50 protein-coding genes and 2 riboswitches (2 of these 52 only partly in view) are annotated in these 57259 nt (G+C 62.8%); of the genes, 28 read left to right on the top strand and 22 right to left on the bottom strand.

The window, feature by feature from the left end; genetic code table 11:
• The 7 genes from ACWV14_RS28305 to ACWV14_RS28275 form a co-directional block, all read right to left on the bottom strand.
• A protein-coding gene (locus ACWV14_RS28305) for a PhzF family phenazine biosynthesis protein (RefSeq protein WP_454904920.1) crosses the window boundary here: on the bottom strand, positions 1-384 show its 5' end (the start). Its footprint begins 540 nt before the window's first position; the window shows 384 of its 924 coding nt (coding positions 1-384); it begins with the start codon at positions 382-384; its stop codon lies beyond the left edge, outside the window.
• 139 nt (positions 385-523) lie between these two features.
• Positions 524-1165, bottom strand: a complete 642-nt coding sequence (locus ACWV14_RS28300; RefSeq protein WP_454904919.1) for a glutathione S-transferase family protein — start codon at positions 1163-1165, stop codon at positions 524-526.
• Positions 1166-1200: 35 nt separating this feature from the next.
• Positions 1201-2037, bottom strand: coding sequence for a PhzF family phenazine biosynthesis protein (locus tag ACWV14_RS28295; protein WP_454904917.1), 837 nt, complete (start codon positions 2035-2037; stop codon positions 1201-1203).
• Between the two features lie 12 nt (positions 2038-2049).
• The gene (locus ACWV14_RS28290; protein WP_454904915.1) at positions 2050-2688 is read right to left on the bottom strand and encodes a LysE family translocator; all 639 of its coding nucleotides are present in this window, start codon (positions 2686-2688) and stop codon (positions 2050-2052) included.
• A gap of 22 nt (positions 2689-2710) precedes the next feature.
• Positions 2711-3913: an aminotransferase-like domain-containing protein gene (locus tag ACWV14_RS28285; RefSeq protein WP_422088401.1), complete on the bottom strand. Its 1203-nt coding sequence runs from the start codon at positions 3911-3913 to the stop codon at positions 2711-2713.
• Between the two features lie 53 nt (positions 3914-3966).
• Positions 3967-4938, bottom strand: a complete 972-nt coding sequence (locus tag ACWV14_RS28280; protein WP_454904913.1) for a DMT family transporter — start codon at positions 4936-4938, stop codon at positions 3967-3969.
• A 154-nt stretch (positions 4939-5092) separates the two neighbouring features.
• The gene (locus ACWV14_RS28275; RefSeq protein ID WP_422088399.1) at positions 5093-5692 is read right to left on the bottom strand and encodes a LysE family translocator; all 600 of its coding nucleotides are present in this window, start codon (positions 5690-5692) and stop codon (positions 5093-5095) included.
• A gap of 122 nt (positions 5693-5814) precedes the next feature.
• Between ACWV14_RS28275 and ACWV14_RS28270 the strand changes: the two genes are divergently transcribed.
• The 3 genes from ACWV14_RS28270 to ACWV14_RS28260 all read left to right on the top strand — a co-directional run bounded on the left by ACWV14_RS28270 (position 5815) and on the right by ACWV14_RS28260 (position 9554).
• Positions 5815-7260 (top strand): aminotransferase-like domain-containing protein, encoded by a 1446-nt coding sequence (locus ACWV14_RS28270; protein ID WP_454904911.1) that lies wholly within the window; start codon positions 5815-5817, stop codon positions 7258-7260.
• Between the two features lie 204 nt (positions 7261-7464).
• Positions 7465-8229: a PhaM family polyhydroxyalkanoate granule multifunctional regulatory protein gene (locus ACWV14_RS28265; protein WP_422088397.1), complete on the top strand. Its 765-nt coding sequence runs from the start codon at positions 7465-7467 to the stop codon at positions 8227-8229.
• A 44-nt stretch (positions 8230-8273) separates the two neighbouring features.
• Positions 8274-9554 carry an FIST signal transduction protein gene (locus ACWV14_RS28260; protein WP_422088396.1) on the top strand — a complete coding sequence of 427 codons (1281 nt, stop codon included), beginning with the start codon at positions 8274-8276 and terminating at the stop codon, positions 9552-9554.
• A gap of 18 nt (positions 9555-9572) precedes the next feature.
• Here the strand turns inward: ACWV14_RS28260 and ACWV14_RS28255 are convergent, their stop codons facing one another.
• A complete protein-coding gene (locus tag ACWV14_RS28255) occupies positions 9573-10874 on the bottom strand; it encodes a D-amino acid dehydrogenase (protein ID WP_454904908.1) in 1302 nt (433 codons plus the stop codon).
• A gap of 93 nt (positions 10875-10967) precedes the next feature.
• Positions 10968-11084, bottom strand: a riboswitch (glycine riboswitch).
• A gap of 11 nt (positions 11085-11095) precedes the next feature.
• Positions 11096-11187: riboswitch (glycine riboswitch) on the bottom strand.
• A 114-nt stretch (positions 11188-11301) separates the two neighbouring features.
• On the opposite strand from ACWV14_RS28255, the gene rfbB reads away from it, so the two are divergent.
• The 12 genes from rfbB (at position 11302) to ACWV14_RS28195 (ending at position 27109) form a co-directional block, all read left to right on the top strand.
• Complete coding sequence (gene rfbB, locus ACWV14_RS28250) at positions 11302-12372, top strand: dTDP-glucose 4,6-dehydratase (RefSeq protein WP_454904907.1); 1071 nt, start codon at positions 11302-11304, stop codon at positions 12370-12372.
• Positions 12369-13259: a dTDP-4-dehydrorhamnose reductase gene (gene rfbD / locus ACWV14_RS28245; protein WP_454904905.1), complete on the top strand. Its 891-nt coding sequence runs from the start codon at positions 12369-12371 to the stop codon at positions 13257-13259. The genes rfbB and rfbD overlap by 4 nt, the downstream gene beginning before the upstream one ends.
• 26 nt (positions 13260-13285) lie before the next feature.
• Complete coding sequence (gene rfbA / locus ACWV14_RS28240; protein WP_454904904.1) at positions 13286-14182, top strand: glucose-1-phosphate thymidylyltransferase RfbA; 897 nt, start codon at positions 13286-13288, stop codon at positions 14180-14182.
• Positions 14179-14727, top strand: a complete 549-nt coding sequence (rfbC, locus tag ACWV14_RS28235; protein WP_454904902.1) for a dTDP-4-dehydrorhamnose 3,5-epimerase — start codon at positions 14179-14181, stop codon at positions 14725-14727. Before rfbA ends, rfbC begins: the two co-directional genes overlap by 4 nt.
• A gap of 147 nt (positions 14728-14874) precedes the next feature.
• Positions 14875-15801 (top strand): UDP-glucuronic acid decarboxylase family protein, encoded by a 927-nt coding sequence (locus ACWV14_RS28230; protein WP_454904900.1) that lies wholly within the window; start codon positions 14875-14877, stop codon positions 15799-15801.
• A complete protein-coding gene (locus ACWV14_RS28225; RefSeq protein WP_454904898.1) occupies positions 15798-16763 on the top strand; it encodes a glycosyltransferase in 966 nt (321 codons plus the stop codon). The genes ACWV14_RS28230 and ACWV14_RS28225 overlap by 4 nt, the downstream gene beginning before the upstream one ends.
• Positions 16760-17146: a GtrA family protein gene (locus ACWV14_RS28220; protein WP_454904896.1), complete on the top strand. Its 387-nt coding sequence runs from the start codon at positions 16760-16762 to the stop codon at positions 17144-17146. Before ACWV14_RS28225 ends, ACWV14_RS28220 begins: the two co-directional genes overlap by 4 nt.
• Positions 17143-17745: a hypothetical protein gene (locus ACWV14_RS28215; protein ID WP_454904894.1), complete on the top strand. Its 603-nt coding sequence runs from the start codon at positions 17143-17145 to the stop codon at positions 17743-17745. The genes ACWV14_RS28220 and ACWV14_RS28215 overlap by 4 nt, the downstream gene beginning before the upstream one ends.
• A gap of 7 nt (positions 17746-17752) precedes the next feature.
• The gene (locus ACWV14_RS28210) at positions 17753-19807 is read left to right on the top strand and encodes a hypothetical protein (protein WP_454904893.1); all 2055 of its coding nucleotides are present in this window, start codon (positions 17753-17755) and stop codon (positions 19805-19807) included.
• A gap of 26 nt (positions 19808-19833) precedes the next feature.
• Positions 19834-21000: a nucleotide sugar dehydrogenase gene (locus ACWV14_RS28205; protein WP_455342723.1), complete on the top strand. Its 1167-nt coding sequence runs from the start codon at positions 19834-19836 to the stop codon at positions 20998-21000.
• A gap of 62 nt (positions 21001-21062) precedes the next feature.
• Positions 21063-22508: a hypothetical protein gene (locus ACWV14_RS28200; protein ID WP_454904889.1), complete on the top strand. Its 1446-nt coding sequence runs from the start codon at positions 21063-21065 to the stop codon at positions 22506-22508.
• 23 nt (positions 22509-22531) lie between these two features.
• Positions 22532-27109 (top strand): FkbM family methyltransferase, encoded by a 4578-nt coding sequence (locus ACWV14_RS28195; RefSeq protein WP_454904887.1) that lies wholly within the window; start codon positions 22532-22534, stop codon positions 27107-27109.
• Between the two features lie 58 nt (positions 27110-27167).
• On the opposite strand, the gene ACWV14_RS28190 is transcribed toward ACWV14_RS28195, so the two are convergent.
• From ACWV14_RS28190 to ACWV14_RS28170, 5 genes are read right to left on the bottom strand one after another with little or no spacing between them, the layout of a single operon-like run.
• Positions 27168-28019: a GDP-mannose 4,6-dehydratase gene (locus ACWV14_RS28190; RefSeq protein ID WP_454904885.1), complete on the bottom strand. Its 852-nt coding sequence runs from the start codon at positions 28017-28019 to the stop codon at positions 27168-27170.
• A complete protein-coding gene (gene gmd, locus ACWV14_RS28185) occupies positions 28016-29053 on the bottom strand; it encodes a GDP-mannose 4,6-dehydratase (RefSeq protein WP_454904883.1) in 1038 nt (345 codons plus the stop codon). The genes ACWV14_RS28190 and gmd overlap by 4 nt, the downstream gene beginning before the upstream one ends.
• 53 nt (positions 29054-29106) lie before the next feature.
• Positions 29107-32469: a glycosyltransferase family 4 protein gene (locus ACWV14_RS28180; protein ID WP_455342722.1), complete on the bottom strand. Its 3363-nt coding sequence runs from the start codon at positions 32467-32469 to the stop codon at positions 29107-29109.
• Positions 32403-32828: a hypothetical protein gene (locus tag ACWV14_RS28175; RefSeq protein ID WP_455342721.1), complete on the bottom strand. Its 426-nt coding sequence runs from the start codon at positions 32826-32828 to the stop codon at positions 32403-32405. The genes ACWV14_RS28180 and ACWV14_RS28175 overlap by 67 nt, the downstream gene beginning before the upstream one ends.
• A gap of 3 nt (positions 32829-32831) precedes the next feature.
• On the bottom strand, positions 32832-33875 hold the full coding sequence (locus tag ACWV14_RS28170; protein WP_454904879.1) for a hypothetical protein: 1044 nt from the start codon (positions 33873-33875) through the stop codon (positions 32832-32834).
• A 191-nt stretch (positions 33876-34066) separates the two neighbouring features.
• Here ACWV14_RS28170 and ACWV14_RS28165 point away from each other — a divergent pair, with 191 nt between their 5' ends.
• Entirely contained in the window at positions 34067-36223 is a 2157-nt protein-coding gene (locus tag ACWV14_RS28165) for a glycosyltransferase family 4 protein (protein ID WP_454904878.1), read from the top strand.
• A gap of 3 nt (positions 36224-36226) precedes the next feature.
• On the opposite strand, the gene ACWV14_RS28160 is transcribed toward ACWV14_RS28165, so the two are convergent.
• From ACWV14_RS28160 to ACWV14_RS28150, 3 genes are read right to left on the bottom strand one after another with little or no spacing between them, the layout of a single operon-like run.
• A complete protein-coding gene (locus ACWV14_RS28160; RefSeq protein ID WP_454904876.1) occupies positions 36227-36928 on the bottom strand; it encodes an ABC transporter ATP-binding protein in 702 nt (233 codons plus the stop codon).
• Positions 36929-36931: 3 nt separating this feature from the next.
• On the bottom strand, positions 36932-37735 hold the full coding sequence (locus tag ACWV14_RS28155) for an ABC transporter permease (protein ID WP_454904874.1): 804 nt from the start codon (positions 37733-37735) through the stop codon (positions 36932-36934).
• Entirely contained in the window at positions 37732-39150 is a 1419-nt protein-coding gene (locus ACWV14_RS28150; RefSeq protein ID WP_454904872.1) for a mannose-1-phosphate guanylyltransferase/mannose-6-phosphate isomerase, read from the bottom strand. Before ACWV14_RS28150 ends, ACWV14_RS28155 begins: the two co-directional genes overlap by 4 nt.
• Before the next feature lie 294 nt (positions 39151-39444).
• Between ACWV14_RS28150 and ACWV14_RS28145 the strand changes: the two genes are divergently transcribed.
• Together ACWV14_RS28145 and ACWV14_RS28140 are read left to right on the top strand one after the other, a co-directional pair.
• Positions 39445-41220 (top strand): glycosyltransferase family 2 protein, encoded by a 1776-nt coding sequence (locus ACWV14_RS28145; protein WP_454904870.1) that lies wholly within the window; start codon positions 39445-39447, stop codon positions 41218-41220.
• Positions 41220-42203, top strand: coding sequence for a glycosyltransferase family 2 protein (locus ACWV14_RS28140; protein WP_454904868.1), 984 nt, complete (start codon positions 41220-41222; stop codon positions 42201-42203). The genes ACWV14_RS28145 and ACWV14_RS28140 overlap by 1 nt, the downstream gene beginning before the upstream one ends.
• 8 nt (positions 42204-42211) lie before the next feature.
• Here ACWV14_RS28140 and ACWV14_RS28135 read toward each other — a convergent pair whose 3' ends face one another.
• Positions 42212-42985 carry a glycosyltransferase family 2 protein gene (locus ACWV14_RS28135; protein ID WP_454904866.1) on the bottom strand — a complete coding sequence of 258 codons (774 nt, stop codon included), beginning with the start codon at positions 42983-42985 and terminating at the stop codon, positions 42212-42214.
• A 45-nt stretch (positions 42986-43030) separates the two neighbouring features.
• Here ACWV14_RS28135 and ACWV14_RS28130 point away from each other — a divergent pair, with 45 nt between their 5' ends.
• The 4 genes from ACWV14_RS28130 to ACWV14_RS28115 all read left to right on the top strand — a co-directional run bounded on the left by ACWV14_RS28130 (position 43031) and on the right by ACWV14_RS28115 (position 46414).
• Positions 43031-44128 carry a glycosyltransferase family 4 protein gene (locus tag ACWV14_RS28130; protein WP_454904864.1) on the top strand — a complete coding sequence of 366 codons (1098 nt, stop codon included), beginning with the start codon at positions 43031-43033 and terminating at the stop codon, positions 44126-44128.
• A gap of 104 nt (positions 44129-44232) precedes the next feature.
• Positions 44233-45126, top strand: a complete 894-nt coding sequence (gene argB, locus ACWV14_RS28125; RefSeq protein WP_454904862.1) for an acetylglutamate kinase — start codon at positions 44233-44235, stop codon at positions 45124-45126.
• A 65-nt stretch (positions 45127-45191) separates the two neighbouring features.
• Positions 45192-45842, top strand: a complete 651-nt coding sequence (gene slmA / locus ACWV14_RS28120) for a nucleoid occlusion factor SlmA (RefSeq protein WP_422088375.1) — start codon at positions 45192-45194, stop codon at positions 45840-45842.
• A gap of 92 nt (positions 45843-45934) precedes the next feature.
• On the top strand, positions 45935-46414 hold the full coding sequence (locus ACWV14_RS28115) for a hypothetical protein (protein WP_454912804.1): 480 nt from the start codon (positions 45935-45937) through the stop codon (positions 46412-46414).
• A gap of 18 nt (positions 46415-46432) precedes the next feature.
• On the opposite strand, the gene ACWV14_RS28110 is transcribed toward ACWV14_RS28115, so the two are convergent.
• From ACWV14_RS28110 to ACWV14_RS28095, 4 genes are read right to left on the bottom strand one after another with little or no spacing between them, the layout of a single operon-like run.
• Positions 46433-47491 carry a malate/lactate/ureidoglycolate dehydrogenase gene (locus ACWV14_RS28110; protein ID WP_454904858.1) on the bottom strand — a complete coding sequence of 353 codons (1059 nt, stop codon included), beginning with the start codon at positions 47489-47491 and terminating at the stop codon, positions 46433-46435.
• Between the two features lie 3 nt (positions 47492-47494).
• Positions 47495-48427, bottom strand: a complete 933-nt coding sequence (locus ACWV14_RS28105; protein ID WP_454904856.1) for an SMP-30/gluconolactonase/LRE family protein — start codon at positions 48425-48427, stop codon at positions 47495-47497.
• Positions 48428-48453: 26 nt separating this feature from the next.
• Positions 48454-49980: a UxaA family hydrolase gene (locus ACWV14_RS28100; protein ID WP_454904854.1), complete on the bottom strand. Its 1527-nt coding sequence runs from the start codon at positions 49978-49980 to the stop codon at positions 48454-48456.
• A 30-nt stretch (positions 49981-50010) separates the two neighbouring features.
• On the bottom strand, positions 50011-50718 hold the full coding sequence (locus ACWV14_RS28095) for a FadR/GntR family transcriptional regulator (RefSeq protein WP_422088370.1): 708 nt from the start codon (positions 50716-50718) through the stop codon (positions 50011-50013).
• 130 nt (positions 50719-50848) lie between these two features.
• Here ACWV14_RS28095 and ACWV14_RS28090 point away from each other — a divergent pair, with 130 nt between their 5' ends.
• The 3 genes from ACWV14_RS28090 to ACWV14_RS28080 are packed head-to-tail and all read left to right on the top strand — an operon-like array spanning position 50849 to position 53355.
• Positions 50849-51604, top strand: coding sequence for an SDR family NAD(P)-dependent oxidoreductase (locus ACWV14_RS28090; protein ID WP_454904851.1), 756 nt, complete (start codon positions 50849-50851; stop codon positions 51602-51604).
• Positions 51605-51630: 26 nt separating this feature from the next.
• The gene (locus ACWV14_RS28085) at positions 51631-52479 is read left to right on the top strand and encodes a fumarylacetoacetate hydrolase family protein (RefSeq protein WP_422088368.1); all 849 of its coding nucleotides are present in this window, start codon (positions 51631-51633) and stop codon (positions 52477-52479) included.
• 27 nt (positions 52480-52506) lie between these two features.
• On the top strand, positions 52507-53355 hold the full coding sequence (locus ACWV14_RS28080; RefSeq protein WP_454904849.1) for a helix-turn-helix domain-containing protein: 849 nt from the start codon (positions 52507-52509) through the stop codon (positions 53353-53355).
• A 6-nt stretch (positions 53356-53361) separates the two neighbouring features.
• Here the strand turns inward: ACWV14_RS28080 and ACWV14_RS28075 are convergent, their stop codons facing one another.
• Positions 53362-54249, bottom strand: a complete 888-nt coding sequence (locus tag ACWV14_RS28075) for a LysR family transcriptional regulator (RefSeq protein WP_454904848.1) — start codon at positions 54247-54249, stop codon at positions 53362-53364.
• Positions 54250-54367: 118 nt separating this feature from the next.
• On the opposite strand from ACWV14_RS28075, the gene ACWV14_RS28070 reads away from it, so the two are divergent.
• The 3 genes from ACWV14_RS28070 to ACWV14_RS28060 form a co-directional block, all read left to right on the top strand.
• On the top strand, positions 54368-55126 hold the full coding sequence (locus ACWV14_RS28070) for an SDR family oxidoreductase (RefSeq protein WP_454904846.1): 759 nt from the start codon (positions 54368-54370) through the stop codon (positions 55124-55126).
• 139 nt (positions 55127-55265) lie between these two features.
• Positions 55266-55955, top strand: a complete 690-nt coding sequence (locus ACWV14_RS28065; protein ID WP_422088364.1) for a TetR/AcrR family transcriptional regulator — start codon at positions 55266-55268, stop codon at positions 55953-55955.
• A gap of 74 nt (positions 55956-56029) precedes the next feature.
• Positions 56030-57259 carry the 5' portion of an acyl-CoA dehydrogenase C-terminal domain-containing protein gene (locus ACWV14_RS28060; RefSeq protein WP_454904844.1) on the top strand. It continues 567 nt past the right edge of the window, so only the first 1230 of its 1797 coding nucleotides appear in the window; it begins with the start codon at positions 56030-56032; its stop codon lies beyond the right edge, outside the window.

Genomic DNA, 57259 nt, shown 5'->3' with positions numbered 1-57259 from the left:
CGCGCTGCGCTTGAGCGGCGGCGCGGCAAAGGCCAGGCGTTCGCCCTCGCGGCGCAGCGGCACCAGGCCCGCGCCGCATTGCTGCACCACCATGCCGGGTGCCTTGGGCTTGCCGCCGGCCTGCAGCCATGCGTGGCAGCTGCCGATGGTCGGATGGCCGGCAAAAGGCAGCTCGCCCCCGGGCGTGAAGATGCGCACGCGGTAGTCGGCCGTCGGCTCGGTGGGCGGCAGCAGGAAGGTGGTCTCGGACAGGTTGGTCCACTGCGCGAAGCGCTGCATCGTGGCGTCGTCGAGGCCGTTGCCGTCGATCACCACGGCCAGCGGGTTGCCGCGGTAGGCCGTGGCCGTGAAGACGTCGACTTGCTTGAAGGGGCGGGATTTCATGGGGAATTCAAAAAATCGGTTCAGTGATCAATGCGCTATGTCAGTCGGGGAACACCGTGGAGCCGGCTTTGCCGGGCCACCGGTGTTGCCCACTGGAAGGGGGTTGGCGAAGCGACACGAAGTGCGCGAAGACTGGGGGTCATTCCAGGCTTAGGTCGAGCACGCCGCGCGCGCCCGGGCGGGAAAGGAGCGCCGCATACCAGCGTTCGAGGTTCGGCCAGCTCGGCCGGCGGTATTCGGCGGCGGGCAAGCCGAACCAGCGGTGCGCTTCGCAGCCGACGGGAATGTCGGCCATCGTGAAGCTGTCGCCGCCGATGTAGGCGCGCCTGGCCAGGTGCGCGTCGAGCATCGCGAACAGCGCCTCGCTCTCGCGCACCGAGGCTTCGATGAGTGCGCTCTGGCGCTCCGACGGCGGCGTGCGCACCCACTGGATGAAGGCGTCGCGGCTCGCGCGGTTGAGCGTGGTCTGCTGCCAGTCCATCCAGCGCTCGGCGTCGAAGCGCGCGGGCAGTTCGCTCGGGTAGAAGTTGCCGTGCGAATGCCTGGCGCAGAGGTAGCGCACGATCACGTTCGATTCCCACAGCGTCACGCGCTCGGCGCCTTCGCCGTCGTCGATGGCGGGCACCATGGCATTCGGGTTGAGCGCCAGGTATTCGGGCGTCTGCACCACGCCGAACTTGCCGCCGGCCTCGGTGCGCTGGAAGTCGAGCCCGAGTTCCTGCGCGCACCACACCACCTTGCGGACGTTGATCGAGCTGATGCGGCCCCAGATATTGAGCATGGTTGGGTTCTTTCTTTTCCTGGTTCTTCGGCGACTCAGGCCCGCATGATGCGCGCGGTGCCCGACACGCGGATCGAGCTGCCCGGCACGGGCGGGATGTCGGCATGCAGGCGCGACAGCATGCCCATGTCTTCGCCCTGCACCACGTCGATGGCGCCGCCGTGCGGCCAGCCGATGTCGCGCAGGTAGCCGGCCAGCGCGGCCGTGGCGGCGCCGGTGGCGGGGTCTTCGTACACGCCGCCGGACGCGAAAGGGTTGCGCGTGTGCAGCAGCTGCGCGGTCTCGGCAAAGACCAGCACGATTGTCGTGAGCCCCGCGCGGGCCATCAGCGCTCGGCCGGCCTCCAGCTCGTAGTGCATCGACGACAGGGCCGCGCGGCTTGCCAGGGCCAGCACCAGATGGTCGGCGCCTGCATGGGCAATGGCCGGCGGAATGCGCGGATCCAGGTCTTGCGGTGCATAGCCGAACAGGGCCAGGGCCTCCGACAGCAGCTCGGGCGACGCCGCGGCGCTGCGCGTGGGCGGTGACTGCAGCGCGGCCTCGACCAGGCTGCCGCTGCGCCGGCCTTCCACGGTGATCCGCGCATTGTTGAGCGTGAGCGGAAACACGCCGTCGCCTTGCTGCATTGCCAGCGCGGCACCCAGCGCGATCGTCGCGTGGCCGCAGAAGGGCACTTCGGACTGCGGCGCGAAGTAGCGCACGCGCCAGCCGCCGTCATCGGCGCGGGCGGCAAACGCGGTTTCCGAGAAGCCGACTTCCGCGGCAATGCGCTGCATCTGCGCCGCGGGCGGCAGCGCATCGGCGATGACGACGCCGGCAGGGTTGCCGCCCGTCTCGCCATCCGAGAAGGCTGCGATCTTCAGAACGTTCATGGGAAACCCTCTTCAGCGAGGTGAAGGACGATCGAGGAAGAGCAGGCGCACGGCCAGCCCCAGCATCACGACGGCCAGCAGGCCGCTCTGGAAGCGCGCCGCTCCGGGGCGGCTGTGCAGCCAGCGGCCGATCTGGCCGCTGCATGCGCCCAGCAGCGTGTTGAAGGCCAGCGCGGCCATCGACAGCACCACGCCCAGCTGCACCAGCTGCAGCGGCACGCTGCCGCGCGAGGGGTCGACGAACTGCGGCAGGAACACCATGAAGAACAGCAGCGCCTTCGGATTGACGAGGTTGTTCAGCAGCGCCATGCGCACGATGCGGCCGAAGCCTGCCGGCTGCGCCTTCGCGCCGATGCGAAGGCCGCCACCACTGCGCAGCGCCTGCACCGCGAGCCACACCAGGTACAGCGCGCCCGCATAGCGCAGCACGTCGAACGAAGGCGGCCACGCCGCCACCAGCGCGGTGACGCCGGTGGCGGCGAACAGCGTGTGCACCAGGTCGGCCGCCGAGATGCCGATGGCCGCCGCGAAACCGCCGCGCGGACCATGGGCCACGCCGTGCGAGAGCACGAAAGCCATGTTCGGGCCGGGCGACAGGAACAGCGCCAGAACCGCGAGCAGGAAGAGCGAGAGCGTCGCGAGGCCGATCAAGGGAGGCTCCTGGGTTGTGCTTTCAGATCTGGGCGGCTGCGAGTTGCTTGTCGCCGAGCAGCACCAGTTCCTCGCGCAGCGTCTGCGCCAGCGCGGCGATGGCGGTGTCGATCTCTTGCTCGCTCGCGGTCACGAACGACAGGCGCAGCGTGCGCGGATCGCCTTCGCCCGCGTAGAACGGCGCGCCCGGCACGAAGGCCACGTTGCGCTCCACCGCCTTGGGCAGCAGCGTCACGGTGTCGACGCCCTCCGGCAGGCGCGCCCACAGGAACATGCCGCCCTTGGGTGCGTTGAACTTCACGTCCAGGCCGGCCATCTCGCGCTTGAGCGCGGCGATCATCGCGTCGCGCTGGCGCTTGTAGAGGGCGCGGATGGTGGGCACGTGGCGGTCCAGGAAGCCGTCCTTCATGACGGCCGACACCATGCGCTGCGTGAAGATCGGCGTGTGCAGGTCGACGGCCTGCTTGGCCTGCAGCAGCTTCGGGTAGATCGACTTGGGCGCCACCAGGAAGCCCAGGCGCAGGCCGGGTGCCAGCACCTTCGAGAACGAGCCGAGGTAGATCACGCCCTCGGGGTTGCGCGCGGCCAGCGGCAGCGGCGGGGCTTCGTCGAACCAGAGTTCGCCGTAGGGGTTGTCCTCCACGATGGGCAAGCCGGCCTCGGCGGCGGCGGCCGAGACGGCGGCGCGGCGCTCTTCGGTCATGGTGCGCCCGGTGGGGTTCTGGAAGTTGGGCAGCAGGTAGACGAATCGCGCGTCCTTGGCCTTGGCCACGAGGTCATCGACGATCACGCCCTCGTCGTCGCTCGCCACGCCCACGGGGTTCGGCTCCATCGGGCCGAAGGCCTGCAGCGCGCCGAGGTAGGTGGGCGTCTCGACCAGCACCTTGCTGCCCGGATCGATCAGCACCTTGGCCACGAGGTCCAGGCCCTGCTGCGAGCCGGTGGTGATGAGCACCTGCGAAGCGTCGACGTCCCACGGCAGCATGTCGGCCACGGCCTGGCGCAGCGGTGCATAGCCTTCGCTGGCGGCGTACTGCAGGGCGGCCTGGCCGTCGTTGTGCAGCACTTCGGCGCAGGCGTCGGCGAACGCCTGGATCGGGAAGGTCTTGGGGGAAGGCAGGCCGCCGGCCAGGCTGATGATGCCGGGGCGTTCGGTGACCTTCAGGATTTCACGCAGCACCGAGGGGTTCATCTTTGCGGCGCGGGCGGCGAGTTTCCAGTTCATGGCTTTCTTCTTTCAGGCGGTGAGGTGAGATTCGAAGGAGAGGGTACGGCGGATCAGCGTCCGTGCGGGCTGGCCTTGCGGGCGGCGGCAGGCGTCATTTTCGGCGTTGCGGGCTGCGTTGGCTTGGCCGGCTGCGACAGCCGCTTGCCCACGACCACGGTGGCCACCACCGCGATCGCGAAGCCCAGCGTCACCACGTCGAGCGGCTCGCCCAGCAGCGGGATCGACGCGAGGATCGACAGGAATGGTTGCAGCAGTTGCGTCTGGCTCACACGCAGCGCCCCGCCCAGCGCCAGGCCGCGATACCAGGCGAAGAAGCCGATCCACATCGAGAACATGCCGACGTAGACGAAGCCGAGCCACGCCGAGGTGGCAATGGGCTGTTGCGGCCACAGCGCCAGCGTGGCCGGCAGCGTGACGGGCAGCGCCATCACGCAGACCCAGCAGATCACGCGCTCGGCGCCCAGCGACGGCGTGACCTGCGCGCCGTAGATGTAGCCGAACGATGCCGCGATGACCGCGCCGACCAGCAGCAGGTCGGCCCATTCGAAGCCGAAGCCGTGCCCCGTCTGGCTGGCGCGCAGCGCCGAGAACGCGACCACCAGCAGGCTACCCGCGATGGCGCAAAGCCAGAAGCCCAGCCGTGCGCGCTGGTGCAGCACCCAGGCCGCGACGGCTGCCGTGACCAGCGGCAGCAGCGCCGTCACCACCGCCGCATGGCTGGCCGTGACCACGCGCAGCGCATAGCCCAGCAGCAGCGGATAGCCGATGACGTTGCCCAGCACCGCGATGCCCAGCGGCCGCCACTGGTGCGGGGCCGGGCGTGGCGAGCGCGTCACCAGCAGAAAGACGGCCGACAGCATCCCCGCCAGCGCCGCGCGCCCGAGCGTGACGAACCAGGGCGACAACTGCGGCGCGGCCTGCGTGCCGGTGGCCAGCCGCGTCATCGGCAGCGTGACCGCGAACAGCGCCACGCCGATCACGCCGAGCCACATGCCGAGCGTTTCGTCCTTGATGCTCCTCATACGCGCGAACCCGGCGAAAAAAGTGCCTTTGAAGATGAACGGGGTTCCATCGGGGAATACCGTGGAACCGGCTTTGCCGGGCCGCAGGTATTGCCCCCTGCAAGGGGGGTGGCGCAGCGACACGAAGTGCGCGAAGCCTGGGGGTGAGCCAATCTCATACGCTCACCATCCACCAGGCGGTGAGCACCAGCACCAGGCCCATCGCGCGGTTGAACCACAGCAGCCGCGCGCCCTTGGACAGCCATTCGCGCAGCAGGGCACCGACCAGCGCATAGGCGAAGTTGCTGGCGAAGGCGAAGACCAGCATCACCGGCGCCACGATGGCGAAGCGGCGCAGCGCGTCTGGCTGCCCGGCGATCCAGCCGGCCACCAGCGTGAGCGCCAGCAGCCAGGCCTTGATGTTGACGAACTGCAGCATCACGCCCTGGCCGAAGCCGACCGACAGCTTGGCGCTGTCGGCCTTGCCGAGCGTGGCGCTGCCGCTGAGCTTCCAGGCCAGCCACAGCAGGTAGCCGATGCCCAAAGCCTTGATGGCCACCCGCAGCGGCGGCACCGCCACCACCAGCGCGCCGATGCCGGCGGCGCACAAAACCAGCAGCAGAGTCCAGCCGACCGGCACCGCGACCACGAAGCGCATCGCGCGCGGCAGGCCGCCGTTGGCCGCCAGGGCGGTCGAGAGCGTGGTGTTGGGACCGGGCGAAAAACTCATCGCCGTGGCCAGCACCAGCAGCGCGGTGAATTCTTGCCAGTTCATGACACACACTCTAAACTTGAGACCATTACAGTTCCAGTACAGATGGTCGAACAATCACTGAAACTGTATTGGTCATTCCTTCGGCACAGAGCCCACAAGGCTCTTCTGGGACACGGGAACGCATGCTGACAAGAACCTCCACCCAGTCGCTCACGGGGCAGCTGGCCGACCGGCTGGCCGAACGCATCCGCACCCGGCTGCTGCCGCCCGGCGCGCGCCTGCCCTCGGTGCGCGAATGCGCGCGGCAGCAGGGGGTGAGCCCCTATACAGTCGTCGCCGCCTACGACCAGCTGCTGGCGCAGGGGCTGGTCGAGGCCCGCCGGCAGCGCGGCTTCTACGTGCGCGACGCCGCCGCGTTGCAGGACGGCCGCCCGGGCAATGGCGCTGACGCACCCGGCGCGATCGGCGTGCCGGCGGCAATCGCCGTGCAGATGATGGCCTCGCGTGTGCCCGCCGACGCCAGCTCGCTGATCCGCAGCATGTTCCACCGCCCCAGCGACAAGCCGCAGCCGGGCATGGGCGTGTTCCCGCCCGACTGGATGGCGTCGACCTTCATGCCCACGGCCGTTCGGCGCATGACCAATACAGCCGCGCTGCAGGAGCTGTCGCTCCAGTACGGCGAGCCGGCCGGCGACATGAGCCTGCGGCGCAGCCTGTCGCAGAAGCTGGTGGGCATCAACGTGCCGGCCACGCCCGACCAGATCGTGACCACCATCGGCGCCACCCATGCGCTGGACATCGTGAGCCGAACGCTGCTGCGCGCGGGCGACCCGGTGATGGTCGAGGAGCCGGGATGGGCGCTCGAATTCGCGCGGCTCGAGGCGCTGGGCATGCGCATCCTGCCGGTGCCGCGCCGCGCCGACGGGCCCGACCTGGAAGTGATGGCGCAGTACTGCAAGCTGCACAGCCCCAAGCTGTTCGTGAGCGTGAGCGTGCTGCACAACCCGACCGGCTACAGCCTCACGCCAGGCAGCGCGCACCGCGTGCTCAAGCTGGCCAACGAGCACGACTTCCACATCGTCGAGGACGACACCTATAGCCACCTCGCGCCCGAGCACGCCACCCGGCTCAGCGCGCTCGACGGGCTGCAGCGCACCATCTACGTGAGCGGCTTTGCCAAGATCCTGGCGCCCAACTGGCGCATCGGTTTCTTTGCCGCGCCGCCCGCGCTGAAAGAGCGGCTGCTCGAGACCAAGCTGCTGGCCACGCTGACCTCGCCCACGCTGTTCGAGCGAGCGCTGTCGTGGTGCATCGACCAGGGGCAGCTGCGCCGGCATTCGGAGCGCGTGCGCATCCGCCTCGACGGGGCGAGGGGGCGGGCGGTGAAGCTGGCGATGTCGCACGGCTGCACCTTCGCGTCGGAGCCGGCGGGGCTGTTCGGCTGGGTCGACACGGGCGTGGACACCGACGCGCTCACGCAGCGCATGCTCGACCAGGGCTACCTGCTGGCGCCGGGCTCGCTGTTCCATGCGCGCCGGCCGCCGAGCGCCATGATGCGCATCAACTTCGCGACCTCGCAGGACGCGACGTTCTGGAAGGTTTTCAGCAAGGTTCGCGACGAGCTCTGATCTGGCTCGCCCCCAGGCTTCGCGCACTTTGTGTCGCTTCTCCTTCCCCCTACCGGGGGCAACACCGACGGCCCGGCGAAGCCGGTTCCGTGGTGTTTCGCGAAGGGGCAATTCCCCGTTGGGAAAGGCGGCGCATGAAGGTTAAATGCCGGAGGCTTGGAGTAAGCTGGGAACACAAGAAAACCCTCCCAGGAGACCCTCCGCATGAGCAACGCCAGCAAGCCCTTCGACTTCAGCCAGTTCGTTCCCGGATTCGACTTCCTGAAGAACCTCGCCGGCGGCGCCGCAGCGGGCACCGGCGCCGGTTCGGTGCCGGGGATTCCGAGCCTTGCGAGCTGGGTCGCGCCCACCCTGAGCGTGGAGGAAGTCGACAAACGCATCCAGGAACTCAAGACGGTCCAGTACTGGCTCGAGCAGAACGGCCATGCGCTCAAGGCCACCATCCAGGCGCTCGAGGTGCAGAAGATGACGCTGTCGACGCTGCGCGGCATGAACGTGCGCATGGAAGACATCGCCAGCGCGTTCACCAAGCAGGCCGCGGCCGTGATGCCGGCGCCCGCACCAGCAGCCCCTGCCGCCGCGCCCGAGCCGGAGCCCGAAGAGATCGAGGAAGAAGACGAGCTGCCCGAGGAAGAGGAAGCGCCGACGCCGAAGAAGTCGCGCACCCGGCCGGCCGCCGCTAAATCGAAGGCCGCCGACGGCGCCGGCGTGGTCGATCCCATGCAGTGGTGGGGCTCGCTCACCGAGCAGTTCCAGCAGATCGCCAGCTCGGCGCTGCAGGACGCCGCGCAGCTGAAGGTGCCGGCCATGGCCCAGCCGCTGGCCGACGCGGTCGGCAAGGCGATGGGCGGCAAGCCGGCGGCAACCAAGGCCCGCAAGCCCGTTGCCGCGGCAAAGAAGGCGGCGGCTCCGGCCGCCAGGAAAAAGACGTCGACCGCCGCGCGCAAGCGAACCTCCAGCCGGCGCTGACGTCATACCCACATATTTTTGGAAAGAACGGGTTGGCACGCATCATGAAACTGTTTCCCTCCGGTCATGCCACCCATCCGCAATGGCGCATGGCGGCCGGCCTCGTGCTGGCCCAGTTGCGCGCACAGATGGCATTGCCCGACTACGCGTCGTCGCCGACGCTCGGGCTGCTCTACATCACCGACCACTACGCCGCCGAGGCGCAGGACATCCTCGACCACCTGAGCGCCGAACTGCCCGAAGTGACCGACTGGTCGGGCACCGTCGGCATCGGCGTGGCAGCCAACAACGCCGAATACTTCGACGAGCCCGGCATGACGCTGATGCTCTGCGCGCTGCCGAGCGACCAGTACCGCGTGTTCTCGGGCGTCGCGCCGCTGGGCAACTCCGAAATGAGCGGCTTCGAGGCCCACACCGCGCTGGTGCACGCCGACCCGGCCACGCCGGACCTGACCGAGTTGATCGCCGAGATGGCGGGCCGCACCGACACCGGCTACCTGTTCGGAGGGCTCTCGTCTGGCCGTGGCGGCGCGCTGCAATTCGCGATCGGCGGCAACGGCAACATCCGCGGCCACGGGGCGGCGGGCGGGGTGTTTTCAGGCGGCCTGTCGGGCGTGGTGTTCGGTGACGGCGTGCGGCTGGTGTCGCGCGTCACGCAGGGCTGCCAGCCGCTGCGCTCGGGCGCGGTGCGCGAGAGAGAGATCACGGAGGCCGACGGCAACCTGTTGCTCAGGCTCGACGGCGAACCGGCGCTCGACGTGCTGCTGGCCGATCTGCAGGTGTCGCTGGAGCGGCCGCAGGAAGCCATCGACGCCGTGCGCAACACGCTGGTCGGTCTGGCCGATGCGGGCAGCGACGGCATCCGCCGCACCGGCGACCTGGGCGCCGACGTGCTGGTGCGCCACATCATCGGGCTCGACCCGACGCGGCGCGGCATCGCGATTGCCGACACGGCCGAAGCCGGCATGCGCCTGACCTTCTGCCGCCGCAATGCGCAGGCGGCGCGGTTGGACCTGATGCGTATCTGCGCCGAGATCCGTGAAGAGCTGGAGCCGGAAGAGCAGACGCTGGCCACCGCGCGCGCCGTGGCGGCGGGCGAGGCCGAGGCGGCGCCGCATCCGGCAAGGCGCATCGCGGGAGCGGTATACGTGAGCTGTTCCGGGCGTGGCGGGCCGCATTTCGGCGCGCCGGGCGCAGAGTTGCAGATCGTGCGGCACGCGCTGGGCGACGTGCCGCTGGTCGGGTTCTTTGCCGCCGGAGAAATCGCGCGGCACCACCTGTATGGGTATACCGGGGTGCTGACGGTGTTCACGGCCAACGACTGACCGCCTTTCAGCCGCCGATCACGCCGGTTGCAGCACGCGCGGCTGCGGCGCCGGCATTCCCGTGAACGCGAAATCCACCTCCGGTGCGAGCCCGCTCACGATGCGCGCAATCGACTTGCCCGAGCCGCAGGCGTGCGTCCAGCCGAGCGTGCCGTGGCCGGTGTTCAGGAACAGGTTCGCGAGCTTGGTCCTGCCGATCAGCGGCACGTTGCTCGGCGTGGCGGGGCGCAGGCCGGTCCAGAACTGCGCCTGCGTGGTGTCGCCGGCGCCGGGGAACAGCTCTTCGACGCGGCGCACGATGGCTTCGCAGCGCACGCGGTTCAGGTCGCGGTCGTAGCCGTTGAGCTCGGCCGTGCCGGCGATGCGCAGGCGGTCGCCGGATTCCGAGGTGTAGCGCGAGAACACGAGCTTGAATTCGTCGTCGGTCAGCGAGACCTGGTGGGCTTTGGACGCGTCCTTGACGGGCAGCGTGACCGAATAGCCCTTGGCCGGATAGATCGGCAGGCGGATGCCCAGCGGCGCCGCAAGCAGCGGGCTCAGCGAGCCCATCGCCATCACGAAGGCATCGCCGCGGATGCGCTGGAAGCGGCCTTCGGCATCGGTGACCTCCACGTGATCGATGCTGCCGCCGGCCTCGCGCAGGGCGGTGACGGTGTGGCTCATCAGGAATTTCACGCCGGCTTCTGCCGCGAGCCGGGACAGCTCGCGTGCGAAGCGGTTGGCGTCGCCCGACTCGTCTTCTGCCGTGTAGGTCGCGCCGGCCAGTTTCGGGCGGATGTGGGCGAGGGCGGGCTCGATCTTCACGGCCTCGTCTGCCGAGATGACCTGGCGCTCGCAGCCCAGGGCGCGCATCTGCTCGGCGGGCGCAAGGGCGCCGTCGAACTCCTTCTGCGTCGTATAGAAATGGAGGATGCCCTGGGTGCGCTGGTCGTAGGCAATGCCGGTGTCGCGGCGCAACTGTTGCAACATCGAGCGGCTGTATGTGCCGAGACGCACGATCTGCTCGATGTTGTGGCGGGTGCGCGCCGGCGTGCATTCGCGCAGGAACTGCAGGCCCCACAGCCACTGGCGCATGTCGGCGCGGATGCGGAACAGCAGCGGGGCATCTTCCTTGCCCAGCCACTGCAGCACCTTGAGAGGCGCGCTGGGGTTGGCCCAGGGTTCGGCATGGCTGACGGAAATCTGCCCGCCGTTGGCGAAGCTGGTTTCGGCGGCCGGGGTGGCCTGCCGGTCGATCACGGTCACTTCGTGGCCGAGTTGCTGGAGGTAGTAAGCCGAGGTCACGCCGAGCAAGCCGGCGCCAAGAACGATCACGCGCATTTCAAGTACCTTTGAGGTGCTGCGCTTGAACGGCGGGCGAGGGTGAATACTATTGAATTAATAGCAAGCAACCGGACGACCGCTGTCCAAGTTGCCGCTCCCCCTGTCCTCGGTACCTGAGAGATTCACCCGCTGCGCCCGCAGAGGGTTTGCTCCTTCGGTGCATCGCGACCATGTTGAACGGTGCGATGGCTCTCCAGACGGCGTTTCAGTTGATGCAGTACAGACCCCCTGTTCGGGCCGACCTGAGCGTTTATGGGAGTTTGCGCCTTCGGTAGGGCCATTTGGTGGCCCGCTCTCCTGCAGTGGGTCGATTGTAGGCGGGGCTTGCGCGGGTGCCAACCGCGGAATTAAGGCCAGCGTGCCAATGGGATAATCGCCTGTTGATTTGCCGCAGGGCGATCGTTCCACAACAACAGGGGACCTCATGATCCTGGTTACCGGCGGCGCTGGCTTCATTGGCGCCAATTTCGTACTCGACTGGATCGCGAACAGCGACGAGCCGGTCGTGAATCTCGACAAGCTGACCTACGCCGGCAACCTCGAGACGCTCGCGTCGCTCAAGAACAACCCGAAGCACATCTTCGTGCAGGGCGACATCGGCGACAGCGCCCTGGTCGACCGCCTGCTGGCCGAGCACAAGCCGCGCGCCGTGGTCAACTTTGCCGCCGAATCGCATGTGGACCGCTCGATCCACGGCCCCGAAGACTTCGTGCAGACCAACGTGCTCGGCACCTTCCGCCTGCTCGAATCGGTGCGTGGCTTCTGGGGCGCGCTGCCGGCCGACCAGAAGACAGCCTTCCGCTTCCTGCACGTATCGACTGACGAGGTCTACGGCTCGCTTTCGAAGACCGACCCGGCCTTCACCGAAGAGAACAAATACGAGCCCAACAGCCCGTACTCGGCCAGCAAGGCCGCCAGCGACCATCTCGTGCGCGCCTGGCATCACACCTACGGCCTGCCGGTGCTCACCACCAACTGCTCCAACAACTACGGCCCGTTCCACTTCCCCGAGAAGCTGATCCCGCTGATGATCGTCAACGCGCTGGCCGGCAAGCCGCTGCCTGTGTACGGCGATGGCATGCAGGTGCGCGACTGGCTCTACGTGAAGGACCACTGCAGCGCCATCCGCCGCGTGCTCGAGGCCGGCAAACTGGGCGAGACCTACAACGTGGGCGGCTGGAACGAGAAGCCGAACATCGAGATCGTCAACACCGTGTGCGCGCTGCTCGACGAGCTGCGCCCCAAGGCCGACGGCAAGCCCTACAAGGAACAGATCACCTACGTCACGGACCGCCCGGGCCACGACCGCCGCTACGCCATCGACGCACGCAAGCTCGAAGCAGAGCTCGGCTGGAAGCCCGCCGAGACCTTCGACACCGGCATCCGCAAGACCGTCGAGTGGTACCTCGCGAACAGCGAGTGGGTGCGCAACGTGCAAAGCGGCGCCTACCGTGAGTGGGTGGAAAAGCAGTACGACGCAAAGGCCGCGGCATGAAGCTGCTGCTGCTGGGCAAGGGCGGGCAGGTCGGCTGGGAACTGCAACGCAGCCTCGCGCCGCTGGGCGAACTGGTCGCGCTCGATTTCGACAGCACCGATTTCCACGCCGACTTCAGCCGGCCAGAGCAATTGGCCGAGACAGTGTTGAAGGTGCGCCCCGACGTGATCGTGAATGCCGCAGCACACACCGCCGTCGACAAGGCCGAGAGCGAACCCGAATTCGCACGCAAGCTCAACGCCACGTCGCCCGGCGTGGTGGCCGAAGCCGCCCGGCAGATTGGCGCGCTGATGGTGCATTACTCGACCGACTATGTCTTCGACGGCAGCGGCAGCAAGCCCTGGAAGGAAGACGACGCTACCGGCCCGCTCAGCGTCTACGGGCAGACCAAGCTCGAAGGCGAACAACTGGTGGCGCAGCACTGCCCGAAGCACCTGATCTTCCGCACAAGCTGGGTGTACGCGGCGCGCGGCGGCAACTTCGCCAAGACCATGCTGCGCTTGGCCAAGGAGCGCGAAAAGCTGACCGTCATCGACGACCAGTTCGGTGCGCCCACCGGTGCCGAACTGCTGGCCGACGTGACGGCCCATGCCATCCGCGCCGCGCTGCAGGATCCGGCCAAGGCCGGGCTCTATCACGCGATTGCGGGCGGTGAAACGACATGGCACGGCTATGCGCGCTTCGTGCTCGAAATGGCGCAGCAGGCCGGCGTCGAGCTCAAGGCCGGCCCGCAGGCTGTCGAGGCCGTGCCGACCAGCGCCTTCCCGACCCCGGCGAAGCGCCCGCACAACTCGCGCCTGGACACTACCAAGCTGCAGGCCACCTTCGGCCTGCGCCTGCCGCCTTGGCAGGAAGGCGTTGCGCGCATGCTGCGCGAGACGCTCTGAGAAGCGAATACACACCAAAGAAAAGAATGACCACGACAATTCAACGCAAAGGCATCATCCTGGCCGGCGGCTCGGGCACTCGCCTGCATCCGGCCACGCTGGCAATGAGCAAGCAACTATTGCCGGTGTACGACAAGCCGATGATCTACTACCCGCTCAGCACGCTGATGCTCGGCGGCATGCGCGACATTTTGATCATCAGCACGCCGCAGGACACGCCGCGCTTCCAGCAACTGTTGGGTGATGGCAGCCAGTGGGGCATCAATCTGCAATACGCAGTGCAGCCGAGTCCGGATGGGCTGGCGCAAGCCTTCATCATTGGCGAAAAATTCGTTGGCAACTCGTCAAGTGCTCTAGTTTTGGGTGACAACATCTTCTACGGCCATGACTTGGCCCATCTGCTCGAAGGAGCAGACGCAAAGGACGCCGGCGCCACGGTGTTTGCCTACCACGTGCACGATCCGGAGCGCTATGGCGTGGTCGCATTCGATGTCCAGGGCAAGGCAAGCAGCATCGAGGAGAAGCCGGTCAAGCCCAAGAGCAGTTATGCGGTGACCGGGCTCTACTTCTACGATAACCAAGTGGTCGACATTGCCAAGTCGGTGAAGCCGAGTGCGCGTGGCGAGTTGGAGATCACTGCGGTGAACCAGGCCTACCTCGACCTGGGCCAACTCAATGTGCAGATCATGCAGCGCGGCTATGCGTGGCTGGATACCGGCACGCATGAGAGCCTGCTCGAAGCTGGCCAGTTCATTGCAACCCTGGAGCATCGCCAAGGCTTGAAGATTGCGTGCCCGGAAGAGATTGCGTGGCGCAACGGGTTCATCGACAACGCGCAACTCGAGAGGCTCGCCGCGCCGCTGGAGAAAAGCGGATATGGCAAGTACCTCAAGCGTTTGCTGAGCGACGAGGTGCGGTCATGAAGGCAACGCCCACCGCGATTCCAGAAGTGCTCGTGATCGAACCCCGGGTGTTCGGCGATGCGCGCGGTTTCTTTTTCGAGAGCTTCAATCAGAAGGCATTCGACGAGGCCGTCGGCCAGCATGTCGATTTCGTGCAGGACAACCATTCGCGCTCGACCAAGGGCGTACTGCGGGGGCTCCACTATCAGATCGAGCAGGCGCAGGGCAAGCTCGTGCGGGTGGTCAACGGCGCTGTGTTCGATGTGGCGGTGGATATTCGCCGCTCTTCCAGGACTTTCGGGCAATGGGTCGGTGTCGAACTGACCGGCGCCAATCACAAGCAACTGTGGGTGCCCGCGGGTTTCGCCCATGGTTTTCTGGTGTTGAGCGAGACGGCTGACTTCCTCTACAAGACCACTGACTACTATGCGCAGGCACACGAACGGTGCATCCGCTGGGATGACGCGTCCATCGGCATCGCATGGCCGCATGTAGGCGCTGAGCCGACGCTCTCGCCAAAAGATGCGATGGGAGCGGAATTCGGTGCGGCCGAGGTGTATTCGTGAGGCTGTGCCGCCAGCTTTCAACGCTTGCCTGAGTGCTGCCGCGGTGAGTGACGGTGCGGGTATCGTGACCCGCAGACTAAAATTTCGCCTTTAAGTTTTCATTTATAGATCGGGGGCCTCGTGCGCGTTTCAAACAGAAAAAGAGTGATGGTGACCGGAGGCGCCGGCTTTTTGGGGTCCCATCTCTGCGAGCGGTTGCTCAATGATGGGTGCGACGTGCTGTGCGTGGAGAACTTTTACAGCGGTACCCGCGATAACGTCGTTCATCTCATGGACAACCCGCATTTCGAGCTGATGCGCCACGACGTGACCTTTCCCCTGTATGTCGAGGTCGACGAAATCTACAACCTGGCATGCCCAGCGTCGCCCATCCACTACCAGCGCGATCCGGTACAGACGACCAAGACCAGCGTTCATGGGGCAATCAACATGCTCGGCTTGGCGAAGCGTACGGGCGCCAAGATCCTTCAGGCTTCCACCAGCGAGGTCTACGGTGACCCTGAAGTACATCCCCAGCGTGAAGACTACTGGGGCCATGTGAACCCCATCGGGATCAGGTCCTGCTACGACGAAGGCAAGCGTTGCGCGGAAACCCTGTTCTTCGACTACCACAGGCAGCACCAGCTGGAGATCAAGGTCGTCCGGATCTTCAACACCTATGGCCCTCGCATGCATCCGAACGATGGCCGGGTAGTCAGCAACTTCATCGTGCAAGCACTGCGCGGCGAAGACATCACCATCTACGGGGATGGCTCCCAGACGCGCAGCTTCTGCTATGTAGATGATCTGATCGAGGGTTTCGTTCGCATGATGGCCACCTCGAGCGAGATCACGGGGCCCTTCAACATGGGCAATCCGATCGAATTCACCATCAGAGAGCTTGCGGAAGCAGTGCTCAAGACTGTGGGCGGAAAGTCCAAGCTGATCTTCAAGCCTCTTCCGCAGGACGATCCGAAGCAGCGCCAACCCAACATCGGGCTGGCACGCGAGAAATTGAACTGGGAACCGAAGGTGAAGCTCCAGGAAGGACTCGAGCGGACGGTCGCGTATTTCCGCGGATTCCTGGCTCTATGAGCATCGGCGAGCGCTCCCTCATCATCGTCACACCGGTCTACGAAGACACGGAGGCCAGCAACCGGCTGTTTTCCGAGCTCGCATCGCAATTCGGCAGCGACGTTTTCGTCGTTGCAGTGGACGACGGCTCCGTAAAGCAGCCGATGCAGATCGGCAATCTCGAACGGGCCCCCATCGATGGCGTGATCCTGAAGCTGCGCCGAAACGTCGGGCACCAGCGCGCCATCGCGATTGGCCTGGGCTATGTTGCCGAGCACGTCCAGCAGGGCCAACGCGTTGTGGTGATGGACTCGGACGGAGAGGATCTGCCCTCCACGATTCCTGACCTGCTGAAGAGCCTCGAGTCGGAAGACGTGGACGTGGTGGTGGCGCATCGCAAAAGTCGGGTCGAGACGTTGCGGTTCAAGGCTTTCTATGCCATCTACAAGCGTTTCTTCAGCCTGATGACCGGCCGTGCCATCAGTTTCGGAAACTTCATGGCTCTCAAGCCGCATGCCGTAAAGCGCCTGGTCGTGATGCAGGAGTTGTCGATCCACGTGGCGGGCGCGGTTCTCGCCTCGAAGCTTCGAACAGGGCGGTGCTCGCTGAACCGGGGCCCCCGGTACGCGGGGCAGTCGAAGATGAACTTCGTTGGCTTGGTGCTGCACGGGTTCAAAGGCTTGATGGTGTTTGCCGAAGACGTGCTGGTGCGTGTCGGCATCCTGTGCGCGATGATCGCGAGCTTGTCCGTCGCTGCCGCCTGCGTTGCGGTCATTCTCAAGCTGTTGGGTTTTTCGACGCCCGGCTGGTTTTCTGTCGCCCTTGGGATCCTGGTGCTTGTCTTCCTGCAGACCGGCACACTGACGCTGATGACGCTGATGCTTACTGGCGTGGTTCGTGGAGGGACGGTCACAACGTTCATCGCCTATCACGACTTCGTCGAGGAGGCGATCGAGACGTCTCAGTCTCCGCCGGCCACATGAAGCGCGACGTGCTCCAGGTTGTTCGCTATGGCATCAATGGCCTTGCCGCAACGGCAGTTCACTATGGCGTCCTGACCTTCAACCTTAAGGTCCTGCATTTTTCCTCCGCGGGTGCTGCCAATATGGTTGCAGCGGTGTTCGGCATTGCCACGTCCTTCCTGGGGAGCAGATATTTTGTTTTTTCCCGGACCGGTCATTCGCTCCTCTACGAAGCCTTGAAGTTCAGCGGTTTGTACGGCGCAATCGCACTTCTTCACGGTGCAGTTCTTTTCATGTGGTCCGATATCTACTCAGGTGATTTCCGGATTGGGTTCTTTCTGGCTACGGCCCTTCAGATTACGTTGAGCTTCTGGGGGAACAAGTTCTTGGTGTTTAAGAAATGAAGCTGACTCGTGCAATTATTGCGTCGGTAATTTTCACGGCGATCCTGCTTGGAATTTATTATTTCCATGTTAATTTTTTCAAGGTTAACGTGGTCTTTTATGCCGCCATCGGTGATGGAGTGGTTGCCGCTCTTCTGACAGGTGCAATTCTCCAGTTCTTTTCCTATTTCCGGGTGTTTGGAGGATTCGAGAAGCTGCAGCTCATCGTGATATGGCTTCTGCTTGGGTATTCGTTTGCCATTTCCGTTCCGACTGTGATCGATCGTTCGCTGTCGTTCTATATTCTCGAAAAACTCCAGCAACGGGGTGGCGGCATCAAGCAGGAGAACTTCGAGCAAGTCTTCACGCAGGAGTATGTCAAGGAGCATCATCTGGTCGATGTGCGGCTGACGGAGCAGCTCCAGTCAGGAACCATTGTCATCAATGATGGCTGCGTGACACTGACCGAGAAGGGGCAGCTGATTGCCAGCTTCGGAAGATTCTTCAGAACGCACTGGCTGCCGAAGCAGCGGCTGCTTATGGGGAAATACAGCGACGCATTGACCGACCCATTCAGAAATAGCGTGGCCAATGTGAACTACACCTGCCAGCTTCGCTAGGCGGCTGATGCAACCGAAATCGATGGCAGCGCAAGGGCTGCCTTTCGTTTTTTTTGGCGCGGCTTTTTTCTTCGGCCCATTGTCGCAGCTCGACTTTCTGGCGATGATGCCAGGTAATTTGGGCGACGCGAGGTTGAATAACTATTTCCTGGAGCACATTTATCTTTTCTTTTTTGAAGGATCAAATTCGCTCTGGCATCTGCCGTTTTTTTCTCCATTTCCCTATGTGCTGGGGTTCTCGGACAACCTGTTCGGCGCCGCCCCGGTATACGCCATGGCCCGGTGGATCGTCGGTGATGCCGATACCGCTTTTCAGATATGGTTTTTATTTGCGTACCTGGCAAATTTCATTGCTGCCAGGTATGCCCTGAAACGGCTAGATGCTGGTGATGTCGGAGCAACGCTTGGTTCGTTGATTTTCACCTTCGCATTGCCTGTTACAGCACATGCCGGGCATGCTCAGTTGCATTACAGGTTTGGCTTGCCTCTTGCCGCGGCCTTCTTTGCCAGCTTCTTGACGCAAAAAGACTGGCGCTTTTTCCTAGTGGCATGTATCTGGCTGATATGGCAGTTTTACTGTGGAATCTATATCGGATTCTTCACGGCCTTGCTGCTTGTTGCGCAGCTTGCTGTTTATCTTTTGCTCGCAGTAGGTGGATCAAAAAAAGGCCTTGCTATGGTCTGGGCCGATTTTTCCGATGGATGGAAGAGGCTGGAGAAAAAAGAAAAAATCTTATTTTTGATTTTTCTCTTTTCTCTGGCTTTCTTATTAGCCTTGCTGTTTTTCCCCTACCTGCGGGTTTCCCGGCTATATGGTGCAAAACGCACTTGGCAGGAAATTGAAACCATGCTGCCTCGTCCACAAAGCTATTTTCTGGCTGATGCCTCGGCGTGGTGGTCGAATTTGAGCAGAGGTCTTGGCTCGGATATCCCGATGAGGCATGAACATCAAATGTTTCTTGGAATACTGCCGCTACTGTTGGCTGCGCTGGGGTTCATTTTTGGCATACAGGCAGGCCGTGGGGAAAAGGATTTCTTTCCACTGCTTGCGGGCAGCCTCGCTGTCGTGGTCGTATTGACGATCTATGTAAGCGGGTACAGCATATGGTATTTTTTCTATCGTTTCCCCGGTGCGTCGGCAATCCGCGCGATGAGTCGAATCGATTTGGCGATCCTTTTCCCGGTCGCGTATCTCTCGGCTCTTGCAGTTGACGAGCTGAGTGTTTCGAGAAAAAGAAGATTAGCGGTCGGCGCTCTATTATTTTCGCTGCTCGTGCTTGAGTCTTCGTCCACGAAAATGGATGTGAGCTTCAAGTCGGAATGGCGGCTGCGCCTCGTGCAGGCGGACGCTCGCATTCAGCAACCATTGCAAAGCGATTCAATCATCTTCATGGCACAGGAAACGAGCACTTTCTTTGTCGATGAGCTGGATGCGATGTGGGTGGCCTTGCATCGCAGGGTGAAAACGCTCAATGGATACACAGGTGGCTTGCCTCCGGGCTTTGCGGTCGAATATGGGCGCGATTGCTCGGAACTGCCCAGGCGAGTGCTTTCATATCTGATTTTCAAGCGTGATTCGGAAAATATCCGGCTGTACCAAAATTTGATGTCGCGAGTGGTGCCCATAGGGTTTTTGGGATGCGAAAAGAATTGGGTGATAACACCACCTCGTGTCACGTCCGCTGCAAGACCCTATAGCAGAGAGGAAATCGGCAGCCTTCACTATGAAGTAAAGAAAAAATACGAAAGCGGAAACAAGGCGCACATCGAAATTCGAATTGTGAATAACGGAGAAACGAATTTTTCCGCGCTCTCCTCCGTCGGTTGGCCGCTTAGGCTCTCATGGAGATTCTTGGACCGAGAGGGCGAGCATGTTGCCGGTTTCGAGGCGAGAAAAGATCTGCGCACCGATATTCCTCCGAAGGGCGAGATATCAATGCAGATACCCGTTGAGCATCCAGTGGAAGTCTTGAAGAGCATTTTGGAGCTCGCCCTGGTGCAGGAAGGGGAGTTCTGGGCGCATGATGTTGGTGTACCGGTAGCCAGGCCTTCCTGGAATTAGGGCGCGAAATTTATGAGGAAATTCAGATGAAAATTGCTGTTGCTGGCACAGGCTATGTTGGCCTTTCGAATGGTGTATTGCTGTCGCAGCATCACGAAGTCGTTGCGCTGGATGTGATTCGCGAGAAGGTGGAAATGCTTAATCGCAAGGAATCGCCCATTGATGACGCTGAGTTGACGCGTTATTTAAAAAGCAAAAATCTCAACTTTCGGGCTACGCTCGATCCATGGGAGGCCTACGCAAATGCAGCATATGTCATCATTGCCACGCCGACAGATTACGATCCACTGACGAATTATTTCAATACAGAATCGATTGAAACCGTCATTCGCGACGTCATGCGCATCAACCCGGATGCAATCATGGTGATCAAATCCACAATCCCGGTTGGATATACGGAAAAGCTTCGTGAAAAGCTTCAGACAGGGAATTTGATTTTTTCCCCCGAGTTTTTACGCGAAGGCCACGCGCTTCATGACAATCTTTATCCGTCGCGAGTCGTGGTTGGCGAACGCTCTGCACGCGCTGAAGTTTTTGCAAATCTCCTGCGCGAAGGTGCCATCAAGAAGGATGCACCGGTTCTCTTTGCCAACTCCACGGAAGCCGAAGCAATCAAGCTGTTTGCAAACACCTATCTGGCAATGCGAGTTTCATACTTCAATGAGCTCGATACTTATGCAGCGACCCATGGATTGGATAGCCGGCAGATCATCGAGGGAGTAGGTCTCGACCCTCGGACTGGATCGCACTACAACAATCCTTCGTTCGGCTATGGGGGCTACTGCCTGCCGAAGGATACAAAACAGCTCCTTGCCAACTACCGTGACGTTCCACAAAACCTGATTCGCGCAATTGTCGATTCCAATACCACGCGTAAGGACTTTATTGCTGAAGAGGTTCTTCGCCGCCAGCCCAAAGTGGTGGGCGTCTACCGGTTGATCATGAAGAGCGGATCCGACAATTTCCGCACATCATCGATTCAGGGCGTGATGAAGCGCATCAAAGCTAAAGGTGTGGAGGTCATCATCTATGAACCCAGTCTTCATGAGACCGAATTTTTTCACTCTCGCGTTGTCGCCGATCTGAATGAATTCAAAAGTAAATCCGACGTGATCATCAGCAATCGGATGTCCGCGGCATTGTCGGATGTGAAAGAAAAGATCTATACGCGAGATCTTTTTGGTGAAAATTGACTGGGTGCTTGAGAAAACAGAGCCTGTATGGCCTGATGGAATAATTGTGGAACGGCGGATAAATGAAATTTAGGCAGTCTGATAGCGCGGGCAATTTGATTTGGTCGAAATACCACCTTGCGGCATTGAGCTTGACCATCCTGGGATTCGCTGCGTCATGCATCGCCTTCTTTCCGGGCTTCATGTCCTCCGACTCGTTTTCCCAGTACGCGAGTTCTCAGTCGTTGTCATATATCGACTGGCACCCGCCGGTGATGGCATGGGTGTGGTCTATTCTAAATTTTATATTTCCTGGGCCGGAAGGGCTTCTTTATCTTCATCTTCTTGCGTTATGGACAGGGCTCTATCTCTGGTTTTTTCGGTACAGGGATGCAAAGCTTGGCATTGCAATTATTCTGATTGGAATTCTTCCCTGGGTGGCAAATTTTTCAGGAGTATTGTGGAAAGACGTGGGGCTCGCATTTGCCTTGCTGCTGTTTTCCGTGATCGCGAATTCCCCGATGACGTTCGGGAGATTCATGGTCTCCTTGCTTTTGCTCTTTTATGCCATCAATGTCAGGCATAACGCGATTTTTGCCGCATTCCCGCTCGTTTTATATGCTTTTTATCACTGGCGCCCCGGACTTCGAAAAATCTGGATATTGGCGCTGACGTTTGTAGTGCTGGGTGCAATGCTTGTTCTCGGGAATTTTCTCAATTACAGCGTTCTTCATGCAAAGAAGATGAATCCTTCCAACTACATGATGCTGGATGATCTCTCTTATCTTTCCTTGATTGAGAAAAGAAGCCTTATTCCGGGGATTCCGATCGAGGATATACGCGACTGCGCAACACAGGAGGTTGGGCAAACGAGGTTGATAGCCAGGGATTTTTGCTTTTCGAAAAAGCAGAGTTACCATGATCACAGTCCTTTTCGGACGACGCTTGCAAGTGAATGGAAGGGGGCAATTATGAATCACCCTGGAGAGTATATTCGCTTCAAACTCGCGGCTTTTGCATATTTCATGAGGTCGAGCGATTCCTCCTCTTTCTATATCTGGCAAGAGGGCATTGATCCCAATGGGATGGGATTAATTCAGAATAAAAATGCCCTGACTGTTGCGCTGGAGCACTATGTAAAAAATACCTCGGAATTTTTTCCTTTCTTATTCAAGCCGTATTGGTGGCTATGGTTCAGCTTCGCACTCTCTATCCTGAGCTTGGCGATCAAGAGAAGCCGCTCCACCAGTGCGGCCCAGATGCTGCTGGCTTCGTCGATTTTCTATATTCTTGGGTACTTGCCTGCCGGCCCTACTGCTGATTTCCGCTATGTTTACTGGAGTGTGATTGCGACGTCGCTGGCGGCGATTTTGATCGCCATTGGTGGATTCCGATTGCCTGAGAGAAAAAAGCCAGGAGTGTATGTGGCTCTATTTATGGGTTTCACGATTGTTACTGTCCTTTTGTTCAATTTGCAGAATATCTTCAAGATCGACATGGACAAGGCTGTTCTGCAGTCGATTTCTTGATCGTTAAATAAAAAGGATTGAAAATGGAGAGCACGAGTGTTGATGCTATGAGAGCGATCAAGCCTGAGGAGAGCCTGGCAGCGCGGCTGGAGCGAGTCATGAATGAGGGACACGAAAATGACGGCAACGATGCTGCCCTCGCATCAGAAGTTTCGAGCCGTCTGATCGCATTGGATCCGGAACTCTTGGGTCTATTTCAGGAGAATTTGAAGCTCGCGGAGTTTGCAATTCGCTATTTGAGTGCGGGCGATCGGCGCGAGGCTGTACTTTCGCTTATAGGTAATCTTCAGATTCCACCAGAAAACAGATCACTCCTGCAGACGGCTGTTGATGTCGGCCTCCAAGGCGATTCAGAGAAGATGCACCAGTGGATTTTGGAGGATGACATTGTTCGGCAACGGCTCGAAGTAATTCGCGATGTCGTTCTGCCGTATATCGAAACGCATTGCCCGGAAAGAAAGGCTTTTCACGCACTCAAGGTCTACGAGGGGCAGTCCCTTATCTCCGGCCAATCGCTTGTCAGCGCGCGTGCAATTTACGAGTTGATCGCGAAGTTCAAATCAAAAATAGAGAGCAATTCATTCGAGTTCGAAAAGCTTCCCGAGCCAAAACAAAGCGCGGTAGTCCGGGTTGCTTTTACCGAGGATTTGTTTCGGACGATGCTGCGGCTGGCATGGGCTTCGCAGGAGTATCTGTTCGAACTTCACGAAAGATACGAGCCTGAGGAGTTCATCGCGGCGCTGGAGCGGTTAAAAAATATTGTTCCAGTCTGCCTCATACCGACACACTTGGGCTATCCCATGGGGGGGGGTGAAAGCTTTATCCATCAGACTTGCCGGGTACTCAATGAGTTTGCAGTCAAATGCGTATGGATGAGTTTCGTGGAGCCGGGAGTCGGCTGGTACAAGAAGGATTATTTCGTTACTACGCCCTACTATATAGATATTAGAAGATCTGGCGAATGCACTGAAGAAGCAATTCTCACAGCGGTCGAGAAATTTCGTCCAGAGATTATTCATGCGCACGGCGGAACGGCGGACCTGAGCATAAAGATCGCGAAGGAAAATCGACTCACGGCGATGATTGGCTATCATTTTTGGGATGGCCTGATCGAACTGGGATCCACTAAAAACAGCCATATCCTGGAAAACATAGACCAGCACCGCCTGAGCGAGTCGTCAGCTCAGGGGTCGCCATTGATCTATAAATACGTAGCCTCGGAGTTCATGCTGGAGGTTTACCGGAAGCTTGCCGGCACCGAGCCTCTCAACGTCGTTCATCCCATCTCCGATGGCGCCCAATATGCGGTCGAACGCGAGGGCGACGGCACCTTCGTGCTGCAGATAAATACGTGCGTACTCAAGGGCGGAAAGATTTTCCTGGATTGCGTAAAAAATCTTGGAAATGAAATTCCCTTCATGGGAATTCAAAGTGAGCCGGACAGTCCGGAGTTCAATGCGAACCTGTCGGAGGAAATGGCTCGTCACCCGCGGTCGCAATTGAGATCCTACGGAAATGTCCGAGATTTCTATCGTTCGGCACGAATGGTGCTCGTTCCAACTCTCGTGGACGAGACTTTCTGTCGTGTTGCGTTCGAAGCGGCGATGAACGGTATTCCTGTAATTTCTACTGCAAATGGATTTTTGCGGCAGATGTTGGGTGAGACCGGGGTTTTTCTCTCGGAAGATTCCTCGGATTGGATTGCGAAAATCGAAGAGCTTTATTTCGATATTGAGCGCCTTCGCGAAATCGGGGAGAAGCAGCGAGCTCGGTTGATTGAGATCTTCGGAGGGGATTCTGGGCGTTTTGTCGGCGCGGCCATGCATCTGATCGATAACTCATCGACCCGAAATATCGGCATGTTCACCGTTTGGGGCGATCAGGGAATCGGAAATCTCTCGCACACCCATGCAAAGGTACTCAGGAAGATCGGGTACAAAGTTCATATATTCTCGGCGCAACCGTATGCCGCAATAGGCCGAGCTCTCCTCAGGCAGGCAAATCCGGAGGATTGGGATGCCCCGGCCAATGCCGATTCGGTTCACTATTCCTTGAATCATCGGGAAGCAGTAACCGTTCATGAATTGACGCAATTCATTCTGATCAACAAGATCCACACGCTCATAGTGCCGGAGGTTTGTTGGCAGCCTAATTGGGATCGACTTTTCGCGCTGAAAGTCAAGGGCCTGGAGATCTGCAGCATTCCGATGATCGAAATCGTCATCCGGGATGAAATTCCAAATCACAACCGCCTGACTTCGACGCTGTACTGCACTCGCTTGGCGCAGGACGCTCTTAATGCCGCGGGCATCACCAATGGTGCATTCCTGGGATATGGATTTGGGACATCTCTGAGCAAACAGAGGATCGATGAAAAGCGGCGCCGCCTGCAGGAGCGCGGGAAGATTCGCTATCTGCACGTCGCTGGCCACAATCCTCAAACCCGCAAAAATACACCGCAGGTCATCGAGGCATTTTCACAGGCCTTGAAGATCCGGGATGATATCGAGTTGACCGTGACCTCGATGGATCCGCTTGGGTCGTACTACCCGTATGAAATTCCCGATGGCATTCATATCGTCGACAAAAGCCTGTCACGCACCGAAATTCACCAGCTATACGAAGAGCATGACGCGAGCATCCAAGTCTCTTCGCATGAGGGACTGGGGCTGGGGTTCTATGAGTCGATCTGCCACAGTACGCCGATTCTTTCCTTGGATGCAACGCCTCACAACGAGATAGTTCTCGAAGGGAGGACGGGCTGGTTGATTCCCGCGTCGCCGACTCCCATTCCAGACAACAGCGAAGCGATCGTCGAGGCATGGCGTTTCGAGACTTCCGATCTGACGTCTAGGATCGTGCTGTTGGAGCGGGACGATATTGATCGTGCGATCGTGACCACGGGGCAGACTTTCAAATCTCAATTCGACGAATTTGCGCTGCTCAGCCGTTTCATCGAGACACTTCCCCGGCCGGCCGCGCCTAGGACCCTTGCCGCATTCATCGGGCAAGGCCAAGCTGGTGAGGCTGCCCATGGAGCGGGGGAATCCTCTCAACCCGCGGATCCTGCGGCCGTGATGCCGGCCCCGGCTTTGGCAGGTTGGAAGCCCCGCGCGAAGAGGATCTTGCGGCGCGCTGCTCGAAACGTCTATCAGCTTGCCAAGCCGGTCACCCGGATCCTGGCAAGAAAGCTGCGCCAGTTGATGGTCGAGGCGTCTGCCGACATTCGTAGCGAGGTTCAAGCGCTTCGGGAAGATCTTCACTCGGGACGCCGCGAGAGCCGGCCGCGGGCGGATGATTCGCGGGCCGTGGCCACGCCGTTGCGAGCAGTCGCCGGTACGGATGACCCCACCCGACTGCAGATCCTTGCCCTGACTAGATCGGTTTCGCTGCTGTCTCGGCAAGTCGAAGGCCAGTTGATTGCGCAGGACGCCCGGAAAGCCACGGTTGGCCGGCTCGCACGGGATACCGAATTCGTTAAGCGACGATTGGCCAGCTACGCTGGAGACGGCGTCGTGCTGACCTACCTGAGGGACGAGTCGCCGATTTTCGTCAACACAGGGGATCTGGGCTGCCCGTCCCCCATCGTGAATGGCGGCGTCTGGGAGCCTGAAAATCTGAGCGTGCTGTACAGCTTTTTGACGCCCACGACCGTATTCCTCGATGTGGGGGCCAACATCGGCTACTTCTCGATTGCAATCGGCAATCGCCTGAAACGCGGTGGCCGGGTGTTCTCTTTCGAGCCGCATTCGAAGCTGACAAACCTTATCGAGCGCAGCGTCCAACTCAATGGTCTCGAAGCAGTGGTTCGTGTGCTCCAGTGCGCGGTTTCCGATGAGGAGGGCATGCTGGATCTCTTCTATCCGGACGACCATCTCGGAAAAGGCTCCACGGCGCGAAATGCAAACGAGCAGGGCAAGACCTTGCGAGTCCCGGCGCATCGTGTAGACAACCTCGTCGACAAGAGCCTGACAGTCGATCTGATCAAGATCGACGTGGAAGGCCATGAATTGCCAGTGTTGCGAGGCATGGTCGATATCTTCGCGAGATCACCCAGGATCAAGGTGCTGTTCGAAAAACTGGAATCCGGGACGAGCGATACCGAGAGCATTGGCGAGTTCTTCCGGGAACGGGGACTTTCCCTCTACGGGGTGGGTCCCCATGCGGTGCTGGTGCTGTTAAGCGCGGAAGGCTATACCTCTTGGATCGGCGACGTGCTCGCCGCGCCCGCCGGCGATATCGACAGGCTTGCGCGAACGAGTTTCTCGGTGTTCCCCGGCAGCCTTTTCGGCGAAGGCGAGCCAATAGGGCAAGCGGTGACGCGCTATGCCGCCAAGGAAGCTGGGATTCTGTTCTTCGGGCCGGACTGGTTCCTGCAGAAGGGGACTTGGCGTGTCCAGTTGCATGGCGAGCTTCGAGGCGATGTCCGTCTGATGCTCCTCGAGGAGCACGAGACTCGAATTGCAGAGTTCTTGCTGTCAGGTACCGATCGCCAAGGCACATTCACCGTGGAGCACGACATCACCCGATTCGAATTGCGTGCCTATTCGGACGCGGGCACCGTCGTCGACCTGCAGAGGCTGGAGTTCTACAGGGCTTGATCGAGGCCGTCGCAATGGATTCCTGCTTTCCAGTGCGGCGGTCTCGCCTGGCAAGGGCTCACAGCATTCTTGCCAATGTTTCCTGCAGGGTTGGCGGGGTGATTTTCATGCCGCAGCCGCGCATCAGCTCATTGAGCTTGCCGGGGTTGCCGCAGAGGCGGTGTACTTCATTCTTCCGGACGAATGCCGGGTCGATCTCTACATTCATTCGGTGATTCGTGAGCTTCTCGAAGCACCCAATCACTTCTCTCAACGTATGAGGTTGCCCTGAACACACGTTGTAGGCTTCGCCGGGGGTTCCGAACTCGATAAGACAGAGATATGCATCGCACACCATTTGGACGTCGTTGAACTCACGCTCCACATCCAGATTGCCGAGAGAGATGCGCGGCGCCCTGTCGGCGAAATGCCTGGCGAGTTTGGGAATGACGAAATTGATGTCCTGGCCGCGACCGGTGTAGTTGAAGGGCCGTGTGATCACCAGGTTCAGGCGCTCGCCGAAGGTTCGGCCCATGTGCTCCATCGCCAACTTGCTCATGGCGTAGTGATTCACCGGCGCAGGAGGCTGGGTTTCAGCCAGTGGAGACTGCTCGCTGTTGCCATAGATGTTTGCACTGCTGGCCAGCAGCACGCGGTGGGGAGGCAAGGGCAACCGCACGAGCGACTCAAGCAGGTTGGTCGTGCCGACCACGTTCACCGCGTAGAGGGCGCTGCTGTCGGCATGCCCCACGAAGCTGATGGCGGCCAGATGCACCACGGCTTCGGGCTCGACCGCCACCACTTCGCGCTCCAGTGCTTCCCGGTTCATGAGGTCCGCCTGCATCGGGACCACCGTATGCCCGGCCGCGGTGGCGCGCTCGGCGAAGTAGCGACCGGTGAATCCCTCGGCGCCGGTCAGGAAGATCTTCAAAACGAAAAGCCCTTCTCGTTCCGGGCGAGGTCGGCGTCGACCATCATCTGGCACAGCTGTTCCAGCGTGGTCTGAGGCTCCCAACCCAGCTTCTGCTTTGCCTTCGCGGGATTACCGATCAGCAGGTCGACTTCGGCCGGGCGATAGAACTTCGGGTTCACGCGCATGACGGTCTTGCCAGTTGCCGTGTCCACTGCCGATTCATTCTCCGCACGTCCCTTGAATTCGACGGCAATCCCTGCACCCTTGAAGGCCATGCTCACGAAATCGCGAACAGTCTCCGTACGGTTGGTCGCAAGCACGAAGGTGTCGGGCTCGTCGGCTTGAAGCATGCGCCACATGCCCTCGACGTACTCCTTCGCGAAGCCCCAGTCGCGCTTGGCGTCGAGATTGCCAAGTTCAAGGACATCGAGCTTGCCGAGCTTGATCTTGGCCACGCAGTCGGTGATCTTGCGTGTCACGAACTCGCGTCCGCGCAGCGGGCTTTCATGGTTGAAGAGGATGCCGCTGCTGCCGAAAATGTTGTAGCTCTCGCGATAGTTGATCGTCATCCAGTGCGCATAGAGTTTCGCAACGCCATAGGGACTGCGCGGGTAGAATGGCGTCTCCTCGATTTGCGGTACGGCCTGGACCTTGCCGAACATTTCAGAGGTCGAGGCCTGGTAGAAGCGGATCTTCGGATTGACCAAGCGAATCGCCTCCAGCAGGTTCAATGCGCCAATGCCGGTGATTTGCGCAGTGGCAGTGGGCTGGTTGAAACTGACGCCGACGAAACTCTGCGCGGCCAGGTTGTAGATCTCGTCGGGCTCCGTTTCCCGGATGAGAGTCAGTGAGCTTCCCAGGTCCGTCAAGTCGTATTCGATCAGATGAAGATCGGGATGCTGATCTATGCCGAGTTCTTCGATCCGCCAGAAATTCACCGAACTCGTGCGGCGATAGGTGCCGTAGACCTTGTATCCCTTCTGGAGCAGCAGTTCGCTCAAGTAGGCGCCATCCTGTCCAGTGATCCCGGTAACCAGTGCTGTTTTTTTCATGATTGAATTCATTTGAAGAAGTGGGGTAAGTGGAAGAGCTCGAAGGGGGCGATCTAGCAATGCCCATTCATGCTTTGTGTCGTGCTATCGAAGCCGATTGCGGATTTCAGTTGTTGTGCGCTCTGTTCCCAGGTCAGCCATGGCATTGCGTGTGTTTTCGGATGTGCATCGCGCGCATACAGGGCCAGCCATTCCTTGACTGCTGCCGACAGATCGCCGGGCTTGTCTCCATGAAAGTAAAACGCATGAGTGCCGGCAACCTCCTCGAACACCGCCAAATCGCGTGCAAGGATCGGCAATCCATGCTGAGCCGCTTCGATCAGTGGAAGCCCGAAACCTTCTCCCTCGCTGGGTGCGAGCAGACAGGAGCATTCCGTATAGATCCGGGCCAGGAACTCGTCGCTTGCCGCCTGCAGCACATACAGCCCTGCGCCGAGACGCGGATGGCTGGCGAGGCGTTTGACGAGATCATCGACCATCCATCCTGTCTTGCCTACGATGACGAGGCTTGCAGCGACGCCGCTTTCCCATAGCTGCTCGAAGGCGGCAAGAGCCTGCGAATGACCTTTGCGAGGCTCGATGGTACCAACCATGAGAAACGAGGGCTGTTTTCGCAGCTGCGCCAGTACCTCGCTCGAATTCCCGGGAAGACCGGTGCTGGGCATGCTGCCCGCGATGTCGGCACCGATGTGAAAGCTGCGAACCGTCGGAATGCCTCGTTCGCAGGCCTCCGAGTCGGCCAGGGCGATGCGTACATCGTTCGCGGTGGCTGCGGAGATGCACGCGAAGCCGTCCGCGACGCGGGCAGAGCTTTCGAACCAGGCGCTGAACTTGTCGGTCATCCCGTCCGCCCACCAATCCGGATGCTGCAGCGGCAGCAGGTCATAGACGACGAACCACATCCTGACGCCCTGTGCTCGCGCTCGCAATTGCACCGGCTCCATCGCGGGCTGCATGTCCAGATTCAGGTCCAGGGCAAGGTAGCAATCGCGCGCTTCGAACTGCACGGCGATTTCCGCCGTGTCCGAATCGATCCCGCGAAACATCCGGGAAGCAAGCCGGCTTGCGTGGCGATAGTCCGAGCCATCGAACCAGATAGGGCATACGGCAGTGTCCTTCGGCGGCGCCTTGATCAGGTTCTGCAGCAGGCTGCGCACGACTCGTTGAACGCCGGTCTTGGCGTCCGTGTGGGCCAGCGTGGACACGTCCAGGAACAGCCTGGGTTTCGGCTTCCATGCATATTGCCAGCCGTTGTCCAGGACGATTTTTCTTAATTCCTGAGTGCTTTCCGACCAGGTCAGTCGAGGAATTCCAGCGGACTCGGGCGAGCGCCCCTGCTCCTTGAGCTTCAACCATTCCTCGATGGCCAGCGCGAGCGGTTCGGCTGCTTCGCCCTGAAAGTAGAAGGCGTTTTCCCCGGCGACTTCGCGAAAGACCGGGATGTCGCGAGCAATGATTGGAATGCCCTGGGACGCGGCCTCAATCAAGGGAAGTCCGAATCCTTCGGCAAGACTCGGCGCAACAAGGCAATCGGCCTTCCTGTAAAGCGCGTTGAGCATCGCATCGCTGGCGCCTTCGAGCCAGTGGAGCCGCGTGCTTCGTTCGGGGTGCGCCTGCAATTTCAGGGCAACATCGTCAACGGACCATCCGCATTTACCCACGATGACCAGGCATGCGTCGATTTTCTTTTGCCAGAGCAATTCGAATGCTGCGAGCAGTTGCGCGTGCCCCTTGCGCGGTTCGACCGTCCCGACAGCCAAGAAGATGTTCTTGTGCTTTGCAACGGTGCCAAGAAAATCGGCAATGGCAGGGTCTGCCGCGGCCGGAGGCGCAGAGGCTTCCTCGAAGCCGAGATGCCACCAGCCGACATTCAATTTGCGCAATCTTCCGGGCTGCTCGATGTCCAGCCAAGTCAGCAGATCCTGGGCGACATCGTTGGAAATGCAGAGAATGCCGTCCGCACGGCAGATCAGGTGCAGCCATTGCGAATGAAGACGCTCCAGGCCGCTGAAGAAATATTGTGGAAAGTGAATCGGAAGCAGGTCGTAGAGGATAAAGCAGGTCCGAACCCCGCTCTGCCTGAGGATGTCGAGAAACTCGTGGCGCTGAACGATGGCGTGATGCAGATCCAGTCCCAGAAAAACGTCGCCGGCACGCGTCTCGATCACGTCGTCCCCGGGTGCGCGGCCATCCGCGGCTCCTCCGATGGAGGCGTGGTTGTCGCGCACGAAACGTCTCGCATAACGAAATCCGATGTCTTCAGGTCCCGAGTACACGGGTTCGATTCGAAAGCCCGGAGGAGGTGCGGCGAACAGCGATCGCAGAACGCCGTGAACGACCCGTTGCACTCCCGACTTTCCATCGCTTTTCACGACTTCGGAAATGTCCACAAGCAGTTGCTTGAGAGTTGGAGCCGCCTTGGCCGCGGCTCTTTCCGCGAGGGAGCGTGAAATGACGAGAAGATCGTCCGAACTCAAGAGTTCGCCGGAGGTCCGGACCACGCTGGCTACCTCGGTGACGAGGTCCACCCGGCGTGTTTCAGCGATCGAGGGACGGGCCTTGTGGAGTGCCTCCATTGCCAACAGCGCGCTCTTTGCCGTCCGGTCCCAGGAGAACTTGCTTGCCTGCTCGAGTCCATCGGTGCTCAATCTGGCGAGGGCTGCGTCATTGGACAGCAGTTCGCTCATTTTCCGAGCCAGCGCGTCCACGTCCAGTGGATCGAACATCACTTCCGAGCGACCCATCACCTCCGGCAGGCTCGTGGTGTTGGATGCGATGGTCGGCGTCCCGCATGCCATGGCCTCCAGGGCCGGCAATCCAAATCCCTCGGAAATCGATGGAAAGACGAACAATCTGCAAGCGCGGTACAAGGCAACGAGATCTTCGTCGCTCACGCGACCGGTGATGAAGAACTCGTCGGGGCCCAGGCCCTGGCTGATCGCATGTGCGCGGAAGTGGTTTTCCCGGTCGGCGGGCATGCCTCCGACAAAGACCAGCGCGTATTGCGCCCTCAGGCCAGGAGCCATCTTCGAGAAAGCATCGATGAGCCGGACATGGTTCTTGCGCTCATCGGCCCCGCTCGAATACATGATGAAGCTCTTGGCGATTCCGAACCTGCTCCTTGTGCGCGACTGATCCGCGGGCGAGGTGTTCCTCGGAGTGAAGATCCCGTCCGCCGCCGAGGAAATCGATACAACCCGCTCGCCGGGCATATCCATGTATTGCTTCGCTTCATTCGCGGCGGACTGCGAGATCGCCAAGAGCAAGTCGGCTCGCTTCAGATGTTCGACCTGGCGCCGGTAGAAAGCCTCGAATGCGGGGTTGGGGGCAAGGTACTGTTCCGGATAGATCAGCGGTATCGCGTCGTAAAAGCTGACGGTTGTCGGTGCAGTCTCGAATCGGGGGGGACCGTGCAAACGGTCTCGTCGCCGAGTCCGTCGAACAGGCTGGTGATGTGCACCACGTCCGGTTGCAGGCTCGCGATGAAGTCTTCGCGGATCAGCGCGGAGATCGCGCGGCGCGCTTCGTTCCCCGGTCGCACGACGTCCACGGGGGATACGGAGCGCCAGATTCGGATGTTGTCTTGCGGCACAAGGCCATCGAGCGCGAAACGCAAAGGCTCGATCGTGTCAGGGAAGCTGCCGTTCAGTGCGATCAGGATTTCATGATCCCCGGCGTTTCGTGCCAAGGCCTGAGTCAGCGCAAGGCTGTACCTGCCGATTCCCCGAAAACGACTCTCGTTCTGGGCGCCCTGCAGGTCGATGACGATTCTCATGGGCTACTTCGATTGGATATGCACTTCACTCAAGGCCGCATAGATCTGGGCAGCGGCAGGAGTCAGGTCGTTGATGTTCAGGGGGCGTGTGGGAGGCAGCGCGTTCGAGGCCGCTTCGGCGGCGATCGTCGTCGGCATGCCGACCGCGCTGCGAAGCTGCCGTTGCAGAAAAGCAGGCAGGACTTGCAGACCGGCCTGGATGCTGCGCTTCAAAGCCGGGTGTTTGGCGGCGGCCGACGCGCCGCTGTGCAGCACCGCCTTGATGCGCCGCTTGATGCCGCTCTTAAGGCGCTCTTCCCGAACTGCATTGCGCAGTCTGCGGAGCAAGGTACTGGCGGAGCGCATGGGGGCGGTGATCTTCCATGAGGAACTGTTCAACATGGCATCGAGCCGATGCTGTGCATGCCTCTGTTGTGCCTCGGCCAGCTTCAGTGCTGCGCGTACCTTCGCTTCATGTCGGATCCGCGTCTGGACTTCATATCGCAATTGTTGGTCCCTGGCCTGCGTCCTGGTGGCTTCCGCTCGCAGGGATTGGATGGTCGCATGGAGTTCGTGTGTCTTTGCGTCCTTGAACACGTCGGGTGGCGAAGAGAAAGCTGGCATCAGTTCCGAGTGCTCGGCCGCAACGTAGATACGACACAGGCCGGCGGCGCAGGCAAATTCGTAACGGGCCGCCATCAGGAGGCCTTCTACGCCCTGGGAGCGAGTTTGCGCCGATATGGCTTCCGTCGTCTTGATGGCGAGGACCCAGGGACGAAGTGCTTCGCTATCCCAGCCGCGCAGCACGGTTTCCTCCAGCCCATCTGCGTGGATCTTCAGCCAGTGCACCGGCTGCCCCGCGAGCGATGCGAAAGCGACTTTCATCGGCAGCATACGAGCCGGCTCCGCATGGATTCTCCGCCAGCCAAGTTCGTGGAAGGCCTTGCCGACCGGATCGATCATGGGGGCCTGCGCGCTCACGTCGATATATGTTCCCTTCGGAACATGCCCGAGCGCGCGCCAGAGCATGACGTCTTCAAAGTTTTGCGCGTATGAAATGAACGCCATGGAACTGACAATGAGTGTGCAAAAAGCTGGTCGGTGCAAACCTCGGCTGTTTCCAGAAAAACATGGACTGCTCCGATCCGCTGCTATTTTCGATTTTACGAGGCGGGATGGCGCATTCTTGGGCATGATCAGCGCTCCGGATGCCCCACCATCGAGAAGAAGTTACGTTTGCTAGTGAAAGTACATAACAAATGACAGGGCTAGATTCGCTGCGCAGAAACGTGCGACGAGTTCCCAAGGCGGCCTTTTGGCTGATCACGCCGTGGCGCATGCCTGAGCGGCTCCGCTTCCTGAGGGAGCGGGCAGCCAAAGAACGCAAAGCGAACTCGTTTAGTGCTTTGATCGAGAGGGAGCGCACGCGCCAGCAGGCGATTGCACGGGGTGACACCACTGCGTTCATGCCGCCTCTCGATCTGTACAGCGATTCCGCCTTGTCCGCAGCCGCCGGTCTGCAATGGCCGGCTCCGGCTTCCCTCACTCCGGAGGCTGTGTCCAACAAATGGACGGCTGCGCGGTTTTGCCTGGACTTGTTGCGAAGGCGTAGGGATTTGTATGGGAGGTTTCCCCATGCTTTGTCCGCGCCGGCAGAAAGAAATCCTTTCCTAGCGTGGCTTGAAAGCGACGAAGGGGCGCAAAACACAGGTCTGGCGCCGAGCTCGCAGCCACATATCGCAGAGCTTTTTTCGGAGGACTTCGCCGCGCGAGCGCGGCAGGCTTTCATGACAGAGCCACGTGTTCGGGAGGTTCTGCCTCATGGACTGACGCCGGCAGGGCAGTACAGCCTTTTCGGGTGGTTCATGCAGCACGCTTGGAGTGAGTCCGAGAGCGAACTACGGCCCGAAGAAATTCTGTGGCTGTTCATGCAAGCAGCGGAGAACCCTCGCGGCGAGTTGGCGCGTGCTTATCTGTTCACGGCCGGTTGGCAAGTACTGTTCCCGGATGCGTTGACCGTTTTCGGCTGGCCCGGCTTTGTTGTTTGGTTCGTGCAGCAATATGGTGCTGATCCTCAGTTGCTCGGCGTTGACGATTTGTTTGATTGGTATGAGCCGGCGCTGCAGATCCGTCTCGGATACGGCGCGCGAGCGGCTTGGCAGTCCAGGTATCCGTTGGCGCTTTCCGATCGCGACCAAGCACGTGCGCTGCTTCAATGGCTGGCCTTTTCCGACGACGCCGGGTTGACCGCTGTGGCTCGCCATTGGTGCCAGCAGTTGGACGTGCAGGCAGTGCTGGCATCGCTGCCGAAACCAGGCGTGAACATCATCGGACACTTCTGCTATCCGTCCGGTCTGCGCGTCTCTGTCGAATCGATCGCCGATGCTTTAGCAAGTGTTGGTGTGGACACCTCGCTGCGCGACGTACGAACGGACGCCAGGGACGACCCTCACCACGCCGATTTCGGCGGCCTCGAAGTGCACGACATCACCCTGCTTCATGTGCAGCCCGAGCCCTTTTTCCCGGAGGCCTACGTTAGGGCCGACTTGGCCGGTCGTTCGCCCCGGACCTACCGAATTGCCTATTGGTATTGGGAGTTCGACTCGATCCCCGACGCGTGGGTCGAGAGCGCGAAGCAGGTCGACGAGGTCTGGACGGCCACGGAATTCATCGCGCGTGGGTTGCGCGAACGCCTGACCCTGCCGGTTCGCACGTTGTTTCCTGGCGTGCGGCTGACTCCGTTCGAGGTCCGCGGACGCAGTGATTTCGGGCTGGACGAGGAGCGATATACCTTTCTCTTTACCTTCCACATGGTGAGCGTCATGGAGCGCAAGAACCCGTTGGGTTTGATCCGCGCTTTCAGGACCGCTTTTGGAGAGGACGACAAGGTCTCGCTTGTCCTCAAGACTTCATTCGGCGATCGGCATCCGGCGGAGTTGCAGAAGCTGCGTGATGCCGCCGTCGGTGCGAACATCAAGATCATCGACCAGGTGTTCAGCCCTGATGAAGTGCTCTCGCTCATGCACGCCTGCGACGCCTATGTGTCGCTCCATCGCAGCGAGGGGCTTGGCCTCACGATGGCCGAAGCCATGCTCATGGGAAAGCCCGTGATTGCCACCAATTTCTCGGGCAATGTCGATTTCATGGACGAGAGCAACAGCCTGCTCGTGCCTTACGAGCTCGTGAAGCTTGGCAAACCCATTCCCCCCTACGATGCCGATCTCGAATGGGCCGAGCCTTCCGTAGAGCACGCGGCGCGGCTCATGCGACGTCTTTATGACGACCAGGCGTGGGGGCGTGACCTCGGTGCCCGCGCCAAGGCGAGCGCCGAGGCCAATCTCTCGCTGGAAGCCGCAGGCCGGAGGATCAAGGCACGCCTCGAGGAGATCGAGGCGCTGCGGCGCGCAAAGCGCTGAAAGCTACTGTTCGACGATCCGCCCGTGTTCGAGGTGGATCACGCGGTTGCACTCCTTGGCGATCAGTTCGGGCGAATGCGAGGCAAGCACCAGAATGCCAGACTTCGAGACCACGTCCCGCATCCGCTTCTCCGCCTTTTCTGTGAACTCGGCATCGCCGACCGACAGCCACTCGTCCATGAGCAGTATGTCGGCCTCGACGCTGGTCGAGATCGAGAAAGCCAGGCGCATCATCATGCCGGTGGAGTAGGTGCGCACCGGCATGTTGACGTATTCGCCCAGGCCGCTGAACTCGCAGATGTCGGGCGTAAGGCGGTCGATCTCCTTCTTGCTCATGCCCATCACGAGCCCACGCAGCATGATGTTTTCGACGCCCGTCGCGTCCATCTCGATGCCGAGCGATGGATCGATCAGGCTGGCCACCGAGCCCTGCCGTGCGAACTCGCCGGACGACGGCTCGTAGACGCCGGCCAAGGTCCGAAGCAAGGTCGACTTGCCCGCGCCGTTGTGGCCGACCAGGCCGAGCCGATCGCCGCTCCTGAGCTCGAGGTTGATGCCGCTGAGCGCCTGCACGACGGTCACGCCGGTTTCCTTGCCGAAGCGCCCGCCGGTCACGGAGGCTGCAAGAGTTTTCTTGAGTGAATTGGCGCCGGCGCCATAGATCGGAAAGTTGACGGCGACGTTCTTGAGTGAAATGAATGCCATGGATCAGAGCCAGTAAACGACGCGGCGGCGGTACTTGGAGAAAAGCGCGATGGCCAGTGTGAGGCAGAGCGCTGTCCACACGAGAATGCCAATCCAGCTGTGGATGTGCGCGACACCGCCCATCAGCGGTGTGCGAAGCAGGTCCAGCATCTGGGCGAAGGGATTCCACAGAACGTACTTGGCGCGCCCGGGCAGGCTCTCGGGCAGCCAGAACACCGGCGTCAGGAACATCAGCATCTGCATCACACTTGTGACGATCTGCGTGACGTCGCGGTAGCGCGTGCAGATCAGTCCCAGCAACAGCCCCAAGGCGTGTGCATTGACGATCAGGATGGCGAATGCAGGCAGCACCAGCAGTACCGACCAGGACAGCGAAATGCCCGCCCAGATTGCCACCGGGATGTAGAGCACGATCTGGTGTGCGAACTGGATCAGGTTGCGGGCCAGGCTGCGCCAGACGAACAGGCTGATAGGAAAGTAACCCTGTTTGAGATAGTTGGACGATCCCACGAATGCATTGCATGAGTCCGTCACGATGCTGGAGAAAAAGCCCCAGAAGATGATGCCCAGCGCAAGGTGCGGAAAGAACCGGGACAGCTCGGTGCCGAACAGTGAACTGTAGAGCGGCCCCATGCCGCCGATCATCACGCCCATGCTGAGGGTCAGCCACATGGGCCCGAGCATGGAGCGCCGGTAGCGCAACACGATGTCGAACCATGCAAGGGTCCACCAGATGTCGGTGCGGCGAGTGCCTTGCCACCAGTCGGAAAAGGCGCTTCGATGGAGATTGGAATGGACTTGACTCATGTACGGCCGTAGGTGTCTGCAAGGCGGACGATGTCGTCCTCGCCGAGGTAGCCGCCGCACTGGACTTCGATGAGCACAAGCTCTTCGTCGCCGGTGTTCGTGAGGCGGTGTTTTTCTTTCAGGGGGATGTAGCGGTATTGACCGGGGAACGTCTCGTGCTCGACCTCGCCGATCTGCACGATTCCCTGGCCTTGTACCACCACCCAGTGCTCGGCACGCTGGTGGTGGTATTGCAGCGAGAGCGCTTCGCCCGGGCGAACCGTGATGCGCTTGACCTTGTAGCCATCGCCTTCCTTCAGCGAAGCGTAGGTGCCCCATGGGCGATGAACCACGGGCGGCAGGTGCACGGTTTCGTGCTTGCGTGCCTTCAGCACGTCCACCACTTTCTTCACCTTCTGCGCGCTGTCCTTGTGAAGCACGAGCAGGGCGTCGGGCGTGTCGACGATCACCAAGTCATGAACGCCCACCGTGGCGACGACCTTGGGGCCGTAGCTCTCGACCTGAACATGGGTGCCCGTGGTGTCGAGCGCCACCACATCGTCGGGCAGCGTGTTGCCGCTGGCGTCGGGAATCAGCGCGTTCGACACCGCGGGCCAGGAGCCGACGTCGCTCCAGCTGAATTTGGCGGGCACCACGTGCACATTGGATGCGTGCTCCAGCACCGCGTAGTCGATGCTGATGTCGGGCTGGAGGCCGAACGCATGCAAATCGAAATTGACCGAGGCGCCAGACGTGCTGGCGGTTGCCAGCGCCTGCCTTGCAGCCCTGATCACTTCGGGGGCGTGCGCCTCGAGTGCCGCGATGATGGTGTCGGCCGTGAAGGCGAACATGCCGCTGTTCCAGTAGTAGCGGCCCGTGGCCAGATACTTCTGGGCCGTTTCGAGGTCGGGCTTCTCGACGAATCGCTTGACGCTCTGGCTTTCGCGCGACACATGCTCGACCTCGATATAGCCGAAGCCGGTGTCGGGGCTCGTCGGGCTCACGCCGAACACCACGAGGTTGCCTTCCTGTGCCAGGCGGAAAGCCTCGGTCGCGCTCGCTACGAAGGCGTGCACGTCGGGCACGAGGTGGTCGGCCGACAGCACGAGCATCACCGTGTCGCCGCTGAACTGGCGGGCACACTGCAAAGCCGCCAAGGCAATGGCCGGTCCGGTATTGCGCCCCTTCGGTTCGAGCAGGAACGTCGTGGCCGGCGGATCGCTCATCTGCCCGAGCACGTCCTTCGTCAGGAACAGGTGATCCTTGTTGGTGACGACCATCAGGTCGCCGGTGCCACAGGCCTGACCCCGCTCGATGGCTTGTTGGAGCAGCGTGGAGTCGCCGATCTTCATGAATGGCTTGGGAAAGGCTTGGCGCGAAGCAGGCCAGAGCCTGGAACCGGCGCCTCCCGAAAGCACCACTGAGAGCAGCCTCATTCTTTTCCTTTTGCTTTGTAACCGGCCAATTTTACGGGCAGCCTCCCGGGTCCGGTCCGCCAGTGCAACGGCTGTTGCCGGCCGCTGGAGGGTTGCGAAGATAATCCCCTCCCGCGCGGCCGGCGACGCATTGTTTCGGTGTCGCTCCGTTTTTCCGGTATTTCCCCACCAGCCACGTCTCACTCGCCTCGCGGCTTTGCAATCTCTATGAAATCTGTCTATCGATTTTTCCTCGGCCTGGCCGGACTCTGGCAAGGCCCCGGAATGATGGGGCGCATCCAGCGGGCGTGGCGAATGTTCAAGAAGTCCGGCTGGGCCGGCATCCGCTGGGAGTTGGGGCGGCGCTTCGGCGGCTACAACGACTATTCGAAATGGGTGCAGCGCTACGACACCCTGACGCCGGAAGTGCGCGAGCGGATCGTCCACCGCGTTGCCGCCATGAAGGACCGGCCGCTGATTTCGGTCGTGATGCCCACCTATAACCCCAACCCGGGCTGGCTGCGCGAGGCTATCGAATCGGTGCGCGACCAGATCTATCCGAACTGGGAACTCTGCATCGCGGACGATGCTTCGCCTTCGGCCGAGGTGCGCGAGATTCTCAGGTCGTACAGCGAGAGCGACCCGCGCATCAAGGTGGTGTTCCGCCCGAAGAATGGCCATATCTCGGCGGCCTCCAACAGCGCGCTCGAACTGGTCTCCGGCCCCTGGGTCGCGCTCATGGATCACGATGACCTGTTGCCCGCGCACGCTCTCTTCTGGGTGGCCGACTGCATCGCGGCCCATCCTGACGTGAAGCTGATCTATTCGGACGAGGACAAGGTCGACGAGGGCGGCCACCGCTTCGGGCCTTACTTCAAGTCGGACTGGAACATTGATCTTTTCCGCTCGCAGAACATGTTCAGCCACCTGGGGGTGCTCTCGACCGAGCTCATGCGCTCCGTCGACGGCTTCCGCGTGGGCATGGAGGGCTCGCAGGACTGGGACCTCGTGCTGCGCTGCATGGAGCGCATCGAGCTGGGCCAGATCCGCCACATTCCGCGGGTGCTCTATCACTGGCGCGTGCATGTCGAGAGCACGGCCAAGTCGATGAACGCCAAGCCCTATGCCGCGATCGCGGGGGAGCGCGCGCTGAACGAACACTTCGAGCGCACCGGCGTGCGCGCCACTGCGGAACACCTCGATTTCGGCTACCGCGTGCATTACGCCTTGCCCGAAGTCTTACCGTTGGTTTCCGTGATCATCCCGACGCGAAATGCCTTGCAGCTGACCCGCCAGTGCGTCGACTCCATCCTGCAGAAGACCAGCTATTCGAACTACGAAATCATCATCGTCGACAACGGCTCCGACGATGCGGACACGCTGGCCTGGTTCAAGCGTATAGCCTCCGAAAAGTCGAATGTCCGCGTGCTGCGCGACGACCGCGACTTCAACTACGCGGCGCTGAACAACGGCGCCGTGGCGGCCGCCAACGGCGAAATCGTCGCGCTGGTCAACAACGACATCGAGGTCATCACGCCGGACTGGCTGAGCGAAATGGTGAGCCTGGCCGTGCAGTCGGGCGTGGGCGCCGTGGGCGCGCGGCTGTGGTTCCCGAACAAGACCCTCCAGCATGCCGGCGTGATCCTGGGCGTGGGCGGCATCGCCGCGCATTCGCATCGCCGCATGCCCGCCGGTCGTGAGGGCTATGCCGGCCGTGCGGCACTCATCCAGTCGTTCTCGGCCGTCACCGCGGCTTGCCTCGTGATCCAGAAGCGCCATTACCTGCAGGTCGGCGGGCTCGACGAGGTCAACCTGAAAGAGTCCTTCAACGACATCGATTTCTGCTTGCGGCTGCGCGAGGCCGGCCTGCGCAATGTCTGGACGCCGTATGCAGAGCTGTTCCATTACGAGTCCGCGACGCGCGCCAAGAACGTCACGCCGCAGAAGCAGGCGCAGTTTCAGCAAGAGGCCGCCTACATGCAGCAGCGCTGGGGCGCTCTCATACAGAACGACCCCGCCTACAGCCCCAACCTCATGCTCGCCCGCGAGGACTTCAGCTACGCCTGGCCCCCCCGCGTGTCTCCGGCCTGATGACCCTCGACATCTCCGTAGCCCTCTGCACCCGCAACGGCGCGCGCTATCTCCCCGAGCAGATCCACAGCATCTGCACGCAGGTGCCCTTGCCGCGCGAAATCATCGTGTCCGACGACGGTTCGACCGACGACACGCTGGCCGTCGTGCGCGACACGATCGCCCGATGCGGCGTGGCGGACCAGATCGCGCTGCGGGTGTTCAGCAACACGCCGCCGCTGGGCGTGACGCGAAATTTCGAGCAGGCCGTGCGCGCCTGCAGCCACGAACTGATCGTGCTGTGCGACCAAGACGATGTCTGGCACCCCGGCCGCCTCGCGCGCATGGCGGCGCAATTCGAGGCTCGTCCCGACCTGCTGCTGCTGCACACCGACGCGCGCCTCGTCGATGCCGAGCTGAAGCCCCTGGGCTCCACGCTCTTCCATGCGCTCGAAGTGCAGCCCCCCGAGTTGGAAGCCATTGCGCATGGCGACGCCTTCAGCGTGCTGCTGCGGCGCAACCTCGTGACCGGCGCGACCACCATGTTCCGCGAGACTTTGCTCGACGCGGCGCTCCCGTTCGCGCCCGAGTGGGTGCACGACGAGTGGCTGGCCGCCATCGCCGCGGCCACGGGCCGCATGGACGTGCTGCCCGAGCCGACCATCGACTACCGCCAGCACGCCAGCAACCAGATCGGCGCCCGGCGGCTCACGCTGTCCGAGAAGATCGCCAAGGCTTTTGCCGAACGCGGCGACAAGCACGTGGCGCGGCTGCATCGCGCCGATGCGCTGCTGCAGCGCCTGCTCCGCCTCGGCGACCGGGTGCCGGCTGCCCGCCTGAACGCGCAGCGCGCCAAGGTGGCGCACCAGCGCTTCAGGGCCGAGTTGCCAAGGGCGCGCCCGCTGCGTGTGGTTCCGATCCTGGTCGAGGCGGCGCGTGGGCGCTACGCCCGCTTCGGCCGGGGCGGCCATGCCATCGCGCAGGACCTGCTCGAGCGCGGCTGACTAACCGGTCAGCGCGCCGGCGCCTTCGCCGCGAGCCGCCGGTACCGCCAGAACGACCCCGACAGCCAAACTTTCAGCAGGCTGGTCACGTGCCAGTACAGGTATTTCTTGCTCCGGTGGCTGTCGCGCTGGGCGTCGTGCCGGGCCGTCAGGTCTTCGCCGACTTGCAGCTTCCAGCCCGCCAGCCGGGTGCGCGCGCAGATGTCGAAGTCTTCCCCGTACATGAAGAAGCGTTCGTCGAAGCCGCCGACCTTGCGATAGGCCTCGCTGCGAAACAGCATGAACAGGCCGGGAATCCACGCCGGCACCCGTGGCCGAACGTAGCCGGGTTTCTTGCGCCCGACGATCTCCAGGGGCGTGAGCAGCGCCCGGTGCGGCTCGGGCGTGTTCTTGCCCGGCTCCAGGATGCGCGGCGTCAGCAGGCCGGCATCGGGGGCGGCCTGGGCGAGCAGGGGCGCCAGTACGTCGCCGTCGAAGCGGATGTCCGGGTTGAGCACCAGGAACCAAGGTGTGGCGCAGCGCTCGAACGCCTGGTTGTGATTGGCGCCGAAGCCCTTGGGGCTCGCGTTCTCGATCCTTTCCACCTCGAAACCCCAGTTTCGGCCCGCGAGCACGTCGGGCTCGGGAATGTTCAGCGTGAGGACCACCTTGGCGGTCGATGCACGGCTGTGACGGTCCAGCTGGTCGAGCAGCGGCAGCACCAGCGCGAGCTGGCCGTGGCTCACGATTGAAATGGTGATCGGGGTAAATGGAGCGGGGAAGGGGGAGGGGGGTGTTGGCATGGTCTAATTTCGCTCGGGAATTCTAGGGTTCCCCAACCCCCACACATGATTGCTCTGATCGTCATCAGTTTCTTCGTCGCCGCCTTCTCGGTCCAGGTGTTCATGCGCCGCGCGCGCAGGCATGCCCGGATCTACGGCGCTGACATGCCCCAACGCTTCCACAAGGGCCATGTGCCGCGCCTGGGCGGTGCGGGCATCCTGCTGGGCATGGGCGCGGCCTGGCTGGCCGCCGGCATCACCGGCACCGACCCGTTCAACGTGTCCTGGCCGGTCACCACCTCGATGCTCACGCTGCTGTGCATTGCCCCGGCCGTGCTCGGCGGCATCGTGGAAGACGTCACCCAGCGCGTGAAGGTGCGCTACCGGCTCGGGCTGACCATCGGTTCGGCGCTGCTGGTGTGCTGGCTGCTGGGACTGGGCGTGGCGCGCACCGGCTTCGAGACGGTCGACGGCTGGCTGGCGATGATTCCCTTTGCCACGGTGCTGTTCGCGGCGCTCGCCATCGGCGGCCTGCCGCACGCCTTCAACATCATCGACGGCTACAACGGGCTCGCGGGCACGGTGGCGGTGCTGGTCTGCCTGGCCATTTCGCACGTGGCGCTGCAGGTCGGCGACCGCCAGCTGGCGGCCATGGTGGTGTGCCTGGTCGGCGCCACCTTCGGCTTCCTGGTGTGGAACTACCCGCGCGGCAAGATCTTCGCCGGCGACGGCGGTGCGTACGTCTGGGGCATGGTCATCGCCGTGGCCTGCGTCACGCTGGTGCAGCGGCACCGCGTGGTGTCGCCGTGGTTCCCGATGCTGCTGCTGATCTACCCGGTTTGGGAGACGCTGTTCTCCATCTACCGCAAGCTGGCACGTGGCCAGTCGCCCGGCACGGCAGACGCGCTGCACTTCCACCAGCTGATCTTCCGCCGCATCGTGCGCGTGGCCTTTGCGGACGACGAGGCCCGGCAACTGCTGGCGCGCAACAACCGCACCTCGCCCTACCTGTGGATGTTTGCGGCCATGTCGGTGGTGCCGGCGGTGCTGTTCTGGAACAACACCTACGTGCTGATGTTCTTCTGCCTGCTGTTCATCACCACCTACGTGGGTTCCTACCTGATGATCGTGCGCTTCAAGGTGCCGCGCTGGCTGCGCCCGTGATCAGGCACCCCAGGCTCCGCGCAGTCGGTCAGTTGGCTGTCACCGCGATTGCGCGAGAATTTGAGCTTCACCTTATCGTCCACCGCTTTGGAGCCTGACCGCCCATGACCGACCCCGTCCTCAACATTCCCCCGCGCGACAAGGCCGAGATCCTGGCCCAGGCGCTGCCGTACATCCGCAAGTTCCACGGCAAGACCATCGTCATCAAGTACGGCGGCAACGCCATGACCGACCCGGCCCTGCAGGCCGACTTCGCGGAAGACGTGGTGCTGCTCAAGCTGGTCGGCATGAACCCGGTGGTGGTGCACGGCGGCGGCCCGCAGATCGAGGCGGCGCTCAACAAGCTCGGCAAGAAGGGCAGCTTCATCCAGGGCATGCGCGTGACCGACGCCGAGACCATGGAAGTCGTCGAATGGGTGCTGGCGGGCGAGGTGCAGCAGGACATCGTGGGCCTCATCAACCAGGCCGGCGGCAAGGCCGTGGGCCTGACCGGACGCGACGGCGGCCTGATCCGCGCGCAGAAGCTCAAGCTGGCCGACCGCACCGACCCCAACCTGCAGCACGACGTGGGCCAGGTGGGCGACATCGTCTCCATCGACCCCAGCGTGGTCAAGGCGCTGCAGGACGACGCCTTCATTCCCGTGGTCAGCCCGATCGGCTTCGGCGAGGACAACGAGAGCTACAACATCAACGCCGACGTCGTCGCCGGCAAGCTGGCCACCGTGCTCAAGGCCGAGAAGCTCATGCTGCTGACCAACACGCCCGGCGTGCTCGACAAGGACGGCAAGCTGCTCACCAACCTGAGCGCGCGCGAAATCGACGACCTGTTCGCCGACGGCACCATCTCCGGCGGCATGCTGCCCAAGATCGAAGGCGCGCTCGACGCGGCCAAGAGCGGCGTGAACGCGGTGCACATCATTGACGGCCGGGTGCCGCACGCGATGCTGCTCGAGATCCTGACCGACCAGGCCTACGGGACGATGATCCGCGCCCGCTGAACCAGAAGGCGCGTGCTCACTGCGCTGTGCGAGAATCAATTGATTACATCTTTGCACGCGCTCCCATGCAGAACGAAGAGACGACAGGTGCTTCCGGCGTAGACACGCCGACGGAAACGTCCACCCCTCCGGTGCGCAAGCGCCCGAAGCCGGGAGAGCGGCGCGTGCAGATCCTGCAGGCGCTCGCTTCCATGCTGGAGCAGCCGGGTGCCGAGCGGGTCACCACCGCCGCGCTGGCCGCGCGGCTCGAAGTGAGCGAAGCCGCGCTCTATCGCCATTTCGCGAGCAAGGCCCAGATGTTCGAGGGCCTGATCGATTTCATCGAGCAGAGCGTCTTCACGCTGGTCAACCAGATCCTTGAGCGCGAGGGCGCCACCGGCGCCCAGCAGGCCGCCCGCATCCTCACGCTGCTCGTGCAGTTCGCCGAGCGCAACCCCGGCATGACGCGCGTCATGGTGGGCGACGCGCTGGTGTTCGAGAACGAACGCCTGCAGCAGCGCATGAACCAGTTCTTCGACAAGATCGAGGCCACGCTGCGCCAGGTGCTGCGCGGTGCCGCCAGCGCTGATGGTTCGGCAACGCCAAGCGTCGATGCGCAGGTGCGTGCCGCGGCGCTCACGGCCTTCGTGGTGGGGCAGTTGCAGCGCTTTGCGCGCTCGGGGTTCCGGCGCGCGCCGTCGGAACACCTGGAAGCCACGATTGCGCTGATCGTCTGACTCGGCCTTCCATGCGGCCGCTGATCCTGCTCCTGGCACTTTGTTGCCTCTCGCCGTTCGCTTCGGCAACTGCCTATGAAGACGCTATCGGCGTGACCTTTCCCGACGAGATCGGCGGGCTCCAGCTACGGGGGCGCGAGACTTTTCCGCAAAAGGCGCTGGGTGCCGCAACCCGCTATGTACTCGACGGCCCCGTGCAGGGCAGCGTCTATGTCTACACCGGGGGCCTGAGCAGCATTCCCGACGGCACCGAATCGGCCATCGTGCGCAAGCATTTCGCGCAGGTCATCGGTGAAGTGAAGCAGATGGCAGCGCCGGGGCTGGCGAACAGGGTTACTGTCCCCTCCACACCCGACCAGACCACGAGCCTCGGCGGTTGCGGCCCGCAGTTCATCTGGAAGGGCTATGAGATGGAGCTCGACGGCACCGTGCTTGCGTCGTACACCTACCTCACGGTCGTGCGAAACAACTTCGTGAAGCTGCGCGTCAGCTACCTCAAGTCCAATGCCGCGGGCAGGGCGACCGCGGATCGCTTCATCGAAGGCGTCCGCAAGGTCGTCGGCCGCTGCTAGCGTTTGCCTTTCGGCCGCTCAGGCGACCTGCACGCCCACGCTGGCCCCGGCCGCGACGATTTCCCCCCACGTCGCGTCGTCCACCCAGATCCCATCCTTGCGCCGCGCCGCGCGCGCCTTGCGCTCCGGCTCGCCGGCCAGTTGCACCCCTTCGAAACCCTGCCCCGGAGGGCTCCGGCGCAGCCACTCGACAAACTCGCGCGCTTCTTCGTCGAAAGACTTCTGCGTGCCCAGCTTCTCGGGGTCGATCAGTACAGTCAGCATGCCGTTGAGCACGGTGCGCGCCGTGTCCGCCTGACGGTGCCAGGTGCCGCCGCCCGTGAGTGCGCCACCCAGCAGTTCGCAGGCCACGGCCATGCCGTAGCCCTTGTGCTCGCCGAAGGTCATCAGCGCGCCGAACAGGCCGTTGCCCTGCGGCACCACGACCACGCCCGGGTCGTTGGTCGGCGCGCCGTTCTCGTCGATCAAATAACCGTCGGGCACGCGCTCGCCCTTGTTGTGGGCCACGCGCATCTTGCCTTGCGCCACGCGGCTGGTGGCGTAGTCGAGCACGAAGGGCTCGGCGCCCGCCAGCGGCACGCCGATGCAGCACGGATTTGTGCCGAAGCGCCCGTCGCCGCCGCCCCAGGGCGCGACCACCGGGCGCGACAGCACGTTGACGAAGTGCATCGACACCAGCCCCTGCGCCGTCGCCATTTCCGCGAAGTGCCCGATGCGTCCCAGGTGGTGCGCATGCGAGAGCGTGAAGATGCAGCTGCCGTGCTGCTTCGCCCGCGCGATGCCCAGCTCCATCGCCTGCACGCCCACGACCTGCCCGTAGCCGTGCTGGCCGTCCAGGCCCATCAGCGTGCCGATGTCGAGATTGATCTTCACGGCCGTGTTCGGCTTCAGGCCGCCTTCGGCCACCGCGTCGACATAGCGCGGCAGCATGCCCACGCCGTGCGAGTCGTGGCCGCTCAGGTTGGCGAGCACGAGGTTGGCGGCCACCTGCTGCGCCTCCGCGGGCGCGCTGCCCGCCGCCTGCAGGATGCTGGCAACGGTGGCCTGCAGGTCGTCGGCCGGCAATGTTCTGGACATGGATCAGATTCCTTTCGCGTTCAGCGTGATGGCATAGAGGGAGGTGGTGGCGCAGACGAACAGCCGGTTGCGCTTGGGGCCGCCGAAGCACACGTTGGCCACGCGCTCGGGCACGAGGATCTTGCCCAGCAGCGTGCCGTCGGGATCGTAGGCGTGCACGCCGTCGGCGGCGCTGGTCCAGATGCGGCCTTCGGTGTCGAGCCTAAAACCGTCGAACAAACCGTTGGTGCATTCGGCAAACACCTCGCCGCCGCTCAGGCTGCGGCCGTCGGCGCCCACCTTGAAGCGGCGGATGTGGCGCGGCCCGTCCGCCGCGTGGCTCGCGCCGGTGTCGGCGATGTACAGCAGCGATTCGTCGGGCGAGAAGGCCAGTCCGTTGGGTTTGACGAAGTCGTCGGCCATGCGCTGCACCTCGCCGCTGGCGGGGTCGATGCGGTAGACATGGCAGGCGCCGATCTCGCTGTCGGCCTTCAGTCCCTCGTAGTCGGAGAGGATGCCGTAGCTCGGGTCGGTGAACCACACGCCGCCGTCCGAATGCACCACCACGTCGTTGGGTGAATTCAGGCGCTTGCCTTGCCAGTGCGAAGCCAGCACGGTGATGGAGCCGTCGTGCTCGGTGCGCGTCACGCGCCGCGTGAGGTGCTCGCAGCTCACGAGCCGGCCTTCGCGGTCGACCGTGTGGCCGTTGGTGTTGTTGGCCGGCTCGCGGAAGACGCCGACCGTGCCGTTGACCTCGTCGTAGCGCAGCATGCGGTTGTTCGGAATGTCCGACCACACCAGCGTGCGGTGCGCGGCGAACCACGCGGGGCCTTCGCACCAGCGCGCGCCGGTCCAAAGGCGCTGCAGTCGCTCGGGGCCGGGAATGCGCGGCTTGAAGCGCGGGTCCAGGTGCTCGAAGCCGGTGCCCTCGAGAAAGCCGAAGGGAAGAGTGGCCATGCTGCTCCTTGTGCTCTTGGGTGGGCCTACATCACCGCGCCGACCTGCCACGGAACGAACTCGTTCTGCCCGTAGCCGTGCTGCTCGCTCTTGGAGCGCGCGCCCGATGCGGTGGCCAGCACCAGCTCGAAGATGCGCTGGCCCATCTCCTGGATGGAGGCGGTGCCGTCGACGATCTCGCCGCAGTTGATGTCCATGTCTTCTTCCTGCCGCTGCCACAGTGCCGAGTTGGTCGCGAGCTTGAGCGAGGGCGAGGGTGCGCAGCCATAGGCCGAGCCGCGCCCCGTGGTGAAGCAGATGAGGTTGGCGCCGCCGGCCACCTGGCCCGTGGCGCTGACCGGGTCGTAGCCCGGCGTGTCCATGTAGACGAAGCCGTGCGCGGTGACGGGCTCCGCGTATTCGTACACCGCCTCGAGGTTGCTGGTGCCGCCCTTGGCCACTGCGCCCAGCGACTTCTCGAGGATGGTGGTGAGCCCGCCTGCCTTGTTGCCGGGCGAGGGGTTGTTGTTCATCTCGCCCTGGTTGATCTCTGTGTAGTGCTCCCACCACTTGATGCGGTCCACCAGCTTCTGGCCGACCTCGCGCTTCACCGCGCGGCGCGTGAGCAGGTGTTCGGCGCCGTACACCTCGGGCGTCTCGCTCAGGATGGCCGTTCCGCCATGCGCCACCAGCAGGTCGACTGCCGCGCCCAGCGCCGGGTTGGCGCTGATGCCCGAGTAGCCGTCGGAGCCGCCGCACTGCAGGCCGATGGTGATGTGCGCCGCGCTGCATGGCTCGCGCTTCACCGCATTGGCGCGCGGCAGCATTTCCTCGATGAGCGCCACGCCTTTCTCGACCGTCTTGCGCGTGCCGCCCGTGTCCTGGATGTTGAAGGTACGGAAGTTCTCGCCCTCGGCCAGGTGGCCGGTCGCGAGCCAGGCGTTGATCTGGTTGGCTTCGCAGCCGAGGCCGACCACCAGCACGCCTGCGAAGTTCGGATGCGTGGCATAGCCCGTGAGCGTGCGCTCCAGGATCTGCATGCCCATGCCCTGGGTGTCCATGCCGCAGCCGGTGCCGTGCGTGAGCGCGACCACGCCGTCGACGTTGGGGAATGCCGCCAGCGCCTGCGGATTGGTCTTTCGCGAGAAGTGGTCGGCAATGGCGCGCGCGGCCGTGGCCGAGCAGTTCACGCTGGTCAGCACGCCGATGTAGTTGCGCGTGGCCACGCGGCCGTCGGCGCGCTTGATGCCCATGAAGGTGGCCTCGCGCTTCGCGGGCGCGGGCTTCACGTCCGCGCCGAAGGCGTAGTCGCGTTCGAAGTCACCCTTGTCCGGGCCCATGTCCAGGTTCTGCGTGTGCACGTGCTCGCCTGCGCCGATGGGGCGGCTCGCGAAGCCGATGATCTGGTTGTAGCGGCGCACCGGTTCGCCCTGGGCGATGTCGCGCATCGCGATCTTGTGGCCCGGCGGGATCAGGCCGCGCACGGCCACGTTCTCGACAGTGGTGCCGCCGAGCAGTTGGGAACGCGCGATGACGACGTCGTCGGCGGGATGGAGTCGGATGTAGGGGGTCATGGTGGGGCGTCTGCCGGCGCTTGTTTGTTGTCAGGAGGCCTTCGCGCGGCGCCAGCTCGCGCTGAATCTCTGGTGGAACTTGTCCATGTGCTGGTGCATCGCGTCGCGCGCCGCGGCGGCATCGCGCGCGGCGATGGCATCGAGGATGGCTTCGTGCTCGCCGATGGCGGCCTGCCACGATTCCATGGTCTCGAAGTAGTCGATCATCCGGGCGAAGATCGGCCCGTGCCGCGACTCCCAGAAGCCTTGCACCGTCTCGGTCAGCACCACGTTGTCGCAGGCGTTGACGATGGCCAGGTGGAAGGCGCGGTCGCCCTCGTGCGGCACCTCGTTGCGCGCGGCCGTCTCGCGCATCATGCGGATCGCGCGGCGCATGGCGTCCACGTCCTTGCGTTTGCCCTGCTGCGCGGCGGTGGCGGCGATCTCGCCCTCGACCATGCGGCGCGCGCGAATGATTTCCAGCGGCCCCCACTCGGTGCCGGCCGTGGGGGCGCCGGTGCGGTGCGAGCGGTCCAGCACGTAAACGCCCGAGCCGGTTCTTATCTCGACCCAGCCTTCCACCTCCAGCGCGATCAGCGCCTCGCGCACCGAAGGGCGGCTCACGCCCAGCTGCTTGGCGAGGTCGCGCTCGGCGGGAATGCGCGCGCCCACGTCGAACTCGCCCTCGGCGATCAGGCCGCGGAGCTGGTCTGCAATCTGGCGGTAGAGGCGCTGGGGTTCGAGGGTCTGGAGGGGCACGAGGTCGGCAAGAGCGGGTTAAGGGTTGTCCTGAATTGGCCAAGTGGTAAGGCCAATTCAGAATACGATACACCGCCCGGGCCACCATCGGGCCTAACCCGAAGACACGAGGAGCCATCGGCATCACGACATGAACCAGCTCGATTTCTCGGGCCGCCATGCGGTCGTCACCGGCGGCGCCACGGGCCTGGGCTTCGGCATCGCGCAGCGGCTGCTGGCGTCGGGCGGCAGCGTCACGCTGTGGGACCGCGACGAAGAGGCGGTGCAAAAGGCGGCCGAATCGCTCGGCGGCAAGGCCTTCGCGCTGAAGGTCGACGTATCTCAGCAGCCATCGGTCGCCAAGGCCGTGGCGGCCACGCTGGCGCAGGTGCCGCACATCGATGCGCTGGTCAACAGCGCCGGCATCACCGGGCCCAACACCAAGCTGTGGGACTACCCCGTGGACGACTGGCGCCAGGTGATGGACGTCAACATCACTGGCGTGTTCCTGTGCTGCCGCGAGGTGGTCGCGCAGATGCGCAAGCAGGGCGACCGGGGCTACGGCCGCGTCGTCAACATCGCCTCGGTGGCCGGCAAGGACGGCAACCCCAACGCCAGTGCCTACAGCGCGAGCAAGGCAGCCGTCATCGGCCTGACCAAGTCGCTCGGCAAGGAACTGGCCGACACCGGCATCCGCGTGAACTGCGTGACGCCCGCGGCGGTGAAGACGGCCATCTTCGACCAGATGACGCCCGAGCACATCGCCTTCATGCTCTCGAAGATTCCCATGGGCCGCTTCGGCACGGTGGAAGAGGTGGCCGCGATGGTCGGCTGGCTCTGCACCGAGGATTGCTCTTTTTCCACCGGCGCGGTCTTCGACCTCTCCGGTGGCCGCTCCACGTACTGATCAATTCAATGCACTGAAAGGAAAGCATGAAACTCGTCCGCTATGGCAACCCCGGCAAGGAAAAGCCCGGCCTCATCGACAACGAAGGCAAGCTGCGCGACCTGAGCGCCGTCGTCAAGGACATCGGCCCCGAGCAACTGGGCGATGCCGCCATTGCCAAGCTGCGCAAGCAGAAGGTCGACAAGCTGCCGCTGGTCAAGGGCAAGCCGCGCTTCGGCGCACCGGTGGCCAACGTCGGCAAGTTCATCGCCATCGGCCTGAACTATGCGGACCACGCGGCCGAATCCGGCCTGCCGGTGCCCAAGGAACCCGTGGTGTTCACCAAGGCCAACAGCTGCATCCAGGGCCCGAACGACCCGGTGATGCTGCCCAAGGGCTCGGTCAAGACCGACTGGGAAGTCGAACTCGGCGTGGTCATCGGCACGCGCGCGCGCTACGTGTCGCAAAAGAGCGCCCTCGACTACGTGGCCGGCTACTGCACCATCAACGACATCAGCGAGCGCGAATACCAGATCGAGCGCGGCGGCACCTGGGACAAGGGCAAGGGCTGCGACACCTTCGGCCCCATCGGCCCCTGGCTGGTGACGCGCGACGAGATCGAGAACCCGCAGAAGCTCTCGATGTGGCTCGACCTGAACGGCCAGCGCGTGCAGACCGGCAGCACCAAGACCATGATCTTCACCGTGGCCAAGATCGTGAGCTACGTGAGCCAGTTCATGACGCTGATGCCTGGCGACGTCATCACCACCGGTACGCCGCCCGGCGTTGGCATGGGCATGAAGCCGCCGCTGTTCCTGAAGAAGGGCGACGTGATGACGCTGGGCATCGAAGGCCTGGGCGAGCAGCGCCAGGAAGTGGTTCCCTTCAAGCTCTGAGAGCCGTTCTCTGAGATCATCCGGCGGATGACGAAAACGCCGCCGGACCATCGCTCGCAGGTCTTCGGCACGCCCTGGGAGGGCGTCCACGGCACCGCGATGGACAGTGCCCGCCACTACGGCCGGCACTGGCATTCGACCTACGGCGTCGGCCTGCTCGACCATGGCGCGCAAAGCTCGGCCAGCGGCCGGGGCAAGGTCGATGCCTATGCCGGCGACCTGATCACCACCAACCCCGGGGAAGTGCACGACGGCCGGCCGCTCGGCGGCCCGTCGCGGCGTTGGCGCATAGTGTATTTCGATGCGGCCGTGATGGCGGGCATGCGCGGCGATGGCGTTGCCGGCAATGGCATCGAGTTCACGCGCCCCGTGCTGCGGGACGCGCGGCTGGGTGATGCGCTGCGTCGCTTGTTCGTGCGCCTCGACGCATGGAAGGCCGTTCATGCGGACCACACCGCTGGAGCCGGGACGCTTTCCTGCGAAGAGTCACTGGCCGAAGTCTGCGGCCTGCTGCTCGAAACCCATTCCACCGCACTGCCGTTGCGCGAGGCTGGCGGCGATGTGCGGCAGCTGCGCGAGCGGCTTGCTGACGACCTGCTCGACGCGCCCTCGCTCGACGAACTCGCCACGATGGCCGGCCTCAGCAAGTACCAGGCCCTGCGCCGATTCGTCAAAGCCTATGGCGTGCCGCCGCATGCATGGCTCCTGCTGCAGCGCGCCGAACGCGCACGGGCCCTGATTCGCCGCGGCTCGAGCCTCGCAGATGCGGCCGCCGCCAGCGGCTTCGCGGACCAGAGCCACATGACGCGCATCTTCACGCGCCACTTCGGTTTCACGCCGGGTGCCTGGCAGCGGGCAAGCGGCCTGTCGTCGTAGCGGCGTTCAGCGCAGCACGCGGACCAGTTCGTCGTACACCAGCCGCACGCGCGCCGGCACTGGTGCGCGCTGTGGACGGTAAACATAGATCGGCCACGGCTCCGGCGCATCGGCCTCCAGCACCGGTACCAGCGCGCCCGATTTCAGCCAGGGCTCGGCCAGCGACCCGATCAGCTGCGCGAAGCCGAGGCCCGCGAGCACTGCCGCGCCCTCGGCATCGAAGTCGTCGGTGACGAATGCCGGCGAACTCACCGCCAGTTGCCGGCCCTTGCTGAAGATCATCGGCCACGGCCGGCCCGACATGCGGTCGATCAGCGCGGTGAGCGGCAGGCCCGCGAGCGCGTCGATTTTTTTCGGCACGCCGGTGCGGGCGATGAGCGAGGGCGCGGCCACCACGTGCAGCGCCATCTTGCCCACCGGCCGCGCCACGAAGCGTGCATCGCGCAGCGGCCCGACGCGCACGCCGATGTCGATCTGCTGGTCGACCACGTCGGCATGCTCTTCCGACACGCGCAGGTCGAGCACCAGGCCGGGGTGCGCGGCGAGCATCGGCGCCAGCGCCTGCGGAATCAGCCGGCGGCCGAAGATGCCCGGCGCCGTGACCCGCACCGTGCCCTCGTGCTGCGAGAGCGCGCGCCGGTCGGTACGGTGGAACAGATCGTCCACGCCGCCCACCGCCACGCGCGCACGTTCGGCGAGCTGCCGGCCGAAGTCGGTGAGTTGCACGCCGCGGGTGCTGCGGTGGAAGAGGGGCTCGCCCAGCTGGTCTTCGAGTTCGCGCACCGCGCGCGTCACCACCTGCGGCGACACCGACAGGCGCACGGCCGCCTCGCGGAAGTTGGCGGCGTCGGCGGCGGCGCAGAACACGCGCAGGGCTTCGAGGCGGTTGGACATGGGAAGTTGAGTATTCCTGTTTCAGGAATTTTGAAGTCGCCGGAGTTTCATTTACGGGAACAGGCGGATTTTCCACACTCAGGGCATCTCTTCAACACCCTAGCAAAGGAAAGCAGCCATGACATCCGTTCAAGACAACATCAAGGGCAAGGTCGCCATCGTTACCGGCGCGAGCAGCGGGCTCGGCGAATCGACCGCGCGCCACCTGGCCGCGCGCGGTGCGAAGGTGGTGCTCGCTGCCCGCCGCACCGACCGGCTCGAGAAGGTCGTCGCCGAAATCCGCGAAGCCGGCGGCGAGGCCATCGCCGTGGCCACCGACGTGGCCAGGCGCGCCGACCTCGAAAAGCTCGCCGCCGCCACGGTGGAAGCCTTCGGCCGCATCGACGTGCTGGTCAACAACGCGGGCGTGATGCCGCTGTCGCCCATCGAGAAGCTCAAGGTCGACGAGTGGGACCGCACCATCGACGTGAACATCAAGGGCGTGCTGTACGGCATTGCCGCCGTGCTGCCGCGCATGCAGGCGCAGGGCAGCGGGCACATCGTCAACATCGCGTCGATCGCCGGGCTGAAGGTGTTCACGCCCATCGGCACCGTCTACAGTGCAACCAAGCATGCGGTGCGCGCCATCTCCGAAGGACTGCGCGTGGAAATGGGCAACAGCGGCGTGCGCGTGACCGTCGTGTCGCCCGGCGCGGTGGACTCGGAACTGAAGTTCGGCAGCAGCGACGCCGAGAGCGCCGCCGGCGTGAAGGCGTTCTACGACGCCAACCAGATTCCGGCGGACTCGGTGGCGCGCGCGGTCGTGTATGCGGTGGAACAGCCTGCGAACGTGGACATCAATGAAGTGGTGCTGCGGCCGGTGTCGCAGGAGTTCTGAAAGGCGATATGCGGGGAGGGCCCGATTGCGGCTCTCCCGCGCATCAATTAACCTTCTCTTGCTGAAGGTCTTTGGCGGACCAAAGTGCAAAGTCCCTGCAAAATAGAACGACCGTTCGTTTTTGTTTGGGAATTCCACGATGTCCGCTTCAGCCGTCCCCGCCAAGCCCGCCCGTGCTGCCCAGAAGGGCCAGCAGACCAAGGCAGTCATCGTCGACGCCGCGCTGGCGCTGGCCGCGCAGATCGGGCTCGAGGGGCTGTCGATCGGCGCGGTGGCTGAAATCACCAAGATGAGCAAGTCGGGCGTCTTCGCCCACTTCGGCTCGCGCGAGGAACTGCAGATCTCGGTGGTGCGCGAATACCACGCGCGATTCGAGCAGGAAGTGTTCTTCCCCGCCCTGAAGGCGCCGCGCGGCCTGCCCCGCCTGCGCGCCATGTTCGCCAACTGGATGAAGCGCACCTCGACCGAGATCGACTCGGGCTGCATCTACATCAGCGGCGCTTCCGAATTCGACGACCGCCCGGGCCCGGTGCGCGACGCGCTGGTCGAGTCGGTCAGCATCTGGCAGGCGGCCGTGCTGCGAGCCATCGTGCAGTCGCAGAGCGAAGGCCATCTGCGCGCCGATGCCGACGAGCGCCAGGTGGCGTTCGAGATCCACGGCCTGATCCTCGCGCTGCACTACGAAGCGCGCTTCCTGCAGGTGCCCGGCTCCATCGGCCGCGCGAATGTCGGTTTCGACAACATCCTCGCGCGCGCCGCCACGCCCGATGCGCCTAAGCCCGAGGCGGCCGCCGCGCCGGCAGGCCGCCGCCTCAAGACCGTGCGCTGACTGAAGCGCGCGGCTTGTCCCCTTTTCGTTTTCCCTTTTCTTTTTCTATCTAGCTTCGACCAGGAGAGTCCCGGATGCCTACCTACAACCCGCCCGTGCGTGACATGCAGTTCGTGCTGCACGAAGTGCTCAACGTCGCCGAGGAGCTCAAGGCGCTGCCCGCCCATGCCGAGACCGATGCCGACACCATCAACGCAGTGATCGAAGAGGCCGGCAAGTTCGCCGCCGAAGTGACCTTCCCGCTCAACATCAGCGGCGACGAAGAGGGCTGCACGCTCGACAAGACCACGCACGAGGTCAAGACGCCCAAGGGCTTCAAGGACGCCTATGCCAAGTACGTCGAAGGCGGCTGGCCCGCGCTGTCGTGCGACCCGGCCTTCGGCGGCCAGGGCTTGCCCTTCGTGGTGAACCAGTGCCTGTTCGAAATGCTCAACAGCGCCAACCAGGCCTGGACCATGTACCCCGGCCTTTCGCACGGCGCCTACGAGGCACTGGCCGCGCATGGCACCGACGAGCAGAAGAAGACCTACCTGCCCAAGCTCACGAGCGGCGAGTGGACCGGCACCATGTGCCTGACCGAACCCCATTGCGGCACCGACCTCGGCCTGCTGCGCACCAAGGCCGAACCGCAGGCCGACGGCACCTACCGCATCACCGGCAGCAAGATCTTCATCTCGGCCGGCGAGCACGACATGACGGACAACATCATTCACCTGGTGCTGGCCCGCCTGCCTGACGCGCCCAAGGGCAGCAAGGGCATCAGCCTGTTCGTGGTGCCGAAGTTCAAGGTCAAGGCCGACGGCTCGCTGGGCGAGCGCAACCCGATCTTCTGCGCCGGCCTGGAGCACAAGATGGGCATTCACGGCAACGCCACCGCGCAGATCGTGATCGAAGGCGCCACCGGCACGCTGGTGGGCGAGCCCAACAAGGGCCTGGCCGCGATGTTCGTGATGATGAACGCCGCGCGCCTGGGCGTGGGCAACCAGTCGCTGGGCCTGACCGAAGTGGCCTACCAGAACGCACTGGCCTACGCCAAGGACCGCATCCAGATGCGCTCGCTCTCCGGCGTGAAGGCCAAGGACAAGGAAGCCGACCCCATCATCGTGCACCCCGACGTGCGCAAGATGCTGCTCACCGCCAAGGCCTATGCCGAAGGCGGCCGCGCGCTGCAGATCTTCTGCACGCTGCTGCTCGACAAGGAGCACAACCATCCCGACGAGAAGGTGCGCAAGGACTCGGGCGAGCTGGTCGCATTGCTGACCCCCATCGTCAAGGCCTTCATTACCGACAACGGCCACATCTCG

The organism is Variovorax durovernensis, assembly GCF_977011995.1.
The sequence above is the reverse complement of the archived record's forward strand: the minus strand, read 5'-3'. Positions and strand labels throughout refer to the sequence as shown.

Bases quoted from the DNA above. Each gene is read 5' to 3' on its own strand.
- ACWV14_RS28170 (WP_454904879.1), bottom strand. From the start codon at position 33,875: ATGGCGTTCATTTCATACGCGCAAAACTTTGAAGACGTCATGCTCTGG.
- rfbA (WP_454904904.1), top strand. From the start codon at position 13,286: ATGACCACGACAATTCAACGCAAAGGCATCATCCTGGCCGGCGGCTCG.
- ACWV14_RS28080 (WP_454904849.1), top strand. From the start codon at position 52,507: ATGACGAAAACGCCGCCGGACCATCGCTCGCAGGTCTTCGGCACGCCC.
- ACWV14_RS28155 (WP_454904874.1), bottom strand. From the start codon at position 37,735: ATGAGTCAAGTCCATTCCAATCTCCATCGAAGCGCCTTTTCCGACTGG.
- ACWV14_RS28280 (WP_454904913.1), bottom strand. From the start codon at position 4,938: ATGAGGAGCATCAAGGACGAAACGCTCGGCATGTGGCTCGGCGTGATC.
- rfbC (WP_454904902.1), top strand. From the start codon at position 14,179: ATGAAGGCAACGCCCACCGCGATTCCAGAAGTGCTCGTGATCGAACCC.
- ACWV14_RS28255 (WP_454904908.1), bottom strand. From the start codon at position 10,874: ATGCGCGTGATCGTTCTTGGCGCCGGCTTGCTCGGCGTGACCTCGGCT.
- gmd (WP_454904883.1), bottom strand. From the start codon at position 29,053: ATGAAAAAAACAGCACTGGTTACCGGGATCACTGGACAGGATGGCGCC.
- ACWV14_RS28150 (WP_454904872.1), bottom strand. From the start codon at position 39,150: ATGAGGCTGCTCTCAGTGGTGCTTTCGGGAGGCGCCGGTTCCAGGCTC.
- rfbB (WP_454904907.1), top strand. From the start codon at position 11,302: ATGATCCTGGTTACCGGCGGCGCTGGCTTCATTGGCGCCAATTTCGTA.
- ACWV14_RS28065 (WP_422088364.1), top strand. From the start codon at position 55,266: ATGTCCGCTTCAGCCGTCCCCGCCAAGCCCGCCCGTGCTGCCCAGAAG.
- ACWV14_RS28130 (WP_454904864.1), top strand. From the start codon at position 43,031: ATGATTGCTCTGATCGTCATCAGTTTCTTCGTCGCCGCCTTCTCGGTC.
- ACWV14_RS28195 (WP_454904887.1), top strand. From the start codon at position 22,532: ATGGAGAGCACGAGTGTTGATGCTATGAGAGCGATCAAGCCTGAGGAG.
- ACWV14_RS28165 (WP_454904878.1), top strand. From the start codon at position 34,067: ATGACAGGGCTAGATTCGCTGCGCAGAAACGTGCGACGAGTTCCCAAG.
- ACWV14_RS28220 (WP_454904896.1), top strand. From the start codon at position 16,760: ATGAAGCGCGACGTGCTCCAGGTTGTTCGCTATGGCATCAATGGCCTT.
- ACWV14_RS28085 (WP_422088368.1), top strand. From the start codon at position 51,631: ATGAAACTCGTCCGCTATGGCAACCCCGGCAAGGAAAAGCCCGGCCTC.
- ACWV14_RS28175 (WP_455342721.1), bottom strand. From the start codon at position 32,828: ATGAGAATCGTCATCGACCTGCAGGGCGCCCAGAACGAGAGTCGTTTT.
- ACWV14_RS28200 (WP_454904889.1), top strand. From the start codon at position 21,063: ATGAAATTTAGGCAGTCTGATAGCGCGGGCAATTTGATTTGGTCGAAA.
- ACWV14_RS28260 (WP_422088396.1), top strand. From the start codon at position 8,274: ATGAAACTGTTTCCCTCCGGTCATGCCACCCATCCGCAATGGCGCATG.
- ACWV14_RS28110 (WP_454904858.1), bottom strand. From the start codon at position 47,491: ATGTCCAGAACATTGCCGGCCGACGACCTGCAGGCCACCGTTGCCAGC.
- ACWV14_RS28215 (WP_454904894.1), top strand. From the start codon at position 17,143: ATGAAGCTGACTCGTGCAATTATTGCGTCGGTAATTTTCACGGCGATC.
- ACWV14_RS28140 (WP_454904868.1), top strand. From the start codon at position 41,220: ATGACCCTCGACATCTCCGTAGCCCTCTGCACCCGCAACGGCGCGCGC.
- ACWV14_RS28105 (WP_454904856.1), bottom strand. From the start codon at position 48,427: ATGGCCACTCTTCCCTTCGGCTTTCTCGAGGGCACCGGCTTCGAGCAC.
- ACWV14_RS28090 (WP_454904851.1), top strand. From the start codon at position 50,849: ATGAACCAGCTCGATTTCTCGGGCCGCCATGCGGTCGTCACCGGCGGC.
- ACWV14_RS28230 (WP_454904900.1), top strand. From the start codon at position 14,875: ATGGTGACCGGAGGCGCCGGCTTTTTGGGGTCCCATCTCTGCGAGCGG.
- ACWV14_RS28300 (WP_454904919.1), bottom strand. From the start codon at position 1,165: ATGCTCAATATCTGGGGCCGCATCAGCTCGATCAACGTCCGCAAGGTG.
- ACWV14_RS28265 (WP_422088397.1), top strand. From the start codon at position 7,465: ATGAGCAACGCCAGCAAGCCCTTCGACTTCAGCCAGTTCGTTCCCGGA.
- ACWV14_RS28285 (WP_422088401.1), bottom strand. From the start codon at position 3,913: ATGAACTGGAAACTCGCCGCCCGCGCCGCAAAGATGAACCCCTCGGTG.
- ACWV14_RS28205 (WP_455342723.1), top strand. From the start codon at position 19,834: ATGAAAATTGCTGTTGCTGGCACAGGCTATGTTGGCCTTTCGAATGGT.
- ACWV14_RS28270 (WP_454904911.1), top strand. From the start codon at position 5,815: ATGCTGACAAGAACCTCCACCCAGTCGCTCACGGGGCAGCTGGCCGAC.
- ACWV14_RS28135 (WP_454904866.1), bottom strand. From the start codon at position 42,985: ATGCCAACACCCCCCTCCCCCTTCCCCGCTCCATTTACCCCGATCACC.
- ACWV14_RS28070 (WP_454904846.1), top strand. From the start codon at position 54,368: ATGACATCCGTTCAAGACAACATCAAGGGCAAGGTCGCCATCGTTACC.
- ACWV14_RS28145 (WP_454904870.1), top strand. From the start codon at position 39,445: ATGTTCAAGAAGTCCGGCTGGGCCGGCATCCGCTGGGAGTTGGGGCGG.
- argB (WP_454904862.1), top strand. From the start codon at position 44,233: ATGACCGACCCCGTCCTCAACATTCCCCCGCGCGACAAGGCCGAGATC.
- ACWV14_RS28075 (WP_454904848.1), bottom strand. From the start codon at position 54,249: ATGTCCAACCGCCTCGAAGCCCTGCGCGTGTTCTGCGCCGCCGCCGAC.
- ACWV14_RS28210 (WP_454904893.1), top strand. From the start codon at position 17,753: ATGCAACCGAAATCGATGGCAGCGCAAGGGCTGCCTTTCGTTTTTTTT.
- ACWV14_RS28160 (WP_454904876.1), bottom strand. From the start codon at position 36,928: ATGGCATTCATTTCACTCAAGAACGTCGCCGTCAACTTTCCGATCTAT.
- ACWV14_RS28275 (WP_422088399.1), bottom strand. From the start codon at position 5,692: ATGAACTGGCAAGAATTCACCGCGCTGCTGGTGCTGGCCACGGCGATG.
- ACWV14_RS28100 (WP_454904854.1), bottom strand. From the start codon at position 49,980: ATGACCCCCTACATCCGACTCCATCCCGCCGACGACGTCGTCATCGCG.
- slmA (WP_422088375.1), top strand. From the start codon at position 45,192: ATGCAGAACGAAGAGACGACAGGTGCTTCCGGCGTAGACACGCCGACG.
- rfbD (WP_454904905.1), top strand. From the start codon at position 12,369: ATGAAGCTGCTGCTGCTGGGCAAGGGCGGGCAGGTCGGCTGGGAACTG.
- ACWV14_RS28295 (WP_454904917.1), bottom strand. From the start codon at position 2,037: ATGAACGTTCTGAAGATCGCAGCCTTCTCGGATGGCGAGACGGGCGGC.
- ACWV14_RS28225 (WP_454904898.1), top strand. From the start codon at position 15,798: ATGAGCATCGGCGAGCGCTCCCTCATCATCGTCACACCGGTCTACGAA.